Genomic DNA, 50,236 nt, shown 5'->3' on the forward strand with positions numbered 1-50,236 from the left:
CCACCCCCGCGCCCACCCCCACTACGTCGATCTAGGGCATATCACCGCCAGAGGATCTCCATCCACAGCGATATGCCCTAGATCGACGCGGCGTACCGGGCGCGCGGCGCGCGGGGCGGGACTCGCGGGGGGGCGGGTTAGGGGACCGCGTAGGTGAGGATGGGGGTGCCGTCGGCGCGTTGGAGTTCGACGCTGACCAGTTCGGCGTCGGTGAACCGGGTGGCGCCGGTGAACCGGAGGTCATCCCCGGGCGCGGCGAGCCAGGAGCCGATCTGCTCGGTGGCGCCGTTCGCGCCGCGCGCCACCAGCCGGAAGGTGTACGCCTTGCCGTAGCCGGTACGCGGGTCGTACCCGCAGCGCATCGTCACCTCGGTGCCCCATTCGGTGCCCTTCAGTCCCAGCTCGGCGTGCACCGGCCCGGAGGAGGCCACCGGTCGCATGGCGACCATCGACACCTGCGGTGCGGGGATCCCCGGCGAGCCGGGATCGCCCGGCGTTCCGTTCAGCAGGGTGGCGGCGCCGACACCGACCACCAGCGCCAGCGCGGCGGCGACCAGCCCGGTCAACGCGTACCCCCGGCGCCTGGCCCACCGTTCGTGGCGTCGCCGGCCGCGGGCCTCCTCGAGCAACGCGGGCACCCGGGGTGGGGTCGGCGGTGGCAGGAACTGCTCCAGCCCGGCCGGATCGAGACGGCCGAGCAGACCGGGCAGGACGGCGATCTCCGCGACCGCCTCCCGGCAGGAGGCGCATCCGGCGAGGTGCCGCTCGTAGGCTGCCCGCTCGGCGGGGGCCAGCGCACCCAGCACGTACGCGCCATCGTCGTGCGCGAACTCGCACCGGGTCATCCCGTCACTCCCATCTCGGACAGGACCAACCGTAGTGACCGCAGCGCGTAGTGGGTGCGGGACTTGACGGTGCCCGGCGGTACGCCCAGCCGGGACGCCGCCTCGGCCACCGATCGTCCCTGGTAGAAGCACTCGACCAGCACCTCCCGATGGGTGGGGCTGAGCCGGTTCAACGCCTCGGCGACGGTCCACGCCTCCACCGCCCGCTCGGCCTCGTCGACCACCTCGGGCGGTTCGGGCAGTTCGTCGGTGAACACCTCGCCGACCCGGGTGGACCGCCGCCGCCAGGCGTCGATGGCCAGGTTGCGGGCGGTGGTGAAGAGCCAGGCCCGCACCGAGCCGCGTTCCGGGTCAAGCGACTCGGGGTGCCGCCAGGCCCGTAGCAGCGTCTCCTGCACGAGGTCCTCGGCGCGCTGCCGATCGCCGTTGACCAGCCGTAGGGAGTGCGCGTACAGCGCCTCCGCATGCTCGTCGTGCAGCGCGCGTAGCAGTTGGGCGTCATGGTCGCTGATGGCGGTCTCCTCGCTTCCGGCGCGCGTCCGGCGGTGCGTTCGTCCGGGAATACGTGCGGTCACGTCGATCGGTTCAGCACGAGGTCAGACCGGTTGCGCCGAGCGGCGCCCGGCGAGGTGTTCACGCCTGGTTCACATCAAGGCCGACGACCGCTCACCACGTCCTCCTAGCGTCCGGCAGGTACGCCCGGCCACCGTCCCGATCCAGCGTGCCACCGACCTTCCCAGGAGGCTCCTCCCATGAGCGACCGTCCCCGGCTGCTCCCGCTGCTCGGCGCCACCCGCCACGGCGGTCGTGACGCCATGACCTGTCTCTACCGCTGCGGAAATGCCTGCGACCACCCGGTCCCGAACACCTCCGACAACGCGTACTTCGGTGATGTGGTGAACGCGGAGGTCTCGCGGCGCGGCGTGGTCCGGGCCGGCGCGGTCGGCGCGCTGGTCCTCGGTTTCGGTGGTGCGGCGGCCGGCGCGCTGGCCGGCGCGGCTCCGGCCATGGCGGCCCCGGAGGTTCCGGACGTCCCGGAGGGTTTCGGCTTCGGACGCCCGAGCACCGGTGTCGGCAGCGGCGCGCTGAGCTTCAAGCCGATCCCGCCGAACAAGCTGGACACCCTGGTCGTGCCGAACGGCTACGACAACGCCGTGGTGATCAAGTGGGGTGACCCGGTGCTGCCGGGCGCGCCGGAGTTCGACCTGCACGGCCAGACCGCCGCGGCGCAGTCCAAGCAGTTCGGCTACAACAACGACTTCGTGGGCGTGCTGCCGCTGGACAAGCGGGGCAACCGGGCGCTGCTCGTGGTCAACCACGAGTACACCAACGAGGACCTCATGTTCCCGGGCTTCCCCGGTCTGGACGGCCTCTCGGTGGAGCAGCTGCGTACCGCGATGGCCGCGCACGGCATGTCCGTGGTGGAGTTGGAGCGGGTCGCCGGCACCGGGCAGTGGAAGCCGGTGGCCAACGGACGCCGGCCGTACAACCGGCGGGTCACCGCGCTGAGCACCAAGTTCGACCTGACCGGCCCGGCCGCCGGCTCGGCCTGGCTGAAGACCGCCGCCGACCCGAAGGGCCGTACGGTCGTCGGCACGCTGAACAACTGCTCCGGGGGCGTGACCCCGTGGGGAACCGTGCTCTCCGGCGAGGAGAACTTCAACCAGTACTTCGTCGGCGCCGACGCCGCTCCGGCGGAGCTGAAGCCGAAGTTCGAGCGCTACGGCATCACCACCACCGCTCGCTACCCCAGCGGCAGCCGCAAGTGGGAGCGCGCCGACGAGCGCTTCGACCTGGCCAAGCACCCGAACGAGGCGCACCGCTTCGGTTGGGTCGTCGAGATCGACCCGTTCGACCCGGAGAGCCGCCCGCGCAAGCACACCGCGCTGGGCCGGTTGAAGCACGAGGGCGCGAACGTGATCGTGGCCAAGGACGGGCACGTGGTCGCGTACATGGGCGACGACGAGCGCTTCGACTACCTGTACAAGTTCGTCTCGGACAAGAAGTTCATGCCGGGCAACTCCTGGGTGGCCCGCAAGCACAACCTGACCCTGCTGGAGTCCGGCACGCTCTACGTCGCGAAGCTGGAGCAGACCAGCGCCGGCGAGATCGACGGCTCGGGCAAGCTGCCCACCGACGGCGCGTTCAACGGCCGGGGCCGGTGGATCAAGCTGGTCAGCGGCAACCGCTCGTACGTGGACGGGATGACCGCCGCGGACGTGCTCACCTTCACCCGGCTCGCCGGCGACAAGGTGGGTGCGACCAAGATGGACCGCCCCGAGGACGTCGAGCCGAGCAAGCTCACCGGCAAGGTGTACGTGGCGCTGACCAACAACACGGACCGGGGCAAGGCCGACAAGGCCCCGGCCGACGAGGCGAACCCGCGCAACCTGAACAAGCACGGGCAGATCCTGGAGCTGGTCGAGGACCGCGGCGACAACACCGCCGAGACCTTCGCCTGGTCGCTGCCGATCGTCTGCGGCGACCCGACCGACCCGTCGACCTTCTTCTCCGGGTACGACAAGACCAAGGTCTCCCCGATCTCCTGCCCGGACAACGTCGCGTTCGACGCCACCGGCAACCTGTGGATCTCCACGGACGGCAACGCGCTGGGCAGCAACGACGGCCTCTTCGCCGTCGCGGTGGAGGGCCCGGAGCGGGGTCACCTCAAGCAGTTCCTGACCGTGCCGCTCGGCGCGGAGACCTGCGGCCCGTTCATCACCGGCGACAACCGCTCGGTCTTCGTCGCCGTACAGCACCCGGGCGAGATCACTGGCGCGTCGGTGGAGAACCCGGCGTCCAACTGGCCGGACGGGGACTACGCCAAGCCGGGCGTGGTCGTCACCTGGCGCCTCGACGGCGGCCCGGTGGGCAGCTGACGTTACCCCCGGCGGTTCGGCGCTGGACCGCCACGAGAGGCCCTCTCCCAGCCCGGGAGAGGGCCTCTCGGCGTCACCGGGTCAGTGGTCGGTGGCGATGCCATCGGCGACGGCACGGGCCACCGTGAGCAGCTTGGCGCGGACCACCCGGGCCGAGGTCATCATCTCGCTGGCCGGCAGCGCGCAGGCCAGCACGATCCGGCGCTCCATGTCCTTGTCCGGCGTGACCAGCACCGCCGCGCAGGCCACCCCCTGGCGGAACTGCCCCATCTCGAGCTGCATCCCCCGCCGGTCACCGGCGGCCAGGTCGGCCTCGAACGTCTCGGTGCTGGTGAGCGTGCTGGTGGTGAACGGGCGCATCCCGTACTCCCGCAGGTAGCGGAAGCGCTGTTCGACGGTGAGGGTGGCGAGCAGGGCCTTGCCGAGGGCGGTGGCGTGCGCCCCCTCGTCGAAGCCGGGGACCAGGTCCTCCAGGTAGGGCGAGCGGTGGCCCTCGGCGACCGCCGTGATGGCCACCTGGCCGCCGACGAAGCGACCCAGGTAGTGGCTGTAGCCGGTGTCCAGTGCGGCCCGCCGTAGCGTCTCGCCGACCACTGGCGGCCCGCGGAACGCGGTGACCAGCTCGCGGTAGCGGTCGGCAATCTCCAACCCCACGATGTACGTGCCGTCCTCGCGGCGGATCACGTAGCCCTCGTAGGCGAGAGTCCGGACGAGGTGGTAGGTCGTGGCCACAGTCAACTCGCACCGCCGTGCGATCTGCTTGACGGTCAGGCCCTTCGGGGCGCGACCGACCGACTCCAGCACCCGCAGCGCACGGGACACGCTGCGGATCAGGTCCGAAGGTTCTGCCAAGGGGTCGCGCACAACCACCTCCGAGGCCGGGGACTTACACCATATGAAAAACAGGCCCGGTGCGAAATGCCTGTTCGGGTCGAGGATGCCAGATCGCCATCCACGGCCTGTGCCCCGCCGCTCACGAAGAGTGGTACGAGTAGGTCTCGCGTAGGTTTGCCGGACTATGACCGACAACGCCCTCACCCTCGCCCCGGCCCGTCCGATCCGGGTCAGTGCCGGTGCCGTCGCGACCACCATCGCGGTCGTGCTGCCGGTCTTCCTTCTCGGTGGCCTCGCCGTGCAGATGGGTGCCGACCTTCACTTCTCCCCGGCGGGCCTGGGGTTGGCCGTGGCCATCTACTTCGGGATCAGCGCGCTGGCCTCGGTGCCGTCGGGCCGGCTGGTCGAACGGTACGGTCCGGCCGTGGTGGCCCGCTGCGCCATCCTGCTGGCCGCCGGGTCGATGCTGGCCGTCGCGGCGCTCGCCCGGTCGTACCCCATGCTGGTCGGCCTGCTCGCCCTCAGCGCCGCCGCGAACGCCCTCGGCCAACTCGCCAGCAACGCCACGTTGGCCCGGCACGTGCCGGCCCGCCGGCAGGGGCTGTCGTTCGGTGTCAAGCAGGCGGCCATCCCGGTCTCCACCCTGCTGGCCGGGGCGGCCGTGCCCACCATCGCGCTCACGGCAGGCTGGCGTTGGGCGTTCGTGGCCGCCGCGGGAGCGGCGCTGGCGACGCTGCCCGCCGTACCCCGGCACGAGCCCGTCCTGGCCCGCCAGAGCGCCGCCGCGCGTGCGGGCCGGGCCACGGCGGCGCTGGTGGTGATCGGGGCGGCGGCGACGCTGGCGGCGGGCGCGGCCAACGCCCTCGGCACCTTCCTGGTGGACTCGGCGGCCGCCCGAGGTCTGTCACCGGGCCTGGCCGGTCTCACCCTGACCCTCGGCAGCGCGGTCTGCGTGGTCGCCCGGGTCGGCGCCGGCTGGCTGGCCGACCGCCGTGCCGGCGGCCACGTCGCACTCATCGCCGCGATGCTGGTGGTCGGCGCGACCGGGCTGGGCCTGCTCGCCCTGACCGGCACGGTGCCGCTGGTGGCCGGCGTACTGCTCGGCTTCGGCCTGGGCTGGGCCTGGCCCGGGCTGATGAACTTCGCCGTGGTCCGACTGCACCCGCAGGCCCCGGCCGCCGCCACCTCGATCACTCAGACCGGGGTGTACGCGGGCGGTTGCCTGGGTCCACTGAGCCTCGGCCCGCTCGCCGCCCACCTCGGCTATCCGGCGATGTGGGGCACGGCGGCGGTGGCCATGGTGCTCGCCGCCGCTCTCATGCTCGTCGGCAGCCGTCTGCTGACCCGAACGGCAAACCGCGGCGAGGATCAGCTGGTGCGGTCGGCGATGTAGTCGCAGAGGGACTCCAGGGCCCGCCGCGACGGGCTGGCCGGGAGCGGAGCCAGGCGGCTGCGGGCGTCCTCGGCGTAGCTGCGTACCGTCTCCCGGGCCCGCTTGAGCGCCGGGCTCTCCCGGAGCAGCCCGAGCGCCTCGGCGTGCAGCGCGTCGTCGGTCAGCGGGCCGGTGGCCAGGATCTCGCGCAGCCGCACCGAGGACGCGTCGGAGTCGTCCGCCGCGCGCGCGTAGAGCACCGGCAGCGTCGGGACACCCTCGCGCAGGTCCGTGCCGGGCGTCTTGCCCGACTGCATCGACTCCGAGGCGATGTCCAGCAGGTCGTCGGAGAGTTGGAAGGCGACGCCGATCGTCTCGCCGTAGCCGGCCAGCGCCTCGACGTGCTCGACGGACGCGCCACCGAACATGCCGCCGAACCGGGCCGAGGTGGCGATCAGCGAGCCGGTCTTCTCGGCAATCACGTGCAGATAGTGGGCGACCGGATCGTCGCCCTCACGCGGCCCGACGGTCTCCGCGATCTGGCCGTGCACCAGCCGGGCGAACGTACGCGCCTGCAACCGGACCGCCTCGGGGCCCAACTCGGCCGCGATGTCGGCGGCCCGGGCGAAGAGGTAGTCGCCGACCAGAATGGCCACCGAGTTGGTCCAGCGGGAGTTCGCGCTCGGCGCACCCCGGCGCACGGACGCCTCGTCCATCACGTCGTCGTGGTAGAGCGTGGCCAGGTGGGTGAGCTCCATCACGACGGCCGCCGGGATCACCTGCGGGCCGGCCGGGTCACCGAACTGGGCGCCCAGCGCCACCAGCAGCGGCCGGAACCGCTTTCCACCGGCCTCGACAAGGTGCCGGGCGGCCTCGGTGACGAACGGGTCGGCGCTGGCCACACTGGCCCGCAGCTCGACCTCGACAGCGTCCAGCAGACCCAGCACGGAAGCCTCGACGCTTGGATCGGCGAGGTGGAGGCCGAGCGCGCCGAACTGACTCGTGCTCGCCCGACCCCGACGACCGCCGGAGCCGGTGGCACCTGAACGCTCGCCAGCCGGTATCACCACGCCATCAACCATGCCACACCCCCTCGACCTGCTCCGGGTCGGGGATGCGCACCGAGGGCCGGCACGCGAACGCGTACCGGCCCCCGGTCGTTGCTGTTCTGGTCATCGCACGAATTCGGCGGCCCCGGCGGCCAGGTCGAGCAGCGGAGCCGGCGCGACGCCCAGCACCAGGGTGGCCACGACACCGATCATCAGCGCGGCCGAGGTGAGCCCACCGGGCACGGTCACGGTCGGGGTGGACTCGCCCGGCTCGGAGAGCCACATCATCACCACGACCCGCAGGTACGGGAAGGCCAGCACCATGCTGGTCAGCACACCGGCGATGACCAGCCACGCCTGCCCGCCCTCGAGCGCGGGCCCGAAGATCGCGAACTTGCTGGTGAACCCGCTGGTCAACGGGATACCGGCGAAGGCCAGCAGGATGAAGGTGAACAGCCCGGCGTAGAACGGCGAGCGCTTGCCCAGCCCGGCCCAACGGGACAGGTGGGTGGCCTCGCCGTCGGAATCCCGGACCAGGGTCACCACCGCGAACGCGGCCAACACCGAGAAGCCGTACGCGACGAGGTAGAACATCGTGCCGGAGAGCCCGTTCTTGCCCGGCGACAGCACACCGACCAGCAGGTAGCCGGCGTTGGCGATCGACGAGTACGCGAGTAGCCGCTTGATGTCGGTCTGGGTGACCGCGAGGACCGCACCGACCAGCATGGTCAGCACCGCCACCGCGCCGAGCACCGGGGTGAAGTCCCAGGCCGCGCTCGCGAACGCGACGTGGAAGACGCGCAGCAGCGCGCCGAACGCGGCGACCTTGGTGCAGGCGGCCATGAAGGCGGTGACCGGGGTCGGGGCGCCCTGGTAGACGTCCGGCGTCCAGACGTGGAACGGAGCCGCCGCGGCCTTGAAGAGCAGGCCGATGGCGAGCAGCGCCATGCCGGCGAAGAGCAGCAGCGGGCTGGCCGGGGAGTCGTTCACCGCCGCGTTGATGGTGGCGAAGTCGACCCCCGCCCCGCGATCCGGGGTGCCGGCCGTGAAGCCGTAGATCAGGGCCACCCCGAACAGGAAGAACGCCGAGGCGTACGCGCCGAGCAGGAAGTACTTCATCGCTGCCTCCTGGCTGAGCAGACGCCGGCGACGAGCCAGCGCGCAGAGCAGGTAGAGCGGCAGCGAGAAGACCTCGAGCGCGATGAACATGGTCAGCAGGTCGTTCGCCGCCACGAAGATCAGCATGCCGCCGATCGCGAACGTGGTGAGCGGGTACACCTCGGTGAGGCCGTTGCGGCCCTCGGCCTGCTGCCGGTCGTCGGCGGACTCGGCGGTCACCGCGGCCTGGGCCACGAACGCCCCGCCCCGCTCCACCGCACGGTCACCGATCAGCAGCAGCGCCATCGCGGCGAGCACCAGGATCGCGCCCTGGAGGAAGAGCGTCGGCCCGTCCACCGCGATGGCCTGACCGGCGGTGAGCATCCGGTCGTCGACGTTGAGGACCACCATGGTCAGCGCGGCCAGGACGGCCAGCAGGGCCAGCGTCAACTGCACCAGGTGCCGCGAGCGCCGGGGGATGAACGCCTCGACCAGCACGCCGAGCAACGCGACGCCCAGCATGATCAGGATCGGGGCGAGCGCCGCGTAGTCGAGCGACGGCAGTTTCAACTCGGTCACTTTGCCGCCTCCTGGACGGTGCCCACCGACGGGGCGGGGTCGGTCCTGCCGATGTCGTCCATGGTCGCCTGGACGGCGGGGTTGATCACATCAGTGACCGGCTTGGGATAGAAGCCGAGCAGCACGATCAGCGCGATCAGCGGAGCGACCACGACCTTCTCGCGCAGGCTGAGGTCCCGGCGCATCCCGTCGACCTCGGTCAGTGCCGGGTTGAGCGTGCCCTGGGTGGTGCGCTGCACCATCCACAGCACGTACGCGGCGGCCAGGATGATGCCGAGCGTGGCGATGACCGCGACCGGCTTGTTCACCGTGAACGTGCCGATCAGCACCAGGAACTCGGAGATGAACGGCGCGGTGCCGGGCAGCGCGAGCGAGGCGAGACCGGCGAAGAAGAGCACCCCGGCGAGCACCGGGACGAGCTTGCCGGCGCCACCGAAGTCGCTGATCAGCGACGAACCACGCCGGGCGATCAGCATCCCCACCACCAGGAAGAGCAGGCCGGTGGCCAGCCCGTGGTTGAGCATGTAGAGCACCGCGCCGGTGCCGGCCTGGGTGGTGAAGGCGAAGATGCCGACGCCGATGAAGCCGAAGTGCGCGATCGAGGTGTACGACACCAGCCGCTTGAGGTCGTTCTGGCCGACCGCCAGCAGGGCCGCGTAGATGATGCCGATCACGCCCAGCGCCAGCGCCCACGGCGCGAACCACTTGGACGCCTCGGGGAACAGCGGCAGGCAGTAGCGCAGGATGCCGAAGGTGCCGACCTTGTCCAGCACACCGACCAGGAGCGCCGCGGCACCCGCCGGCGCGGCGCCACCGGCGTCCGGGAGCCAGGTGTGGAACGGGAAGAACGGCGCCTTGATCGCGAACGCGAGGAAGAAGCCGAGGAACAGCCACCGCTCGGTGCCGGTGCTGATGTCCACCTGCGACAGCGCCTGCCAGTCGAAGGTCTTGCCGCCGACCACCCACAGCCCGATCACCGCGGCCAGCATGAACAGCCCGCCGACGAGCGAGTAGAGGAAGAACTTCACCGCCGCGTACTGCCGCTGGTGGCCGCCGTAGCTGCCGATCAGGAAGTACATCGGCACCAGCATGACCTCGAAGAACACATAGAACAGGAAGACGTCGGCGGCGGCGAAGACGCCGATCATCGTGCACTCGAGGACCAACAGCAGCGCGAAGTAGACCGGCACCGACCGCTTCGACGACTCGGCGTCGTGCCAGGACGCCAGGATCACCAGCGGCACCAGCACCGCGATCAGCATCAGCATCACCAGCGCGATGCCGTCGGCGGCGAAGGTGAAGCTGACGCCCCAGTTCGGGATCCACGAGTACGACTCACGGAACTGGAACCGTTGACCGTCGGCCTTGAAGCTCACCCACATGACCACCGAGAGCACCAGCACCAGCAGCGACCAGACGAACGCCACCTGCTTGGCCAACTCCGGCCGGCGACGCGGCAGGAGGGCGACCACCAGGGCACCCACCAGCGGCGCCACGGTGAGCACCGAGAGGAACGGGAAGTTGGACATTATGCGGCCTTACCTCCGTCGTGGATGCGTGGTCCGCCGGCGGGGGCGGCCGGGAAGAGGTCGATCACGCCAACCACCCCGCCTGCACGGCCAGGAACGCCGCCATCACCAGCAGCGCGCCGGCCAGGATCGAGGTGGCGTACGAGCGCACGAAGCCGGTCTGCATCCGCCGGAGCCGTCCCGAGCCACCGCCGACCGTGGCCGCGAGCCCGTTGACCAGCCCGTCGATGCCCCGGTTGTCGAGGAAGACCAGCGCCCGGGTGAGGAAGATGCCCGGCTTCTCGAAGACCGCCTCGTTCACCGCGTCGACGTAGAGGTTGCGTCGGGCGGCGGTGACCAGCAGACCGGCCGGCTGCGGCGCGGTGGCCGTGCCGGCCCGGAACTGGAACCAGGCCAGACCGGCGCCGAGCACGGTGATCAGCAGCGAGAGCACGGTGATCACGGTGTGCGAGAGGACCGGCTCGTGCGCCTCTTCGTGGCCGCCCAGCCCGGCGGTCGCCGTCAGCCAGTCCGGCACCGAGGTGGCGAGCAGGAAACCCGCGCCGACCGAGCCGGCCGCCAGCAGGATCAGCGGGATGGTCATCAGCTTCTTCGACTCGTGCGGCTGCTCGATGTCCTCGGTCCACCGTGCCGGCCCGTGGAACGTGAGCACGAAGAGCCGGGTCATGTAGAACGCGGTCAGCCCGGCGCCGAGCAGCGCCGCACCGCCGAAGAGCCAGGCGGTCCAGTCCTCCCGCTCGAAGGCGGCCACGATGATCGGCTCCTTGGAGAAGAAGCCGGAGAACGGGAACATGCCGATGATGGCGAGCCAGCCCATCATGAAGGTCAGCCAGGTGATCTTCATGTACTTCGACAGCGCGCCGAAGCGGCGGATGTCCACCTGGTCCTTCATGCCGTGCATGACCGAGCCGGCGCCCAGGAACATGTTGGCCTTGAAGAAGCCGTGCGCCAGCAGGTGCACGATGGCCAGCGCGTACGCCGCGCCGCCGAGGCCGACGCCGAGGAACATGTAGCCGATCTGGCTGACGGTCGACCAGGCGAGCACCCGCTTGATGTCGTCCTTGGCCGCACCGATGATGCAGCCGATCAGCAGGGTGAGCGCGCCGACGCTGACCACCACGAGTTGGAGCGTCGAGTTGGCCGAGAAGATCGGGTTGGACCGGGCGATCAGGTAGACGCCCGCCGTGACCATGGTGGCGGCGTGGATGAGCGCCGACACCGGGGTGGGGCCCTCCATCGCGTCCGGCAGCCAGGCCTGGAGCGGGAACTGACCGGACTTGCCGGTCGCACCGAGCAGCAGCAGCAGGCCGAGCACCAGCACCGTGGTGCCGGTCAGCGCGCCGACGCCGTTGAACACCTCGTCGTACTGGGTGGTGCCCAGGGTCGCGAACATGATGAAGATCGCGATGGCCAGACCGGTGTCACCGACCCGGTTCATCAGGAACGCCTTCTTGCCGGCCGTGGCCGCGCTCGGCCGCTCGTACCAGAAGGAGATCAGCAGGTACGACGCCAGACCGACGCCCTCCCACCCGACGTAGAGCATCACGTAGTTGTTGCCGAGCACCAGCAGCAGCATGGCCGCGACGAACAGGTTGAAGTACGCGAAGAAGCGGCGGCGGCCCGCGTCGTGCGCCATGTATTCCACCGCGTACAGGTGGATCAGGAAACCCACCCCGGTGATCAGGAGTACGAAGACCGCGGCCAGCGGGTCGAACAGCAGGCCGAAGTCGACCCGTAGGTCACCGACCGCGATGAAGTCCCAGAGGCTCAGCTCGGCCGACTTGTTCTCCAGGCCACGGAGCTGGAAGAAGTAGGCCAGGCCGAGTACGAACGCGGCACCGATGGCCGCCACGCCCAACCAGTGCCCCCAGCGGTCGGCCCGCCGGCCGAGCAGCAGCAGGATCGCCGCACTGACCAGCGGGATCGCCACCAGCAGCCAGACGCTGCCGAGCAAGCCCGTGGCCTCTGCGTACTGCACAGTCTCTTCCACTTGCTTGCCCCTTAGTACTTGAGCAGGTTGGCGTCGTCGACACTCGCCGAGCGTCGCGTCCGGAAGATGGACATGATGATCGCGAGACCGACCACGACCTCGGCCGCCGCCACCACCATCACGAAGAACGCCATGATCTGACCGTTGAGGTCGCCGTTGATCCGGCTGAAGGTGACCAGGGTCAGGTTGGCCGCGTTGAGCATCAGCTCCACGCACATGAACAGCACGATCGCGTTGCGCCGGATGAGCACCCCGGCGGCGCCGATGGTGAACAGCACCGCGGCCAGCACGAGGTAGTAGTCGGGCGTCACTGCTCCGTCCCCTTCAGCGAGGTCTCCTGCGCGGTCATCTCACGCATCGGGAGGATGGCCGGCGTGCTGCGGTCGGTGAGCCGGCCGTCCGGCAGCCGCGCCGGGGTGGCCACCGAGGACGAGGTCGCGAAGACGCCGGGGCCCGGCTTGGGGCCGGGGTAGTTGCCCGGAGCGAAGCGCGCCCGCATGGTCGACGGCTGATCGATCTTGTCCTGCTTGCGCCGCTCGATGTGCGCCAGCACCATGGCACCGACCGCCGCCGTGATCAGCAGCGCCGAGGTCAACTCGAACGCGAAGACGTACTTGGTGAACAGCAGCCGGCCGATGGCCTGCACGTTCCCCTCCGCGTTGGCCTGCTCCAGGCCGACCGCGGTGGTCTTGCGCAGCGCCCGGTAGAGCGCGCTGCCGACCAGGCCGGCGAAGCCCAGCCCGAGCACGATCGCGGCGACCCGCTGGCCGCGCAACGTCTCGATCAGCGAGTCGGACGCGTCCCGGCCGACCAGCATCAGCACGAACAGGAAGAGCATCATGATCGCGCCGGTGTAGACGATGATCTGCACCATGCCGATGAACGGCCCGGCCTGGAGCACGTAGAACACGCCCAGGCAGAGCATGGTGAGCACCAGCCAGAGCGCCGAGTGCACCGCGTTGCGGGCGGCCACCATCCCGATCGCGCCGATCAGCGCGAGCGGGGCGAGGATCCAGAAGGTGACCTGCTCGCCGCCGGACACCCCGCCGGCCGCGGCCAGCACCGTCGAGGACGTCATGCTCCCTCTCCCTTGCCGGCCGCCACGCGCTGGGCGGCCTGCTCGGCACCCGGGAACGTCACGCCGGGATGCTCCTCGACGTGGTAGCCGCCGGGGCTCATCGGGGACTTCTCGGCGCCGGCCGAGGTGCCCGGGTTGTCCAGCGCGCCGACGTAGTAGTCCTTCTCGCTGTCACCCAGCCGCATCGGGTGCGGCGGCTGCTCCATGCCTTCGAGCAGCGGCGCGAGCAGCTGCTCCTTGGTGAAGATCAGATCCTGCCTGTTGTCCCGGGCCAGCTCGTACTCGTTGCTCATGGTGAGCGACCGGGTCGGGCAGGCCTCGATGCACAGTCCGCAGAAGATGCACCGGGCGTAGTTGATCTGGTAGACGCTGGCGTACCGCTCACCCGGCGAGAAGCGCTGCTCGTCGGTGTTGTCGCCACCCTCCACGAAGATCGCGTCCGCCGGGCAGGCCCAGGCGCACAGCTCACAGCCGATGCACTTCTCCAGCCCGTCCGGGTGCCGGTTCAGGATGTGCCGCCCGTGGTAGCGCGGCGCCGAAACCGGCGGCTTGAACGGGTAGTCGGTGGTGACGACCTTCCTGAACATGTGCGAGAAGGTGACCCCGAATCCCTTGAACGTTCCGGTGATCGCGCCCACGTCACACCTCCCTGGAGTCCGAGCCGGTGGCGATGTTTGCCGGCTCCCGCTCGGCGACCACGCGCGTGATGCGCGGGCTCGGTGGTACCTGAAGATCCATCGGTGGCAGCGGGAAACTCCCGTACGGCCGGCTGTCCACCTGTTCCTGCGCCGTCGGCTGCGGCTTCGGCTTGCGGCTGGGCCAGAACAGCGTGGCGATCAGCAGGAAGCCGGCCGGGATGCCGACCGCGATCGCCTTGCCCTGCCACTCCCAGTCCTCGATGGCCCGCAGGCCCGACAGCACCAGGATCCAGACCAGGTTGATCGGCAGCAGGACCTTCCAGCCGAAACGCATGAACTGGTCGTAGCGCAGCCGGGGCAGCGTGCCGCGCAGCCAGACGAAGACGAAGACCAGCGCGATCACCTTGCCGAAGAACCACAGCATCGGCCACCAACCGGAGTTGGCGCCCTCCCAGATGGTGATCGGCCACGGCGCGCGCCAACCGCCGAGGAACAGCGTGGTGGTGACCGCCGACATGGTCACCATCGCGACGTACTCGCTGAGCATGAAGAGCGCGAACTTCAGCGAGCTGTATTCGGTCATGAAGCCGGCGACCAGCTCGGACTCGGCCTCGGGCAGGTCGAACGGCGCCCGGTTGGTCTCGCCCACGGTGGCGATGAAGAAGATGATGAAGCTGGGCAGCAGCAGGATCGCGTACCAGCCCGGTGCCGGGATCGACCAGCCGTTGATGCTCAGCTCGGTGCCGTGCCCCTGGGCGGCGACGATCCCGCTGGTGCTCATCGTGCCGGCGGTCATGAACACCGCCACGATGGAGAGCCCCATGGCGACCTCGTAGGAGATCATCTGGGCGCTGGAGCGCAGGCCACCGAGCAGCGGGTACGTCGAGCCGGAGGCCCACCCGCCCAGCACGATGCCGTAGACGCCCATCGAGGAGCAGGCCAGCAGCAGCAGCACCGCCACCGGCACGTCGGTGACCTGGAGCGGCGTGTGGTGACCGAAGATGCTCACCATCGGGCCGAACGGCACCACCGACAGCGCGGTGACCGCGCAGATCACCGAGATGGTCGGCGCGAAGAAGTAGACGACCTTGTCGGCCGCCTTCGGCAGGATGTCCTCCTTGAAGGCCATCTTCAGACCGTCGGCCAGCGTCTGCAGCAGGCCGAACGGGCCGACCTGGTTGGGGCCGGGCCGCACCTGCATGTAGCCCACCACGCGCCGCTCGAACCAGACGCCGAGCAGGGTGGCCAGCAGACCGAAGGCGAACGCGAAGACAATCTTGCCGAGGACCAGCCACCACGGATCCCGGCCGAAGTCGGCCAGCGTCGGGTCCTGGGCCAGGTATGACGCGTTCACTGCGCCCACCTCTCGTTCACGATCGCGGGACTCACTGGTTACCCCCGGTGTTGAGGAGCGGACCCGGGAGACCGGCCTCGTCGGCCGCCACCCGCTTGGCCGGAACGGCCGCGCTCGGTGCGGGGACGGAGATCCGGACGACCGCGCCGGACGTCGCCCCGAGGCTGCGTCGCACGGTCGAACCGGGTGAGTTGGTCGGCACCCAGACCACGCCGTCCGGCATCTCGGTCAGCTCCGCCGGCAGGGTCAACGCCCCCCGGTCGGTGCCCACCGTGACCGGGTCACCGTCGGCGACGCCGAGCGCCTCGGCGGTGCCCTTGCCCAGCCGGACCGCCGGCGGGCGGGCGGTGCCCGCGAGGTGCTCGTCGCCGTCGGTCAGCGTGCCCAGGTCGACCAGTTGGTGCCAGGTGGCCAGCACGGCCTCCCCGGCACCCGGGTGCGGCACCGACGCCGGCGGCACCGACGGCGCGGCCGGCCGCTGGGTGCGGGTCGTCGGCAGCGTGCCCAGCTCGCGACGCACGCTCGGCACGTCGGCCGTGCCGAGCCGCACGTCGAGCAGCGCGGCCAGCGCGTCGAGCACACGGCCGTCGGTCATCGCAGCGGTGTTCAGCACCGCCTCGAACGGGCGCAGCCGGCCCTCCCAGTCGAGGAAGCTGCCGGCCTTCTCGACCACCGGGGCGACCGGCAGCACGACGTCCGCCCGCCGGGTCACCGCGCTGGTGCGCAGCTCCAGGCTGACCAGGAACGGCACCTCGTCCAGAGCGGACTCGGCCAGTCGCGGGTCGGCCAGGTCGGCCGGGTCGACACCGGCCACCACCAGCGCGCCGAGCTGCCCGCCGGCGGCGGCGGCCAGGATCTGATCGGTGTCCCGGCCGGCCTGGCTCGGGATCACCCCGGCCGGGATGTCCCACGCCTCGCCCAGCTCGGCCCGGGCAGCCGGCTCGGTGACCAGGCGGCCACCGGGGAGCAGGTTGGGCAGGCAGCCCGCGTCGACCGCGCCGCGGTCACCCGCGCGCCGCGGCACCCAGGCCAGCTTCGCCCCGGTACGTCGGGCCACGTCCGCCGCCGCGGAGAGCCCGCCCGGCACACTGGCCAGCCGCTCGCCGACGATCAGGATCGCGCCCGGCGCGCTCAGCGCCTCGGCGACCGTGGCGTGCTCGGCGAGCACGCTGGCCTCCTCGCCCGGCACCACCCGGGCCAGCTTGGCACCGAGCTTCTCCAGGCCGCGGGTGGCGAACGGCGCCAGCGCGTACACCGTCAGGGTCTTCTTCAGGTACGCCTTGCGCAGCCGCAGGAAGAGGATCGGGCACTCCTCCTCCGGCTCGAGGCCGACCAGCACCACGGCCGGCGCGTTCTCCACGTCGGTGTAGGTGACGTCGGTGACCCCGGCGACCGAGCTGGCCAGGAAGTCGGCCTCCTCGCGGGAGACCGGCCGGGCCCGGAAGTCGATGTCGTTGGTGTTCAACGCGACGCGGGCGAACTTCGCGTACGAGTAGGCGTCCTCGACGGTCAGCCGACCGCCGGTGAGCACCGCCGCACCCTGCCCGCCGTCCCGGGCCGCGCGCAGCCCTTCGGCGGCCACGGTGAGCGCCTCGCTCCAGGACGCCTCCCGCAGCTCACCGCTGCGCTCGTCGCGGACCAGCGGGGTCGTCAACCGGTCGGTGGCCCGGGCGTACTGGAAGCCCCACCGGCCCTTGTCGCAGTTCCACTCCTCGTTCACCGCCGGCTCGTCACCGGCCAGCCGGCGCAGCACCTTGCCGCGCCGCCAGTCGGTGCGCTGCCCGCAGCCGGCCGAGCAGTGCTCGCAGACGCTCGGGCTGGAGACCAGGTCGAACGGGCGGGCCCGGAAGCGGTACTGGGCACCGGTCAGGGCTCCCACCGGGCAGATCTGCACGGTGTTGCCGGAGAAGTAGGAGTTGAACGGGACATCGCCCGCGTCGCCCTCCTCCCCGTACGCGTCGTCCCGGTAGATGTTGATCTCTTCGGCGGACGACCGGCCCATCAGGTCGATGAACTTGTCGCCGGCGATCTCCTCGGAGAACCGGGTGCAGCGCTGGCAGAGCACGCAGCGCTCGCGGTCCAGCAGCACCTGGCTGCTGATCTCCATCGGCTTCTCGTACTCCCGCTTGTGCTCGTGGAAGCGCGAGTCGGTACGGCCGGTGGACATCGCCTGGTTCTGCAGTGGGCACTCGCCGCCCTTGTCACACATCGGGCAGTCCAGCGGGTGGTTGAGCAGCAGTAGCTCCATCACCCCCTCCTGCGCCTTCTTGGCGACCGGGGAGGTGACCTGGGTACGGACCACCATGCCGTCGGCGACGGTCTGGGTGCAGGAGGCGACCGGCTTGCGCTGACCCTCCACCTCGACCAGACACTGCCGGCACGCTCCGGCCGGGGCCAGCAGCGGGTGGTCGCAGAAGCGGGGGATCTCGGTGCCCATCTGCTCGGCGACCCGGATCAGCAGCGTCCCCTTGGGGGCGGTGACCTCGACGCCGTCGATGGTGAGCGTGACGGTGTCGGTCTGCTTGGCTACGTCGGTCATTAGTGGGCTCCCACCAGCTGCTTGTCCGACAGCTTCGGCGCGGTACGTCCCTCGATGTAGTCGAGGTAGTCCTGCTTGAAGTACTTCAGCGACGAGGTCACCGAGCTGGTCGCGCCGTCACCCAGACCACAGAACGAGCGGCCGAGGATGTTGTCGCAGGTGTCCAGCAGGGTGTCCAGGTCCTCGTGGGTGCCCTGACCGGCGAGGATCCGCCGGTAGACCCGGACCATCCAGTAGTTGCCCTCGCGGCACGGGGTGCACTTGCCGCACGACTCGTGGTGGTAGAACTCCAGCCACCGGTAGGTCGCGTAGACCGGGCAGTCCTGGTCGGAGAAGATCTGGGTGGCCGTGGTGCCGAGGATCGAGCCGGCCCCCGCCACCCCCTCGAAGTCCAGCGGCACGTCCAGGTGCTCGGCGGCGAGCAGCGGGGTGGACGAGCCGCCGGGCGTCCAGAACCGCAGGTTGTGCCCCGGCTGCATGCCGCCGGCCAGCTCCAGCAGCTCGCGCAGCGTGATGCCCATCGAGCACTCGTACTGGCCGGGGTTGACGATCCGGCCGGAGAGCGAATAGATCATCGGCCCGGAGGACTTCTCGGTGCCCATGGACTTCCACCAGTCGGCCCCGCCGAGCACGATCGGCGGCACGCTGGCGATGGTGCCGACGTTGTTCACCACCGTCGGGCTGGCGTACAGGCCGTGGGTGGCCGGGAAGGGCGGACGCAGCCGCGGTTGCCCCCGGAAGCCCTCCAGCGAGTCCAGCAGCGCGGTCTCCTCGCCGCAGATGTACGCCCCGGCGCCGGAGTGCACCACCAGTTCCAGGTCGTAACCGGTGCCCAGGATGTTCCGACCGAGGTAACCCTTGGCGTACGCCTCCTGGACCGCGTTGCGCAGCCGACGCGCGGCGTGCACCGCCTCGCCCCGGATGTAGATGTAGGCGCGGCTGGCCCGGATCGCGTACGACGCGATGATCACGCCCTCGACCAGCGCGTGCGGGTCGTGCGTCATCAGCGGCAGGTCCTTGCAGGTGCCCGGCTCGCCCTCGTCGGCGTTGACCACCAGGTAGTGCGGCTTGCCGTCACCCTGCGGGATGAACCCCCACTTCAGACCGGTGGGGAAGCCTGCGCCACCACGGCCGCGCAGCCCGGAATCCTTGATCAGCTGGATCAGGTCGTCCGGGTGGGCCTTGAGCGCCTTGCGCAGCGCGGCATAGCCGTCGAGCTGCTCGTAGGTGCCGATCCGCCAGGCGTCCGGCGACAGCCAGCGCTTGGTGAGCACCGGCGTCAGCTTGGCCAGCGTCTCCGGGCGGGGAGTGGTCACTTCTGGACCCCCGTTTCGCTCGCGGCGGCGGAGTTCGCGCCACCGGCGCTCGCCGACGCTTCGTTGAGGTTTCGCTCCTGGGGGCCGGTGGAGTCACCGGCGGGCTTGCCGTCGCCGGCCGGCTCGTTGGCCGCCACACCGGCGGCCTCCGCGGCCTGCGCGTCGGGCGCTGCCGGCGGCTCGGTCTCGGTCGGGACCTTGGTGCCGGGTGCGTCCGGCGCGGCGGTCGCCGCGTCCGGCTGCCGGGTCTCTGCGGTACGCACCTGTGGCGACTTGTCGTCCGGTGCCTTCACGTCCGGCGCGGTGCTGCCGGTCGCCGCGGCGGCGGGAGCCGGCTCGCCGGTACCGGCGTTGCCGGGCGTACCCGTCGGAGCGGACGCGCCGTCGCCACCCTTGACCGGGATGGCCTGCTTCACGGGCTCGGCCTTGGCGGCCTCGGCGGCCTTGGCCTGCGCCGCCGCCTTGTCCGCCTCGGCCTTGCTGCGGATCGGGGTGTTCGGGTCGAAGCCCGGTACCGATACGCCGTGCTGCTGCGCCAGCAGCAAACCGCGCAGAGTGGGCTGGCCCGGTCCGCCGTCGGCGACCGCGCCCTCGCGCTCGTCGGCGAAACCGGCGAGCTGCACCGCCATCTCCTTGAGCGTGCAGAGCCGTGCGCCCCGGGTCGGCATCGGCCGGCCGCCGGCCCGCAGCTCGTCGACCACTCCGACCGCCGTGGACGAGTCCACCCCGTCGAAGAAGTCGTAGTTGACGGTCATCACCGGGCCGTAGTCGCAGGCCGCCAGACACTCGGCGTGCTCCAGGGTGATCTTCCCGTCGGCGGTGGTCTCGTCGTGCCCGACGCCGAGGTGCTCGGCGAGGGTGTCGTAGACCTCCTGGCCGCCGAGCACGTTGCACATCGTGTTGGTGCAGACGCTGACCAGGTAGTCGCCGGTCGGCTTGCGCTTGTACATCGTGTAGAAGGTCGCCACCGCGCCGACCTGGGCCTTGTTCAGACCGAGGACCTCGGCGCAGAACGCGACGCCGGCCGGGGAGACGTACCCCTCCTCGGCCTGCACGAGGTGCAGCAGCGGCAGCAGCGCCGAGCGGGACCGGTCGGCCGGGTAGCGGGCGATGATCTCCCGCGCCCGCTCGCGAGTCGTATCGGTGAAGGTCATCGGTCACAACCACCCATCACGGGGTCCAGCGAGGCGCCGCCGGCGATCACGTCGGCGATCAGGCCGCCCTCGGCCATCGCCGGGAGGGCCTGGAGATTGACGAAGCTCGGCTCCCGGTAGTGCACCCGGTACGGCCGGGTGCCACCGTCGGAGACCGCGTGCACGCCCAGCTCGCCGCGGGGCGACTCGATGCCGACGTACACCTGGCCCGGCGGGACCCGGAAGCCCTCGGTGACCAGCTTGAAGTGGTGGATCAGCGACTCCATCGACTGACCCATGATCTTCGCGACGTGCTCCAGCGAGTTGCCCATGCCGTCGACACCGATGGCCAGCTGGGCCGGCCACGCGATCTTGCGGTCGGCCACCATCACCGGACCCGGCCGGAGGCGGTCGAGCGCCTGCTCGACCAGCTTCATCGACTCCCGGATCTCGGCGAGCCGGACCTGGTAGCGGCCCCACACGTCACCGTCGGGGTGGGTCGGCACGTCGAACTCGTACGTCTCGTAACCGCAGTACGGCATGGTCTTGCGCAGGTCCCACGCCAGCCCGGCGGAGCGCAGGACCGGCCCGGTGATGCCGAGCGCCACGCAGCCGGTCACGTCCAGCACCGCGACGTTCTTGGTCCGCTCGATCCAGATCGGCTGGCCGGAGAGCAGGTCCTCGTACTCCTTGAGCTTCTTCGGCATCATCTTCAGGAAGTCGCGGATCTTGACGATCGCCGCGTCCGGAACGTCCTGCGCCACACCGCCCGGCCGGACGTACGCGTGGTTCATCCGCAGGCCGGTGATGGTCTCGAAGATGTCGAGGATGTACTCCCGCTCGCGGAAGCCGTAGAGCATGATCGAGATCGCGCCCAGCTCCATGCCGGTGGTGGCCAGCCAGACCAGGTGCGAGGAGATCCGGTTGAGCTCCATCATCAGAACCCGGATGGTGGTGGCCCGCTCGGTGATGTCGTCGGTGATGCCGAGCAGCTTCTCGACCGCCAGCGCGTACGCCGTCTCGTTGAACAGCGGGGCGAGGTAGTCCATCCGGGTCACGAAGGTCGAGCCCTGGATCCAGTTGCGGTATTCGAGGTTCTTCTCGATGCCGGTGTGCAGGTAGCCGACGACCGAGCGGGCCTCGCGGACCGTCTCGCCCTCGAGCTCCAGGATCAGTCGCAGCACCCCGTGCGTGGACGGGTGCTGCGGACCCATGTTGACGATGATCCGCTCGTCGTTGATCGGGTCGGTGCCCGAGACGACCGTGTCCCAGTCCCCACCGGTGACGGTGAAGACCCTGCCCTCTTCGGTCTCGCGCTCGGTCGCATAGTTCGACGTGGTCACTGGTAGGACCTCCTCCGGTCCGGCGGCGGAATCTCAGCGCCCTTGTACTCGACCGCCACGCCACCCAGCGGGTAGTCCTTGCGCTGCGGGTGGCCCTCCCAGTCGTCCGGCATGAGGATCCGGGTCAGGTTGGGGTGGCCGTCGAAGACGATGCCGAACATGTCGTACGCCTCCCGCTCCTGCCAGTCCGCGGTCGGGTAGATCGCGGTGACGCTGGGCAGGTGCGGGTTCTCGGCGGAGACCGCGGCCTCCAGCCGGACCCGCCGGCGGTAGGTCATCGAGGTGAGCTGGTAGACCACGTGCAGCCGGCGCTCGTCGGCGCCGAGATAGTCCGCACCGGACACCGACGAGCACAGCTCGAAGCGCAGCGCCAGGTCGTCGCGCATCGCCTGGCACACCTCGGCGATCCGCTCCGGGCGTACGTGCAGGGTCAGCTCGCCCCGGTCCACCACGACCTTCTCGATCGCGTCGTTGAAGGCCGGGTACGCCTCCTCCAGCGCGTCCCGGACCTCGTCGAAGTAGCCGCCGTACGGGCGGGCGGCCTCCTCGATCGGCTGGCGCTGGCGGACCAGGCCGCCGTACCCGGACACGTCGCCGGTGCCGTGGTTGCCGAACATGCCGCGGCCGGCCGGGCTGGCCGGTGGGAGCTCGGCCGGGGCACCGCTGGTGGCGCCGGCCGGCACCACCGGCAGCGGTACGCCGCCGTCGTTGGGCTTGTCGTTCGCGCTCACTTGGGGCCGCCTTGCGCGTGAAGGTGGTTCTGAGCGTTCATCCAGTTCTCGATCCGCAGCTGCTCCTCGCGCCCCTCGCGGACCGCCCGGGTCCACTCGGCACGCCGGGCCTTGTCGTTGCGGTACGAGGACGGCATCGAGCCGTACGGGACGACCGGAACGTCGCCACGCTCCTGCCGGGCCGCCAGCATCTTGCGGCCGTTCGGGCCCAGCGGCTCGTACATGATCTTCTCGCGGAGCTTGAGGATCGCGTCGATGAGCATCTCCGGCCTGGGCGGGCAGCCGGGCAGGTACATGTCGACCGGCACCACGTGGTCGACGCCCTGCACGATGGCGTAGTTGTTGAACATGCCGCCGCTGCTGGCGCAGACGCCCATCGAGAGCACCCAGCGCGGCTCGGCCATCTGGTCGTAGATCTGGCGCAGCACCGGCGCCATCTTCTGACTCACCCGGCCGGCCACGATCATCAGGTCGGCCTGCCGGGGCGAGGCCCGGAAGACCTCCATGCCCCAGCGGCCCATGTCGTAGTGCGGGCCACCGGCGGCCATCATCTCGATGGCGCAGCAGGCCAGGCCGAAGGTGGCGCCCCACACGGACGACTTCCGGGACCAGTTGACCAGCTTCTCCACCGAGGTGAGCAGGACGCCGGCGGGAAGCTTCTCCTCGATGCCCATCTGACGTTCCTTCCTCAGTCCCAGTCCAGGCCGCCACGCCGCCACACGTAGGCGTACGCGACGAAGACCGCGACGATGAACAGGACCATCTCCACGAAGCCGAAGATCGGCAGGGCGTCGAACATGACCGCCCAGGGGTAGAGGAAGATGATCTCGATGTCGAAGACGATGAAGAGCATCGCCGTCAGGTAGAACTTGATCGGGAACCGGCCGCCGCCGATCGGCTGGGGGCTGGGCTCGATGCCGCACTCGTAAGCCTCGAGTTTGGCCTTGTTGTAGCGATGGGGACCGGCGAAGCGGGCGGCGCCAACGGAGAACAGCGAGAACGCCGCGGCGAGGGCGAACAGCCCGATGATCGGTGCGTAAGGCGAGAGCGACATCGTTTTCTCCTGCTCGTCCTTCCCTGCCCTCGGTGCTTGACGAAAATCACACTATTCACGTCCCTCGCGGTGGCTGCCGGCGGGGGTCGATCTTTGTCGACGTCAGGGCTGTGACCAGCACCGATGCCGTTCATCTATACGGCTGGTGCCGCCTTCGTCATCGCATTGATGACCCGGTCCATCGCATCCCCGCCACGCGGGTCGGTCAGATTGGCCAGCAACTTGAGCACGAAGCGCATCAGCGTCGGGTGCGGCATACCGTGTTTGGTCGCGATCCGCATGATCTCCGGACGACCGATCAGCTTCACGAAGATGCCGCCCAGCCGGTAGTAGCCGCCGAGTCGCGCCTTCAATTCACTCGGGTACGCCATCAGCGCCCGCTCCCGCTCCGGGCCGGCCGGCCGCGCGAGGGCCTGTACGGCGACCTCCGCGGCCAACTCGCCGGACTCCATCGCGTACGCGATGCCCTCACCGTTGAACGGGTTGACCATGCCGCCGGAGTCGCCGACCAGCATGACGCCGCGGGTGTAGTGCGGCACCCGGTTGAAGCCCATCGGCAGCGCGGCGCCGAGGATCGGGCCGTCGGCGTTGGTCTCGTCGGTCATCCCCCAGTCGGCGGGCGTGTTGGCCAGCCAGTCGGTGAGCAGCCGGCGGTAGTTGGTCTTGCCGAACGCGGATGACGAGTTGAGCACGCCGAGGCCGACGTTGACCCGCCCGTCACCGAGCCCGAAGATCCAGCCGTACCCGGGCAGCAGGTTGTCGCCGCTGTCCTTGCTGCGAAGCTCCAGCCAGGACTCCAGGTAGTCGTCGTCGTGCTTGGCCGGGGAGTGGTAGTAGCGGCGGACGGCCACGCCGATCGGCCGGTCCTCCCGCTTGGCCAGCCCCAGAGCGAGCGGGAACCGGCCGGAGACCCCGTCCGCCGCGACGACCAGCGGAGCGTGGAAGGTGGTCGGTTGCTTGTCCGGGCCCACCTCCGCCTCGACGCCGGTCACCCGGCCGTCACCGTCGAGCACCGGGCCGATCACGTTGACGTTGGTCCGCAGCTTGGCTCCGGCCGCGACCGCCCGCTGGGCGAGCAGGTCGTCGAAGTCCAGCCGGGTGCGCACCAGGCCGTAGTTGGGGAAGCTGGCCAGGTCGGGCCAGTCCAGTTCGAGGCGTACCCCGCCACCGATCACCCGCAGGCCCTTGTTGTGCAGCCAGCCGGCCTCGGGCGAGGTGTCGACGCCCATCCGGATGAGCTGGCGCACCGCACGCGGGGTCAGCCCGTCACCGCAGACCTTCTCCCGGGGGAACTCGGTCTTCTCCAACAGCAACACCCGTACGCCGTGCCGGGCCAGGTGGTACGCCGTCGCCGATCCACCGGGACCGGCGCCCACGACAATGACGTCGGCGTCGTGTTCAACCGCGGTCATTCGCGCCTCCTCCCGCACGCTCGTGAAATCCTTCACAAGCCAGACGGGACGAGTGTATGACCGGCGTCATACCTGCGCAGGATTAGGGGTACCTAACTCGGCGGTGTGACAGCCTGCAACCGTCCACAGCGGTCAGGTGTCAGGCCGAACTGGCCGTGTCCAGGCCCGCATCGACGCGAATGCTCTCCGGCAGGTGCTCCCGCAGCGCACCGCCGGCCGCTCGATCCAGCGCGGCCAACACCTCGGCGACCACCTGCCGGACGTCCGCCGGATCGGCGCCGGCCAGAGCGCGCAACTGCGCGATGAGCTCGGCCGCATCGTCGTCGGTGGCGGTCACCGGGTCCGCCGGGTCTGCTCCCGTCATGCGGACGAGCGTACGGGGCAAAGTGGACTAAAGTCTGATATTCACGAAACCAGACTCCGCCCGACACGTGGTCCGCTACTCGCGGATGCCCCGGTGCAGGGCGACCACCCCGCCGGTCAGGTTGCGCCACGCCACCCGGCCCCAGCCAGCCGCGCCGACCCGCCCGGCCAACGCCGCCTGGTCCGGCCAGGCCCGGATCGACTCGGCCAGATAGACGTACGCCTCGGGGTTGCTGGACACCGTGCGGGCCACCACCGGCAACGACCGCATCAGGTACGACAGGTAGACCGTCCGGAAGGCCGGGTTGACCGGGGTGCTGAACTCGCAGACCACCAGCCGCCCACCGGGCCGGGTCACCCGGGCCAACTCGCGCAACGCCGCGTCGGTGTCGTTGACGTTGCGCAGCGCGAAGGAGATGGTCACCGCGTCGAAGCTGGCGTCGGCGAACGGCAGCCGCAGCGCGTCCCCGGCCAGCAGCGGCACCCCGGGCCGGGCCCGCTTGCCAGCGTGCAGCATGCCCAGCGACAGGTCGGCACCGACCGCGTACGCCCCGGACTGGGCCAGCTCCAGCGTCGAGACACCGGTGCCGGCGCCCACGTCCAGCACCCGCTCGCCGGGCCGCAGCCCGAGCGCCGCGCGGGTGGCGCGTCGCCAGGAGCGGTCCTGACCGAAGGAGAGCACCGTGTTGGTCAGGTCGTAGCGCTCCGCCACGCCATCGAACATCGCGGCGACCTCGTGCGGCTGCTTGTCCAGGCTGGCGCGCTGGCCCTGCGGGGTACGGCTCACCCCTCCACTCTGCCAGCCGCGTTCGGCCCGCCGGCCGCTGGGTGGCGTGCGGGCGGCCCCGGGCACGCGAAAGGGCGGGGTGGTCACCCACCCCGCCCTCACGTCGTCACTGCGTCAGTCGGTCGACGTCTCGTCGCCCGGTGCGACCAAAACGACCTTGCGCCGGCGGGACAGCACCAGCAGCGCCCCGCCCGCGAGCAGGATGACGGCGCCGATGCCGCCGATCAGGCCGACCTGCACACCGGTCACCGGCAGGCCGCCACCGCCGCCGTTGCCACCACCGGCGGCCGGCGACGACGTGGTCGCGCCCGGCGTCGGCGTACCGCCCGGGGTCGGCGTCGCCGTCGGGGTGGGCGTGGGGGTCGGAGTGGGCGTCGGGGTGGGCGTCGGCTGTGCGGTCAGGTCGACGAAGGCCTCGAAGGTGGTGTGGTTGTCCAGCTCGTCGACCTCGGTGAAGGCCTTGCGCTGCGCCGGATTGGCCACCTCGGGCTGCTCCTCCGGCTGCCCCTCGGTGCCGTCCAGCCCGTACGCGAAGAAGTCGCCCTCGTGCAGCACCGGCTCGGTCACGTCGTCACCGGCCCGTACCTGGACGTCCGCGGTGTAGTACTGGCCGGGCTTGACGACCGCGCCGGAGTCCTCGCACAACAACTGGGCCTTGCCGGCGATCTCCTGCTCCAGGCAGCCCTGCGGCTTCGTCACGAAGGTGACGCCAGCCGGCAGGGTCAGGCCGTAGAAGATTCCCGTCGCCTTGCGGCTGCCGTCGTTGTACACGGCCCAGTCGAGGGGCACCGTCACCCCGCGGGGGACCGGCTTCAGGTCGGGCTCGTCGCTGACCGCGCCGTTGACCACGACGTTGGCCTGGACATCCTGCACCCAGGCGGTCAGGTCGTAACCGGGCTTGGCGACGGTGATCGGCACCTCGACGGTGTCGTCCTCGATGCTGAGCTGCGGGGTCTCGGTGGTGACAGCGACGCCCAGCACCCCGCCGTTCCCCCGGCCGCCCGTGCTGAACAGCGGGAGGCCGAATTCTTCGCTGGTGCCGGCACGCAGATCGCCGAGGAGGCAGCTGTAGATCGCCGTGGTGCTGAGCACGCAGTCGGCGGGAATGACGTAGCCGACCCGCTTCTGCTTCAGCTCACGGGTGTCCACCCGGACGCGGACGTTCTTGGCATCGGCGGGGCCGGAGTTGGTCACGGTGAACTTGAACGGCTTCGCCCGAGCCGCGTCGACGCCCTTGGCGAGGGTCGTACTGATCGGAATGAGGCTGATCTCGGCCGTGTCGGCGGCATGCGCCGGGGCGGCGACGGTGGCCACGCCACCGGCCGCGAGCAGGGCCACGACGCCGGCACGCGCCAGGGCCGAGCGGTGGAACGCTGTCATCGGTCCCCCGGGGGTTAGGGAAGAGAGAACGGTCGCGGAACGAGCGGACGTTATCGGAGGTCGATCTCTCGCGCCAGCGCGGCGGGATGTTTTTCATCCGTCCGGTCTGGAGTGAGCAGACGGTACGGGCGGAATGGTCACCCATTCCGCCCGCGCCGCCGTGCATTATGTGAACGGCCCTCACGGGCCGATGGAGGACTACCGCTGGTCCGTCGACCGCTCGATATGAGGCGGGACGTTAGCCCCAGACGATCAACTCCACCACCCCGAACCGGGCAGCCTGCCGCCAAATCGGCCGGGACCACCCGTACCGCCGAGGGCCCTCGTGCGCGAGCACGAGCCCCGGTCAGCCGAACGGCCGGACGTCGACCGGCGTCAGTTGACCTCGACCAGTGGCAGCGACCGGCCCGCGCCACCACCGGGCAGCGCGATCGAGGAGAAGTGCGAGACCACCCGCTCGTCGGTCGGGTCGTCGGCCGGCGTGTGGTGCACGGCCAGCCGGTTGTAGAGGGTGTCCCGCTGCGCGGGGATCCGGTCCGCCGAGCGGATCATGCCGATCAGCTCGTGCAGGTTGGAGCGGTGCCGCGCCCCGGCCGAGGAGATGACGTTCTCCTCCAGCATGATCGAACCCAGGTCGTCCACACCCATGTGTAGCGCGAGCTGCCCGACGTCCTTGCCGGTGGTCAGCCAGGACGCCTGCAGGTGCGGCACGGTCTCGAAGAAGAGCCGCGCCACCGCGACCAGCCGCAGGTATTCCAGCGTGGTCGCCTGCGTACGGCCCTTGAGGTGGTTGTTCTCCGGCTGGTACGTCCACGGGATGAAGGACCGGAAGCCACCGGTGCGGTCCTGCACGTCACGGATCATGCGCAGGTGCTCGATCCGCTCGGCGTGCGTCTCGCCGGTGCCCATCATCATGGTGGCGGTCGACTCGATGCCCTGCCGGTGGGCCAGCTCCATGACCTCCAGCCAGCGCTCACCCGACTCCTTGAGCGGCGCGATGGCCTTACGCGGCCGCTCGGGCAGCATCTCCGCCCCGGCACCGGCGATCGAGTCCAGGCCGGCGACCTTGATCCGGGCGATCGCCTCGTCCAGGCTCACTCCGGAGACCTTGGCCATGTGCAGGATCTCGCTCGGCCCGATCGAGTGGATGACGAGCTGCGGGTACGCCTGCTTGACCGCCGAGAACAGCTCCTCGTAGTACTCGACGCCGTAGTCCGGGTGGTGCCCGCCCTGGAGCATCACCTGGGTCGCGCCCAGCTCGACGGCCTCACCGCAGCGGCGCAGGATCTCCTCGGTCGGGTGGGTCCAACCCTCGCCGTGCTTCGGCGCCCGGAAGAACGCGCAGAACTTGCACGCCGTCACGCAGACGTTGGTGTAGTTGATGTTGCGGTCGATCAGATAGGTGACGATGTTGTCCGGGTACCGCCGCCGACGCACCGCGTCCGCCGCCTCGCCCAAAGCATGGAAGGGTGCCTCCGTGTAGAGCAGCAGCGCCTCCTCGGGCGTGATCCGCCCACCGTCCGCGCCACGCTGCAGGATGTCGTCGATCTCCCGGCTCACCGTCACATCCACGAGGGTACGCCGACCGCACGCCTCGCCCGGGAGGGGTGCGGTGAGCTGTGATTCACTCCGCCCCGCCGTTCTCGCGACGCCAGCCGACCGCACTGGATCCAGGTTCTAGTGGCATCGCCGCGTTGGCGAGGCCACTAGATCCTGGGTCGAGCACGGTCTTGGCCGGGCGAGACACGTCAGGCGTCGTAGTCGACCGTGAGCTTGTCGGTGGTGGGGCTGGACTGGCAGGTCAGAACGTAGCCGGCGGCCACCTCGTCGGGCTCCAGGGCGTAGTTGCGGGCCATCGTGACCGCGCCCTCGACGACCTTCGCCTTGCACGTCGAGCAGACACCGCCCTTGCAGGCGTACGGCAGCTCGCCACGCACCTTCAGCGCGGCGTCCAGCACCCGCTCCTCGCGGCCCATCGTGAAGTTCGACGACCGGCCGTCCAGCACGATGGTCACCTCGGCCCCGCCGGCCGCCTGGTCGACCGGGCGGCGCACCAGCTCGGGTGGCGCGTCGACGTGGAACAGCTCGGTGTGCACCACCGGCTCGCCCCCCTCGCGCGTGGTCAGCACCTCCTGGACGTCGACCACCATGCCGTACGGGCCACAGAGGAACCACTCCTCGATCACCTCGCCGGGCACGATGGTGCCCAGTAGCCGGCCCATCCGTTCGGCGTCGATCCGGCCGGAGAGCAGCGACGACTCACCCTGCTCCCGGGAGAGCACGTGCACCAGGTGCAGCCGGGCCGGGTACCGGTCCTTCAGGTCGGCCAACTCCTCGGCGAACATCACCGTGTTGGCCGTGCGGTTGCCGTACACCAGGGTGAACGTGCTGGCCGGCTCGACGGCCAGGGCGGTCGCGACCAGCGCGAGCACCGGGGTGATGCCGGAACCGGCGACGACCGCGCCGTAGTGCCGCACCCGGTCCGGCGCGAAGGCCGTGGTGAAGGTGCCCAGCGGCGGCAGCACCTCGACCGTGTCGCCGCCGCGCAGTGCGCCGCAGGCGAAGGCCGAGAACGCGCCGCCGGGAATCTCCCGCACCCCGATCCGCAGCCGGCCGTGCCGAGCCAGGTCGTCGGGTGTGGAGCAGATGGAGTACGACCGACGAACGTCGCTGCCGTCCTCGGTCACCCGGCGCACGGTGAGGTGCTGACCCGCACGGAACGCGAAGACTTCGCGCAATTCCTCGGGTACGGCGAAGGTGACCGCCACGGCGTCGTCGGTGAGCCGGTCGACGGCGGCGACCGGCAGCGGGTGGAAGGCCGGCCGGCGGCGGACCGGCCGCGTGATGGTGACTGTCACAGTGCCTTCAGGTGGTCGAAGGGTTCGGAGCAGGAGCGGCAGCGCCACAGCGCCTTGCACGCGGTGGAGCCGAACCGGCTGACCTGCTCGGTCTCCGGCGAGCCGCAGTGCGGGCAGCGTGCCGCGAGGGTCAGCGGGACCACGCCGGCGGCGGTCACCCGGGCGGGCGGGGCGATCCCGGCGGCGGCGAGCTTGGCCCGCCCGGCGGCGGAGATCCAGTCGGTGCTCCACGCGGGGCTGTAGACCGTGCGGACCTCGGCGTCCGGATGGCCGGCGGCGGTCAGCGCGCGGCGGATGTCGGCGCGGATCACGTCCATGGCCGGGCACCCGGTGTAGGTCGGGGTGATCGTGACGGTGACCCGGCCGCTGGCGGGATCCTTCTCGACCGCGCGCAGGATGCCCAGCTCGTCGATGGTGATGACCCGGATCTCCGGATCCACCACGCTCGCGGCGGCCACCCTCGGATCACTCACCACTGAGCCCCGGGGTGGGCGCGGTGCAGCACCTGCATCTCGGCGAGCAGGTAGGCCAGGTGCTCGGTGTGCACACCGACCCGCCCTCCGGCCGGTGCCCAGCTGCTCTCCGGCCGGGTGAGCGTCGCCTCGGCCAGAATTGGACCGACGGTGTCGTCGAACGCCGGCCGCAGGGTGGCCGGATCGACCGGCGCCGCCGGGTCGGCGGCGAACAGCTCGTGTGTGTACGGCCAGACCTGGTCGACGGCCACCTGCATCCGCCGGTGCGACTCCTCGGTGCCGTCGCCGAGCCGCTTCACCCACAACGCGCCGTGGTCCAGGTGGTACGCCGACTCCTTGCGCGCCTTGGCGCCGATCGCGGCCAGCCGCTCGTCCGCGCACCCGGCCAGTGCCGTGTACAGCGGCAGCTGGTACGCCGCCAGGAAGAACAGCTTCGCCACGGTCACCGCGAAGTCGCCGTTGGGCAGCTCGACCAGGAGGGCGTTGCGGAACTGGCGATCGTCGCGCAGGTACGCCAGCGCGTCCTCGTCCCGGCCGGCGCCCTCCAACTCGCCCGCGTACGACAGCAGCAGGCGGGCCGCGCCGAGCTGGTCGAGCGCGATGTTGGCCAGCGCGATGTCCTCTTCCATCTCGGGGGCGCGGGTGGTCCACTCGGCCAGCCGCTGCGCGGCGACCAACGCGTCGTCGCCGATGGCGAGGGTGAAGTCGACGGGGCCGTTCACGCCGCAACCTCGCTGCGCTCGGCGGCCTCGCCGCTGAGCTGGTTGGTTCGCTCGCTCCGCCCGTTCACAGGTGGGCCACCCCGTCCGGCACCTCGTAGAAGGTGGGGTGGCGGTAGACCTTGTCGGCGGCCGGGTCGAAGAAGGCGTCCTTCTCGTCCGGGCTGGACGCGGTGATCGCGCCGGCCGGCACCACCCAGATCGAGACGCCCTCCTGCCGTCGGGTGTAGAGGTCCCGGGCGTTGCGCAGGGCCAGCTCGGCGTCGGGCGCGTGCAGGCTGCCGACGTGGGTGTGCGAGAGCCCGCGTCGGGCCCGCACGAAGACCTCCCAGAGCGGGGTCTGTTCCGTCATGCCGGCACCTTCTCCTTCTGCTCGGCCTGGTTGGCCCGCTCTGCCCGCTTGGCGGCGTACGCCGTGGCGGCCTCGCGCACCCACGCGCCATTGGTGTGCGCTGCCCGGCGGTGGGCCATCCGCTCCCGGTTGCACGGACCGTCGCCGGAGATCACCCGCATCAGCTCGTCGTAGTCCGGCTGGGTGTAGTCGTACGCCTGTCGCTCGTCGTTCCAGCGCAGGTCGTCATCGGGGATACGCAGCCCGAGGATCTCCGCCTGCTGCACGCACATGTCCACGAAACGCTGACGCAGATCGTCGTTCGAGAAGCGCTTGATCTTCCAGGCCATCGACTGGGTGGAGTGCGTGGAGTCGCCGTCCGGCGGGCCGAACATGGCCAGCGACGGGTACCACCAGCGGTCCACCGCGTCCTGGGCCATCGCCTGCTGGGCGGCGGTGCCGTGCGCCAGCGTGTGCAGGATCTCGAAGCCCTGACGCTGGTGGAACGACTCCTCCTTGCAGACCCGGATCATCGCGCGGGCGTACGGGCCGTAGGAGCAGCGGCACAGCGGCACCTGGTTGACGATCGCCGCGCCGTCCACCAGCCAGCCGATCGCGCCCATGTCGGCCCAGCTCAGGGTGGGGTAGTTGAAGATCGAGCTGTATTTCTGCCGTCCGTCCAGCAGCAGCTCGACCAGCTCGTCGCGGCTGATGCCGAGGGTCTCGGCGGCGGCGTAGAGGTAGAGCCCGTGGCCCGCCTCGTCCTGCACCTTGGCCAGCAGGATCGCCTTGCGCTTGAGCGACGGCGCCCGGCTGATCCAGTTCCCCTCCGGCTGCATGCCGATGATCTCGGAGTGGGCGTGCTGGGCGATCTGGCGGATCAACGTCCGGCGGTACGCCTCCGGCATCCAGTCCCGCGGCTCGATCTTCTGCTCCGCGTCGACCACTTCGGTGAAGTACGCCGCCAGATCCTCGTCCGGAGCGGGCGCACCGCGCCGCTGACGCGCGGCGGCAGCCCGTAGCTCCGTCTCGGCCGCCTCGACCTCGCCGAGCAGGCCGCCGCCGGGTGCGTCGTCCGGGGCGGAGAAGTCGTTGCCATACATGGGGACAAGTGTTACAGCTTGCGCCCCGATGCACTAGGGGGTGTAACAGGAAACCCGCGTCACCTTCCGTTACATTTGGGCACTTTCCCATCGCAGAGCGCGACCAATCGGTCTATGACTTGACTCACGCCACAAAGATGAATCCCCCCACAAGCCGCATACCATCTCGATAACCCGCCTTCATTGCAAGTTGCCCGGTGTCGAACTCTGGTGGCCGGTCGGTCCGGACGTAGACTTCTGCCGGACAACCGATCGGCTGCCGAGAATCGACATCTCCACCGAGGCCACCTCCCCCGGCCTCGGCGATCGCACCGATCCGCCCGGACACCAAGCCGGTCCCCCCGGCCCTGACATCTGGAGCTCACCCACTCATGCGATCTCGCGTGACCATGGTGCTCGCCATCGCGGCGGTCCTGCTCGGTGGCGTTCTGCTGGTCCCCTCGGCGTACGCCCGGCTCGCCGGTGACGGCATCGGCGGCATCGGCGGAGGCGGCGCCGAGAGCGTCGCCGCGCCTGCGCCCACCCCACCGCCGCCGCCCACGCTGGCGGCCGGCCCGGTGTCGGTGGCCTTCCAGGGTGACTTCTTCTCATGGGCGCTGATGGACCGGCAGACCAGCAAGATCTCCGGCTCGTCGAACATGACCTCGACCAACTCCACCGAGTCGATGATCAAGTCGTGGTTCGCTGCCGACTACCTGCGCCAGCTCGGCGCCAAGCCGATCCCGACGGCGATGAAGAAGAACATCACCACCGCCATCCGGGACAGCAACGACGACGCGGCGAACGCCCTCTACACGGCGGACGGCAAGGCCGCCACGATCAAGCGGCTGGTCAACACCTGCGGGCTGACCGACACCGCCGCGCTGTCCAACGCCAACCGCGGCGCCGTTCCCTCCAGGTACATCGGCTGGTGGAGCTTCACCCGGATGTCTCCCCGGGACGCGGTACGGCTCGGTGACTGCATCGGCGACGGCAAGGCGGCCGGCCAGAAGTACACCGCCTATCTGCTGAACGAGATGAGCAAGGTCCAGGGAACCACCGCGGACAAGGATCAGAAGCTCAAGTCCGGCGGCGGTCGCTGGGGGATCATCGACGGCCTGCCGAAGTCGATCCTCGCGCAGGGCCCGGTCAGCATGAAGAACGGTTGGACCCGATTGGTCTACGACGGGAACTGGCACGTGAACTGCCTCGCCGTCACCGACAAGTGGAGCCTCGCGGTGATGATGCGATACCCGGCCAGCAAGCCATTGAGCTACGGCGCACAGGTCTGCGCCAGCGTGACCACCCAACTGGTCACCCCGCAGCCGGGCGCCGCGCTCAAGGTGCCGCAGCAGCCGGCCGGGAAGCTCTGATGGCGGGCAACCGTCGGGCCGACCGGCGCAACGGCGGCGAGACCTCCCCGCTGCGACTGATCGCGGTGGCGGTCATCCTGATCGGGCTGGTGCTGGTTTCGCTGCGGCTGCTGCCCGGGTCGCCGTTCGAGTCCTCCGCCGCCGCCCGCTGGGGCGACGCCGGCAGCACGACAAGCGACCGATCGACCGGTACGCCCACCGACCGCAGTGCCCGTCAGCCGGCCCCGACCGCGAGCCCCAGCCCGTCGCTGGAGCCACTGCCGTTCGTGGCCAAGGACCTCAAGCTGGACATCCAGGGTTGGTACTCCTGGAGCGTGCTGGACCGCCGGACCGGGAAGATCATCGGTTCGAAGAACATGGGCGAGACCAGCACCACCGCCTCGATGATCAAGTCGTGGATCGTGGCCGACTACCTGCGCCGCACGGCCGACGCCGGCCAGACACCGAGCGACGCGAAGCTCGCCGACGCGACCCGGATCATCCGGGACAGCGACAACACCCGGGCCGAGCAGTTCTACAACTCGGTCGGCCGGGACGCCTCGATCCGGCGGCTGCTCTCCATGTGCAAGCTCACCGACAGCAGCGTCGCCCCCGACAAGGGCTGGAGTCGTACGGCGCTCTCCCCCCGGGACACTGCCCGGCTGGGCAACTGCATCGCGACCGGCACCGCCGCCGGCCCGAAGTGGACCAAGTGGCTGCTCAACGAGATGAAGCTGGTCCGTGGTGCCGGTGACTTCGGCATCCGTAAGGCGTTCCCCGCCGCCGAGCAGAAGCAGATCGCCATCAAGAACGGGTGGATCGACCGGACCAAGGAGCAGGAGATGCACATCAACTGCCTGGCCATCGGCGACACCTGGACGATGGGCGTGATGGTCAAGTACCCGATCGGCATGGGCTACGACTACGGCATGAAGAACTGCGAGAAGATCACCGAGGCGCTGCTCCGCCCCGGAGTCTGATCGGCGGCGGCTCAGCCGGCGAAGAACGCCGGGCCGCCGTCCGGCAGCACCGGGGCCTCGCCGACCGCGGCGGCCCGCTTGCCGAACTCGCGCAGCCCGGCGACCTGCCGGTCTCCGAGCGAGAAGTCCAAGGTCCGGAAGTACGTGGCCAGCGTCGCGGCGTCGAACGGCTCCCACCGGGCCGCCGACTCGGCGACCTGGTCCAGCTCGGCCAGGCAGAGATCGCGCGACCGCAGGAACGCCTCGTGCACCTCCTTGACCAGGCCCGGGTGGGCGACGGCGAACTCGCGGCGAACCGCCCACACCGCGAAGACCATCGGTAGGCCGGTCCACTCCCGCCACGCCTGCCCGAGGTCGGTGACCGTGAGGCCGCGGCTCGGTGCCTCGTAGAGAGCCCGCAGCGCGACGTCCCCGATCACCACTCCGGCGTCGGCCTCCAGCAGCATCTGGCTCAGGTCGGGCGGGCAGCGGAAGTAGTCGGGTTGGACGCCGTACCGCTCGGCGAGCAGCAGTTGGGCCAGCAGCACCCCGGTCCGCGAGGTCGAGCCGAGTGCCACCCGGGCGCCGTCCAGCTCGGTGAGGGGTTTGGTGGAGACGACGTTGACCGAGAGCACCGGCCCGTCGCTGCCCACCGCCAGATCGGGCAGGAGCAGCAGCTCGTCGGCGTGCCGCAGGTACTCGACCAGCGAGATCGGGCCGATGTCCAGATCGCCGGCGACCAGCGCGGCGTTCAGCTGATCCGGCGAAGCCTTGTGCAGGTCCACGTCGATCAGGGCGCCCGAGCGCATCAGACCCCAGTAGATCGGGAGGCAGTTGAGGAACTGGATGTGCCCGACCCGGGGGCGTGCGGTGCGCTCAGCCATGCCCCGACGGTATCCCCGGCCATCGGCACCGGCGCAGCGGGCCGGCCCGAAGTGGCCAAGCCCGCATCCGTACCGACCGATCGCCGAGGTCGTACGCCCGGTTCGTCCCGCGCCGGGCGCCGCAGCACCCGCGCGACGACCGGGACGAATGCCAGCACCGCCACCAACCCGGCCACGCCGGCACCGGCGATCAACGGCCGGGGCGGGACGGCCATGAGCAGCGCGCCGCCGATCAGATAGCCGGCCATCGAGCCGCCCTGCACCGCCGCGCCGTAGCTCGCGTACGCCTGCGCACGCATCGCCTCCGGCACCCGCCGGGCGGTGAGCAGGTTGGCGAAGACGTTCTCGGCACCGTTGGCGGCGCCGGCCACCAGCCAGAGCGGCACCAGCAGGCCGGCCGCCGGCACCGTCGCCGCGAGCAGCACCAGCAGGCTGCACCCGCCGAGCGTGGCCAGTACTCCGCGGACCAGCGCACCGTCATCGTCGAGCCGGTGGGCGAGCCGGGCCGCCAGCCAGCCACCGGGCAGCATGCCGGCCATCCAGGCCGCGCCGACCAGGCCGTACGTCGTGGGCGAGCCGTTCAGCGTCTCCCGGATGAAGAAGACCTCGATCACATTGATGCCGCCGATCGCCGCGATCACCACCGCGGTGCTGATGACCATGACGAGCAGCAGCGGATCCCGACGCAGCCGCCAGCCGGGGGCCGTACCGCGCGGAGCGTCCGCAGTGGCCGGTGCGACGGCGGTCGACCGACCGCCGCGCCGGGTCCGCAGCAGCAGGCCGGCGACCACCAGTGCCAGGTAGCTCGCGGCGTCCAGCAGCAGCGGTACGCGAGTGCCGAACTGCCCGACCAGCAGCCCGGCCAGCACCGGACCGCCGAGTGCGCCGAGCGAGACGGCGGTCTGGCTGATCGCGCTCGCCCGTGGCAGGTCGGTCGGGCGGACCATCGCCGGCAGCAGCGCCGCCAGACAGGGCTGGGTCACCGCGAGCCCACAGGCGAGCAACGCGACGAGCCCGACCACCAGGACCGGGTGGTCGACGAGGGCGAGCAGCACGCAGATCGCGGCCTGGGCCAGCCCGACGGTCACCAGCAGGGTACGACTGTCCACCCGATCGGCGAGCCGACCGGCGAGCGGGGCGAGCACCACCAACGGCAGGGTGGCCGCCAGCAGCAGCCCCGACACGGCGAGCCCGCCGGCACCGGCACCCTGCAGTGCCAGGGCGAGCGCGGCGGCGGCGAGGAAGTCGCCGCAGATCGTGGTGCCCCGTGCCGTGGCGGCGAGCCAGACGTCCGGCCAGCGCGATCCGTCAGTTGTGAAGGACATACTTCGAAAATAATCCTTCACAACTCATCGGCACAACCCCCGCTACGCCAGCGGCACCGCCCGGTAGTGCACCGCGACGGCCCGCGCACCCGGCGGCGGATCGGCCTGGCGGCGACGCTGGCGGTACGGCTCCAGCAGCGCCGAGACGGCCTCGTTCAAGCTGGCCAGCTCCTCCGCAGTGAGCAGCAGCAGCGTGTTGTTGAACAGCGCCACGTCGTACCACTCGGGCGGTTCGTCCCCGGCGCGCCGCAACCAGTCCCGGGTCCGTCCCAGGTCCCGGGCAGCGTGCGCCTCGACGACGGCCCACTCGGCCGCCCGGGCCTCGACTCCGGCCTCGCGGCCCGCGTCGACCATCAAGTTGGGGCTGAACGTGCGCCACACGCGCTCGCGCGCGTCCCCCCGACTCGGTGCCTGCTCGACCAGGCCGAACTTCGCCAGCGCCCGCAGGTGATAGCTGGTCGCGCTCGGCGACAGCCCGGCAACCTCCGCGCACTCGGTGGCGGTCCCGCCACCCTCACGGCTGCTGAGATATTCCATGATCGCGATCCGGGCCGGATGAGCCAGCGCCCGCATCACCTGCGGGTCACTGATCGTCATCCGACGCGACTCGGGACGGGCGTCGGTCATCCCCCCATGATCCCGGCCACCCACCCAACCCGCCATCACCCCCGCGATCCGCCGACGGGCCCCACATGATCGGCAGTCGGCGCCCGGCGGCTGGCGGCTCGCGGCTGCGTCCGCAGCACCTGTCACAACAGGCCAGGTGGGGGCGGCCCCGCAGAACACACTGGTCCGGCGGCGCTCATGTCGCCGGCGATGATGGCGGTCCGCCCGCACGTCGGCCTGGCCCGCACGACGCCCACGCCCACGGCCACGCCCGGTGGATCCCGCCAGCCCAAGTCACTTGCTACTGGGCGTTCGACTGGCCGCGCGACACCCCGAAAATGTCGTACACCTGTTCTAGCATGGCTTCATGTTGAGAGCGTTGTCGCAGGCAGCCGGGGCTGTCGACGACTGCGCCGAAACCGCGCCGTGGGCACTCTCCGATGACGACCTGCTCGCGTCGATCGATGCGACGCACACGGTGGCGCAGCGGCTGGCCACCGTCCAGCTCGGGTTGGTGCGTGAGCTGGACGCCCGCGGCCTGGCTGCCGCCCGGGGCGCCTCATCCACCGCCGTCTGGCTGCGTGAACGACTCCGGCTCTCCGGCCGATCCGCCCGTCAGCTGGTCGAGCTCGCCGCCACCGTCGACGCCGCACCGCCCACGGTGCGCAACGCCATGCTCAGCGGCACCATCGGCGTCGAGCAGGGCCGAGTGGTGGCGGAGACGATCGCGGCGCTCCCGGCCGAGGCGGGCCCTGAGGTTGCGGACAAGGCCACCCAGTTGCTGGTCGCCTGGGCCGACCGGTTCGATCCGGCGATCCTGCGCCGTCTCGGCGAGCGCGTCCTCACGCACGTCGCACCGGACCTCGCCGACCAGGCCGAGCTGGCCGCCCTCGAACGGGCCGCCGAGCGGGCCGAGGCCCGCCGGCACGTCACGCTCTCCGAGCAGCAGGATGGGCAGGTACGCCTCAGCGGGAGCCTCGACACCGAGACCGCGAGCCTGCTACGTGAGGCGATCGGGCCGCTGTGTGCGCCGGCCGGCCAGCATGACGACCGCAGCCCTGGTCAGCGTCGGGCTGATGCGCTCGGTGAGATCTGCCGACTGGCGCTACGCACCGGCAGCCTTCCCGAGAGCGGTGGTGACCGACCGCAGCTCGTGGTGACCGTGTCGCTGGACGCGCTGGTCAACGGCGTACGCGCCGGCACCCTGGACACCGGGGCGGGCCTCACACCCGGCACGGTCCGCCGCCTCGCCTGCGACGCTGCCGTCCTCCCGGCCGTGCTGGGCGGCAACAGTCAGGTCCTGGACGTCGGACGTCAGCGTCGGCTCTTCACCGGGCCCCTGCGCCGCGCGCTGGTGCTGCGGGACGGTGGCTGCGCCTTCCCCGGCTGTGACCGACCGCCCCGATGGTGCGACGGCCACCACGTCCGGCACTGGGCTGACGGCGGCACGACGGCGCTGGGCAACGCCGTTCTGCTCTGTGGCCATCACCACCGGCTCATCCACCAGGGCGACTGGACGGTCCGTGTCGCCCCGGACGGCCAGCCCGACTTCCACCCGCCCAGCTGGCTCGATCCCCTCCGCGCCCCACGCCGCAACCTCTACCATCAACGCTGCTGAGGCCGAGAGCATCACCACCGCCACGGGTGGGCCGAGAGCAGACACGACGTTCCGGCCAGCCATCTCGGTACCCGGCCAACTCCCGCCGAAGCGCCCCAGCGCCACGCCGCCGGGGCCATGTGGGTAGGCGCCTCGCTGCCGGACCGACTCGATGCCTGACCATCTCTCGCTGCCTGGCCGTCTCGCGCCGAAGCTCCTCGGCGTCACGCCCTAACGCAGCACTGCGGGCCGCCTCGATATCAGGCCGCCTCAGCGCCAAACCGCCTCGGTACCTGGTCGCCTCGGTAGCTGTTCGCCTCGGTACCTGGTCGCCTCGGTAGCTGTTCGCCTCGGTACCTGGTCGCCTCGGTAGCTGTTCGCCGCACCACTGGCAAGGCCGTCTCGGCGCCTGGCCGACCCGGCACGGCACCACCTCGATGCCTGGCCGCCCCGGCACCGCACCGCACCGCACCGCACCACAAGCATGGCCGGACCGCGGCGCCGGACCGCGCCTCAGTGCCGGGCCAGCTGGGCGCCACGCCGTATCGATCAGGTGGCCGCTTGGGTAATTCGGTGGACAGGCTGGCGCGAGAGCGTAAGGTTGCAGGCCGCTTGACGGCCGAGGTGAGCTGCACCGGAACGGACGTCCCCGCGCCGGGAGGCTGGCCATCCGACCCCCGGACACGCGAGCGAGCAGCAGATGTGAGCGATAGGACGTCGGCATGCCCGCACTTGACCTTGACACCCACCTGGACGCGGATCTGGCCGCCGAGCGCGCGCACCTGGCCACGTCGCGGGCGGCGCTGCAACGGATGCGTGAGCGCGCCGAGGCACTCTTCGCCACCGGTGATCAGGTGGCCGGCGACGCCTACGCGGCGGAGACGCTCGGCCGCACCCTGGCCCGCCGGGTGGCCGAACTGGCCGACGACCCGACGACGCCGCTCTTCTTCGGCCGCCTCGACTTCGGCGGTACCACGAGCGACGAACTCACCGCCGACGGCACGACCAGCCACGACACCACCAGCCACGACACCAAGACCACCAACAGCACCACGACCACCGACGGCAACAGCAGCACAACCAGCGCCAGCGCCAGCGCCAGCAGCGGCAGCGCCAGCAGCGGCAGCGGCAGCGGCAGCGGCAGCGGCAGCGGCAGCGGCAGCGATCATGCCGGGCGGCGCTATCACGTTGGGCGGCGGCACGTCACGGACGAGTTGGGCGAGCCGTTGGTGCTGGACTGGCGGGCGCCGGTCTCGCGGTCGTTCTACCGGGCGAGCGCGCGGGATCCGCAGGGTGTGGCGGTACGGCGTCGGTTCGGGTTCAGCAACGGGGTGCTGACCAGCTTCGAGGATGAGCGCCTGGATCGGGGCGAGGAGCTGGGCACGACTAGTCGGATCCTCACCGCCGAGATCGAACGGCCGCGCGTCGGGCCGATGCGGGACATCGTCGCCACCATCCAGCCGGAGCAGGACGAGCTGGTCCGGGCGGACCTGGCCGACTCGATCTGTGTGCAGGGAGCGCCGGGCACCGGGAAGACGGCGGTCGGCCTGCACCGGGCCGCGTACCTGCTCTATCTGCACCGGGAGCGTCTGCGGCGGGCGGGTGTGCTGATCGTCGGGCCGAACCGGGCGTTCCTGTCGTACATCGCGGCGGTGCTGCCGGCGCTCGGCGAGGTCGAGGTCGAGCAGGCGACGGTGGAGGAGCTGATCTCGCGGGTGCCGGTCCGGGCGGTCGAGCCGTCGGCGGTCGCCGCGCTGAAGCACGACGTACGGATGGCCAGCGTGCTGCACCGGGCGGTGCAGGCGCACATCGGGGCCCCGACCGAGTCGATCACCGTCTCGGACGGCTCGTTCCGCTGGCGGATCGGGCTGGAGCCCCTGCACCGGATCGTGGAGGAGACCCGTCGGGAGGCGCTGCCGTACGGCACCGGCCGGGAACGGGTCCGGGCGCGGGTGGTGAGCCTGCTGCAACGGCAGGCCGAGGCACGCCGGGCGGAGTCGCCCAGCGACGCCTGGCTGCGTCGGATGGGCCGGTGCCGACAGGTGACCGACTTCCTGGACACGGTCTGGCCGGCGCTCACCCCGGAAGGGCTGGTGTACGCCCTGCTGGCCGATCCGGCCCGGCTCGCCGCCGCGGCGGACGGTCTGCTCACCGACACCGAGCAGGCGCTGCTGGCGTGGGCGAAGCCGGCGCGTACCGCGAAGGCGACCCGCTGGACCGCCGCCGACGCCGTGCTGATCGACGAGGCGGCCGGGCTGCTGGAGCGCCCCTCCGGTTTCGGGCACGTGGTGGTGGACGAGGCGCAGGACCTGTCCCCGATGCAGTGCCGGGCGATCGCGCGGCGCAACGAGCACGGCTCGGTCACGCTCCTCGGTGACCTCGCCCAGGGCACCGCGCCGTGGGCCGCGACCGACTGGCGGGAGTCCCTGGCGCACCTGGGCAAGCCGGACGCCGTGGTGGTCCCGCTGACCATCGGATTCCGGGTGCCGGCCGCGGTGGTCGCGTTCGCCAACCGGCTGTTGCCGGCGCTCGCGGTGGACGTACCCCCGGCGGAGTCGTTGCGGAGTGACGGCGGCCTGGACGTGCGTACCGTGACCGACCTGACGGCCGCGACGGTGGCCGAGGTGCGCGCGGCGCTCGCCCACGACGGCTCGGTCGGTGTGATCGCCGCGGACGACGCGGTCGACGAGCTGCGCGCGGCGCTGGCGGCCGCCGACGTCCCGACCGCGACCGCCGACGACGTCGCCACCGCGGCGCGCGTCACCGTGGTGCCGGCGACGCTGGTCAAGGGCCTGGAGTACGACCACGTCGTGGTGGTCGAGCCGGCCGCGATCGTCGCGGCCGAGCCACGCGGGCTACATCGGCTGTACGTGGTGCTCACCCGCGCGGTGTCCCGGCTCGCCGTGCTGCATCACGAGCCGCTTCCCGCGCCGCTGCTGGACGGGTCAGTGACCGGCCAGGGCTGAGGCGATCTCGCGCAGCGGCTTGCCGGGCTCGGCGATCGGCACCGTGAAGGCCAGCCACGAGCCGTCGGTGAATTCGATCCGGAGCCGCTTCGGATTGAGCCGGTGCCAGCCCACCCGGGCGTCGGCCACCACGGCTCGGGGCGCCGACCAGGCCACCCGGGTGCCGGCCACGGCTCGCTCGTCGTCGACCCGGCTCGACCAGAGCTGCACCGGGCCCGATACGCAGACGAGCAACCGCTGGTCGGTGACGGCGAGGACGGTGTCCTGGAGCGTCGTCGGGGGCACCGGCCGGCGGGCGTGGTGCAGCGTGGAGGCGGACGAGCCGGCTGCTCCCCTGCCGGCCACCCCGTAGGCGATCCGGTCGACGATCCGGTCCCCCACCGGGAAGTGCAGTAACGGCGAGAGCAGGTTGAGCAGCGCTCCGGAGACACCGCCCCCACCGGTGGACGTCGGACGCTCCACTTGCGGTGGGTCGGACGGCAGGACGCCCTGGGCGACCTCCGCCCGCGCGGTGGCGAGCAGCCGTTCCCCCGGCTCGACGAGTTGGGTCAACCGTTCCCGGTAGTCGATCTCCGTCATCGGGCCAGTATCGGTCCGGTCACCCCGGCGGCGGGGGACAGCCGACCTTGGGTTTGTGCTTTAAAGTTGTTTACGTGAACGCCGACGACGATCTGCCGCCTCCCGACGCCGCGACAGCGCTCCAGCTGATCCAGGAGCAGCGCGCGTCGGCGGCACGCCGGCTGGAGCCGGACGCCCGGCTGCAGTACTGGCCGTGGGGGGTCGCCTGGCTGGTCGGCTTCGGGCTGTTCTTCCTGCGGTTCTCTCCCGACGGTCGAGTGCTCCTCCGGCTGCCCGACTGGCTGCCGCTGACCGTCCTCTTCGTCCTGCTCGCGGCCGCGGCGGCGGTCCAGGCGGTGGCCGGCGCCCGGGCGTACGGCCAGGTGAGCGGGGACTCGGCCCGGCGCGGGCGCTGGTACGGCTGCGCCTGGGCGCTCGGTTCGGTGACCGTGTACGCGGTGCTCGGCCGGGTCTCTGGCCACCTGCCGCACGACCTGGCGGGGCTGCTCTGGTCGGCGACCGCCGTCGGGCTGACCGGTGCGCTGCACATGGCCGGCGGCGCGATCTGGCTGGACCGGGACCTGTTCCGGCTGGGCGTCTGGATCAGCGTGATCAACCTGGCCGGCACGTTCGCCGGGCCCGGCTGGCACGCGCTGGTGATCGCGATTGCCGGCGGCGGCGGGATCCTGGTCGCCGGCGCGCTCGCCCGGGCACGACAGCGACACCAGCCGTGACCGATCTCGATCCGGTCATCCACGCGCAGGCCCGGCTAAGGGTGGTCGCCGCCCTCTCGGCGCTCGGCGACGGGGACCGGATCACGTTTCCCCGGTTGCAGGAGCTGCTCGCGATGACCGCCGGCAACCTCTCGGTGCACCTGCGCAAGCTGGAGGACGCCGGCTACGTCGAGGTCACCAAGACCCACCGTGGACGCACCCCGACCACCCTCATCTCGCTGAGCCGGCGAGGTCGGCTGGCGTTCGAGGAGTACACCGAGGCGATCCGCGCCCTGCTCGACACCACCCTGCTCGACCCCACCCCCTCGAAGGAGCAGTCATGACCCTCGCCCGCGCCGACCAGGCCAGCCGCCGGTACGGCGACGTCCTCGCCCTCGACCGTGTCGACCTGGAGGTCCGGGCCGGTGAGCTGGTCGGCCTGCTCGGCCCGAACGGCGCCGGCAAGAGCACCCTGATGAACCTGCTGGTCGGGCTGCGGAAACCCAGCGCCGGGCGGGTCGAGCTGTTCGGCGGCGACCCCCGCGACCCGGCGTCCCGACGGCAGGTCGGGGTCACTCCGCAGGAGACCGGCCTACCGGGCACCCTGCGCGTCGGCGAGGTCGTCGACTTCGTCTCCGCGCACTACCCCGACCCGGTGCCGCGCGGCGAACTGCTCGACCGTTTCGGCCTGGGCGACCTCGCCCGCCGCCAGACCGGCGGCCTCTCCGGCGGGCAGCGTCGCCGGCTGGCCGTGGCACTGGCCTTCGTCGGCCGACCCCGGCTGGTCCTGCTCGACGAGCCGACCACCGGGCTGGACGTGACCGCCCGGCACACCCTCTGGGACGCGATCCGGGCGTTCCACGAGGACGGCGGGACCGTCCTGCTGAGCAGCCACTACCTGGAGGAGGTGGAGGCGCTGGCCCGCCGCGTGGTGGTGATCGGGCACGGTCGGGTGCTCGCCGACGACACGGTGGACGCGGTACGCGGCATCGTCGGCGTACGCCGGGTCAGCCTGGTCGCCGACGGGCTGCCCGAGCTGCCCGGCGTGGTACGCACCGAACGGATCGACGGCCGGGTGCACCTGCTCACCTCCGACGCCGACCAGACGGTACGCGCGCTGGTCACCACCGGGACCGCCTTCACCGACCTGGAGGTCCGGCCCACCTCGCTGGAGGAGGCGTTCCTCGCCATCACCACCGGGGATCAGCCCGGCATCGGGGATCAGCCCGGCGCCGAGGGCCAGCCCGAGCCCGCCGACGACCGGCCCACCGCCGCTGTCAGCGGCCGACAGACCACCGCCTGAGGAGGCGCGATCACCGTGCAGCTCGCTTTGGTTCACGCCCGTTACCAGCTCCTGGAGATCATCCGGATCCCGGTGGCCGTCGTCGGTAGCGCCTTCTTCCCGGCCGCCGCCATGATCTTCTTTGTCGTACCGTTCGCCGGCGACGATTCGGTCGGTGCCACCTTCGCCACCGCGTCGATGGTCACCTTCTCGGTCATGAGCGCCAACATCTTCCAGTACGGCGTCGGCGTCGCCGAGGACCGCGACCAGCCGTGGAACCCGTACACCCGGACCCTGCCGGCCGGGCCGGCACCCCGGTTCGCCGGCCGGGTGCTGGCCGGCCTGGCGCTGACGTACATCTCCCTGATCCCGGTCGTGGTGATCGGCGGGACGCTGACCGCAGCCGAGATCAGCCTGGGGGCGTTTCTGCTGACCGCCGGCACCGTGGCCGTCATCTCGGTGCCGTTCACGCTGATGGGGCTGGCCATCGGCTACTCGCTGCCGAGCAAGGCGGCGATCGTGGTGGCGCAGGTGGTCTTCCTGCCGCTCGCGTTCGGTGGCGGCCTGCTCTCCGCACCGGGCGACGCACCTGGGTTCATCGAGACGATCGCGCCGTTCCTGCCCACCCGGGGCGCGGCCGAGCTGATGTGGGCGTCGGTCGGGGACTACAAGATCGAACCGTTGTCGCTGATCATGCTCGGCGTCTGGGTGGTCGTGCTCGCATCGCTCGCCGGCTGGGCGTACCGCCGGGACGAGGGTCGCCGGTTCAGCTGACGATTCGTCCGTTTCGGCCCCGGGCCGCGGCGGGACGGTGCCAGGATTCCGGCAGGGGGCCGTGGTGGTCGCCCGGTCCGAGAGGGGTCTTGACGTGAGCACCGTCCCGCCGGGTACGCCCTGCTGGGCCGACCTGGCCACCCCGGACCTGGCCGACGCGCGGCGCTTCTATCCGCAGCTGTTCGGCTGGACCGGTCGGGTGACACCGGAGCCCGAGGCGGGCGGCTACACCGTCTTCCTGCTCGACGGGCGCTCGGTGGCCGGGGCCGGGCCGCCGGCGATCCCGGACCAGGTGCCGATCTGGTCGACGTACCTCGCCACCGACGACGCCGAGCTGGTCGCCGGGCGGGTCGAGCGGGCCGGCGGGCAGGTCGTGGTGCCGCCGTTCGAGGTCTTCGACCGGGGCCGGATGGCGGTCTTCGCCGACCCGGCAGGTGCCACGTTCAGCGTCTGGCAGCCACTGGCGATGCCCGGCGCCGAGGTGTTCAACATGCCGGGCGCGATGAGCTGGAACGAGCTGGTCACGCCCGACCCGGAGGGCGCGAAGGTCTTCTACGAGCTGGTGTTCGGTTGGCAGCCGGACGACCAACCGGTCGGCGGGATGTCGTACACCGGGTGGCGGCTCGGGGCACGGATCGTCGCCGGGATGATGCCGCCACTGGCCGACGACTTTCCGTCCGACCTGCCCGCGTACTGGACGGTGTACTTCGCGGTGACCGACGCGGACGCCGCCGCGGCCCGCGCCGCCGAGCTGGGCGGCACCATCCTCGTCCCGCCCCGGAACAATCCGGCCGGCCGATTCGCCGCCCTCCGCGACCCCCAGGGCGCCCTCTTCTCCGTCATCGACCTGGGCCAATGACGCGAACCACGCGCGGGTCCCAGCGGCAGGGCGGGCCCCGGCGGCAGGGTCGGTCCCAGCGGCAGGGCGGGTCGCGGCGGCAGGGTCGCGCTCGATCCTGGATGTAGTGGCCTCCCACTCCCGCGGACCCCCCTAAACCCTGGATCGGGCGCGATCATGCACGTCCAAGCCCCCGGTGGGAACGGCGTCAGGGGCGGGGGCGGACGGGGACCACCAGCGGGCCGTGTGCGCCGGGGACCACTCGTACGCTGGCCCGGTAGTGGGTGGAGAGCAGGTGCTCGGTCAACACCTCACTGGGCGTTCCGATGGCCGCCACCTGGCCGTCGGCCAACAGGGCCATCCGGTCGGCGTACTCGCCGGCGAGGGAGAGGTCGTGCATCGTGGCCAGCACGGTCAGGCCCTGCTCGCGGCGCAACTCGTCGACCAGCTCCAGCACCTCCTGCTGGTGACCGATGTCCAGCGCGCTGGTCGGCTCGTCGAGCAGCAGCAGCGTCGCACCCTGGGCCAGCGCCCGGGCGAGGAAGACCCGCTGCCGCTCGCCACCGGAGAGGGTGGCCAGCTCCCGCCGGTGGAAGCTGGTGAGGTCCAGCCGATCGAGCACCTCGTGCACGGCGGCCACGTCGGCAGCCGACTCCCGGCCCAGCGTCGGAATGTACGGGGTGCGGCCGAGCAGCACGTAGTCCAGCACCGTCATGCCGGGCGGCACCACCGGGGACTGCGCGACCGTGGCCACCACCCGCGCCCGCTCGCGGCGGCGCAGCGCGGCACTCTCCGTACCGAAGAGGGAGATCACCCCCGACGCGCGCAGCAGGCCGCCGACGGCGCGCAACAGGGTCGACTTGCCGGCGCCGTTCGGGCCGATCACGGTGACCCACTCCCCGACTGCGACGGCCAGGTCGACGCCGGTGAGGATCGGCGTGCCGTCCAGGCTGACGTGCAGCCCGACGACCTCGACGGCCGGAACCTCGGACCGGCTGCCGGCGGGCTCGGGGGTCACGTGAGAACCCGTCGGGCGGTACGCAGCACGAGTACGAAGAACGGGCCGCCGAGCAGGGCGGTGACCACTCCGATCGGGATCTCGGACGGGGCGGCGGCCGTGCGGGCCACCACGTCGGTCAACGCCAGGAACGCCGCGCCGAACAGCAGCGACAGCGGCAGGATCACCCGGTAGCTCGATCCGGCGAGCATCCGGACGGTGTGCGGCACGATGATGCCGACGAACCCGATCAGGCCGGTCGCGGAGACCGCCGCGGCGGTACCCAGCGAGGCGGCGGCGATCAGCAGGTAGCGGGAACGCTGCGGGTGCAGACCGAGGCTCGTGGCCTCGTCGTCGCCGACCGTGAGGACGTCCAGCTCACGGCGGTGCAGCAGCACCACCGTGGTGGTCAGCGCGGCGTACGGCAGCACCAGCAGCACGTCGTGCCACCCGGCGGTCGCCAGGCGGCCGAGCAGCCAGGAGTAGACCGGCTGGATGCTGTCCGAGTGCCGTTGCAGCAGGTAGGTCTGCCCGGCGGAGAGGAACGCGGAGACCGCCACCCCGGCCAGGATCAGCATCGCGGGTGAGCGGCTCCGCCCACCGGCGCCACCGAGCAGGTACGTCATCGTCACGGCGAGCAGTGAGCCGGCGAACGCGGCCAGCGGGATGGTCAGCGGCAGTCCGGTGATCGCGCCCTGCCGACCGGCACCGCCGAGGGCGATCGCCGCGGTGACCGCGAGCCCCGCGCCAGCGGCCACACCGAGGAGGTACGGGTCGGCCAGCGGGTTGCGGAACACCCCCTGGTAACAGCCACCGGCCAGGGCGAGCAGACCGCCGACGAGCAGGCCCAGCACCACCCGGGGCAGCCGCAGCTCGGTGACGATGGCAATCTCCCGCTCACTCAGACCGCTCTCCAGGTGCACCCCGGGGATCAGGTTGAGCAGCTCGGCGGCGACGCTTCCCGGCGGCAGGCTGACCGGCCCGAGAGACACGCCGGCGACCAGCGCGACAAGGACGGCGAACACGCCGGCCACCAGCCAGCGCTTACGCAGGCCGGCTGGCCGCGCGCCGGATGGCGGGTCAACCCGAGGAGCAACGTCGACCCGCCGGGCTCCGGACGGCAGCTCGGCGGGGCCGGCGCTGGACCGTGGCTCGGCTCGCTGGGCCTTGGGCCGTGGCTCGGCTCGGCCTGCGGTGGACCGTGGCTCGGCTCGCTGGGCTGCGGACCGTGGCTCGGCCGGCTGGGACGTTGGTGGCGTCCCGGCCGGCCCGCTGGTTGGTTCGGGGTTGGTCACCGGTGGTGTTCCGGTCACCGACGGACGACGGTCACGCGGGCACCTTGGCGACCGCGTCGATGATGACCCGGAGCAGGTCCACGACCCGCGGGCCCCAGCGGGAGGCGATGTCGTCGTCCAGCGCCACGACCTGGTTGTTCTTCACCGCGTTCAGCCCGGCCCAGCCGCTGCGGGCCTTGACCGAGTCGGCGTTCTGCTGGCAGCACTTGGAGTCGGCCAGGAAGACGAAGTCCGGGTTGGCCTTGACGATGAACTCCTGGGACAGCTGCGGGTAGCCGAAGTTCTTGCCGTCCGCGTCGGCCGGGTCGGCGATGTTGGTCAGGCCGACCTGGCTGTAGAGCGAGCCGATGAACGTCTTGCTGGTCGCGCTGTACAGCTCGGGGCCCAGCTCGTGGAAGTAGGTGAGCTTCTCGGCGCGCTGCGGCAGGTCCTTGACCAGCTTGGCGATGTCGTCCTTCATCCGACCGGTGACGTCGGCGGCCTGGTCGGCGTGCCCGGTCAGGGCGCCCAGCTCGGTGATCTCGCGGTACGAGTCGTCAAGCGTGGTCGCCGCCGGGAGCAGGTAGACCGGGATCTTCAGCTTGCCGAGCTGATCCACGATCTTGTTGGTGTCGTTGGAGAGCACCACCAGGTCGGGGCTCTTGCCGGCGATCGCCTCGGCATTCGGCTGGAAGCCGGACAGGTCGCTCTTGGGCGCGTCGGCCGGGTAGTTGGACTGGTCGTCGACCGCGCTCACCTGCGGGCCGGCGCCGATGGCGTACAGCATCTCGGTGGCGGTGGGCGAGAGCGAGACGATCTTCTCGGGGCGCTTGTCGAGAGTGAGCGAGCCGACCGTCACCGGGTAGGCGATGGCCGCCGAGCTGGTGCCGGCCGCCGGCTGGTCGGCGCTCTTCTCGGCGCACGCGCCGAGGGCGAGTGCGGCGACCGCGAGGGTCGCGGCGAAAAGCCTGGGGGTACGTCTGGACATGGGGGCCTCCTGTCGGTCGAGGAGTGTGGTGCTTCGCCGACAGGGACTTTCGTGCGCCCGCCCACGAGGCGCCCTTCCTCGAGAGCGCGTGTCGCGACCGATCCGCAGGCGACCTGGCTAGACCCACCCCTCCTGGGCGGGACATCACAGTTGCGGGACAGCGCCGGTTTCGCACCGGCTTCGCTGCGGAGTAGTCGCTAGAACGGTAGCGCACGGCGGGGACCTGCCCCGCGTTGATCTAGGGCAAATAGTCGCGGATTGATCTCCCCGCACAGCAATACGCCCTAGATCGACGCAACGCGGGGCAGGTCCCCGCCGTGCGCTACCGTTCTAGCGACTACTCCGCAGCGAAGCCGG

General features: G+C 71.1%; 46 protein-coding genes and 1 riboswitch. Of the genes, 11 read left to right on the forward strand and 35 right to left on the reverse strand.

The features are described from left to right. Positions 1–137 precede the first annotated feature (137 nt). Together ACFQGL_RS29345 and ACFQGL_RS29350 are read right to left on the reverse strand one after the other, a co-directional pair. The gene (locus tag ACFQGL_RS29345; protein ID WP_377515864.1) at positions 138–845 is read right to left on the reverse strand and encodes an anti-sigma factor family protein; all 708 of its coding nucleotides are present in this window, start codon (positions 843–845) and stop codon (positions 138–140) included. After that, on the reverse strand, positions 842–1,357 hold the full coding sequence (locus ACFQGL_RS29350) for a sigma-70 family RNA polymerase sigma factor (RefSeq protein WP_377515910.1): 516 nt from the start codon (positions 1,355–1,357) through the stop codon (positions 842–844). Before ACFQGL_RS29350 ends, ACFQGL_RS29345 begins: the two co-directional genes overlap by 4 nt. A 240-nt stretch (positions 1,358–1,597) precedes the next feature. On the opposite strand from ACFQGL_RS29350, the gene ACFQGL_RS29355 reads away from it, so the two are divergent. After that, positions 1,598–3,724 (forward strand): PhoX family protein, encoded by a 2,127-nt coding sequence (locus ACFQGL_RS29355; protein WP_377515865.1) that lies wholly within the window; start codon positions 1,598–1,600, stop codon positions 3,722–3,724. 81 nt (positions 3,725–3,805) lie between these two features. On the opposite strand, the gene ACFQGL_RS29360 is transcribed toward ACFQGL_RS29355, so the two are convergent. Beyond that, on the reverse strand, positions 3,806–4,588 hold the full coding sequence (locus tag ACFQGL_RS29360) for an IclR family transcriptional regulator (RefSeq protein WP_377515867.1): 783 nt from the start codon (positions 4,586–4,588) through the stop codon (positions 3,806–3,808). Positions 4,589–4,742: 154 nt separating this feature from the next. Between ACFQGL_RS29360 and ACFQGL_RS29365 the strand changes: the two genes are divergently transcribed. Further along, complete coding sequence (locus ACFQGL_RS29365; RefSeq protein ID WP_377515868.1) at positions 4,743–5,951, forward strand: MFS transporter; 1,209 nt, start codon at positions 4,743–4,745, stop codon at positions 5,949–5,951. Here ACFQGL_RS29365 and ACFQGL_RS29370 read toward each other — a convergent pair. The 25 genes from ACFQGL_RS29370 to paaA form a co-directional block, all read right to left on the reverse strand. After that, positions 5,927–7,012 (reverse strand): polyprenyl synthetase family protein, encoded by a 1,086-nt coding sequence (locus tag ACFQGL_RS29370; RefSeq protein ID WP_377515869.1) that lies wholly within the window; start codon positions 7,010–7,012, stop codon positions 5,927–5,929. The two genes, ACFQGL_RS29365 and ACFQGL_RS29370, sit on opposite strands and share 25 nt — an antisense overlap. A 90-nt stretch (positions 7,013–7,102) precedes the next feature. Further along, on the reverse strand, positions 7,103–8,656 hold the full coding sequence (nuoN, locus tag ACFQGL_RS29375; protein WP_377515870.1) for an NADH-quinone oxidoreductase subunit NuoN: 1,554 nt from the start codon (positions 8,654–8,656) through the stop codon (positions 7,103–7,105). After that, positions 8,653–10,185: an NADH-quinone oxidoreductase subunit M gene (locus ACFQGL_RS29380; RefSeq protein WP_377515871.1), complete on the reverse strand. Its 1,533-nt coding sequence runs from the start codon at positions 10,183–10,185 to the stop codon at positions 8,653–8,655. The genes nuoN and ACFQGL_RS29380 overlap by 4 nt, the downstream gene beginning before the upstream one ends. A gap of 64 nt (positions 10,186–10,249) precedes the next feature. Continuing rightward, positions 10,250–12,175, reverse strand: coding sequence for an NADH-quinone oxidoreductase subunit L (nuoL, locus tag ACFQGL_RS29385; RefSeq protein WP_377515872.1), 1,926 nt, complete (start codon positions 12,173–12,175; stop codon positions 10,250–10,252). 11 nt (positions 12,176–12,186) lie between these two features. Further along, a complete protein-coding gene (nuoK, locus tag ACFQGL_RS29390) occupies positions 12,187–12,486 on the reverse strand; it encodes an NADH-quinone oxidoreductase subunit NuoK (protein WP_222954162.1) in 300 nt (99 codons plus the stop codon). Next, positions 12,483–13,253 carry an NADH-quinone oxidoreductase subunit J gene (locus tag ACFQGL_RS29395; protein WP_377515873.1) on the reverse strand — a complete coding sequence of 257 codons (771 nt, stop codon included), beginning with the start codon at positions 13,251–13,253 and terminating at the stop codon, positions 12,483–12,485. The genes nuoK and ACFQGL_RS29395 overlap by 4 nt, the downstream gene beginning before the upstream one ends. Beyond that, positions 13,250–13,891 carry an NADH-quinone oxidoreductase subunit NuoI gene (gene nuoI / locus ACFQGL_RS29400; protein WP_377515874.1) on the reverse strand — a complete coding sequence of 214 codons (642 nt, stop codon included), beginning with the start codon at positions 13,889–13,891 and terminating at the stop codon, positions 13,250–13,252. The genes ACFQGL_RS29395 and nuoI overlap by 4 nt, the downstream gene beginning before the upstream one ends. A gap of 1 nt (position 13,892) precedes the next feature. Then, positions 13,893–15,245 (reverse strand): NADH-quinone oxidoreductase subunit NuoH, encoded by a 1,353-nt coding sequence (gene nuoH, locus ACFQGL_RS29405; RefSeq protein ID WP_377515875.1) that lies wholly within the window; start codon positions 15,243–15,245, stop codon positions 13,893–13,895. Positions 15,246–15,276: 31 nt separating this feature from the next. After that, positions 15,277–17,784 (reverse strand): NADH-quinone oxidoreductase subunit G, encoded by a 2,508-nt coding sequence (locus tag ACFQGL_RS29410; protein ID WP_377515876.1) that lies wholly within the window; start codon positions 17,782–17,784, stop codon positions 15,277–15,279. Next, entirely contained in the window at positions 17,784–19,100 is a 1,317-nt protein-coding gene (nuoF, locus tag ACFQGL_RS29415) for an NADH-quinone oxidoreductase subunit NuoF (protein ID WP_377515877.1), read from the reverse strand. Before nuoF ends, ACFQGL_RS29410 begins: the two co-directional genes overlap by 1 nt. Further along, complete coding sequence (gene nuoE, locus ACFQGL_RS29420; RefSeq protein WP_377515878.1) at positions 19,097–20,254, reverse strand: NADH-quinone oxidoreductase subunit NuoE; 1,158 nt, start codon at positions 20,252–20,254, stop codon at positions 19,097–19,099. Before nuoE ends, nuoF begins: the two co-directional genes overlap by 4 nt. Continuing rightward, positions 20,251–21,576 (reverse strand): NADH-quinone oxidoreductase subunit D, encoded by a 1,326-nt coding sequence (locus ACFQGL_RS29425; RefSeq protein WP_377515879.1) that lies wholly within the window; start codon positions 21,574–21,576, stop codon positions 20,251–20,253. The genes nuoE and ACFQGL_RS29425 overlap by 4 nt, the downstream gene beginning before the upstream one ends. Continuing rightward, positions 21,573–22,307, reverse strand: a complete 735-nt coding sequence (locus ACFQGL_RS29430) for an NADH-quinone oxidoreductase subunit C (RefSeq protein ID WP_377515880.1) — start codon at positions 22,305–22,307, stop codon at positions 21,573–21,575. Before ACFQGL_RS29430 ends, ACFQGL_RS29425 begins: the two co-directional genes overlap by 4 nt. Beyond that, on the reverse strand, positions 22,304–22,981 hold the full coding sequence (locus ACFQGL_RS29435) for a NuoB/complex I 20 kDa subunit family protein (RefSeq protein ID WP_377515881.1): 678 nt from the start codon (positions 22,979–22,981) through the stop codon (positions 22,304–22,306). The genes ACFQGL_RS29430 and ACFQGL_RS29435 overlap by 4 nt, the downstream gene beginning before the upstream one ends. 14 nt (positions 22,982–22,995) lie before the next feature. After that, positions 22,996–23,361, reverse strand: coding sequence for an NADH-quinone oxidoreductase subunit A (locus tag ACFQGL_RS29440; RefSeq protein WP_377515882.1), 366 nt, complete (start codon positions 23,359–23,361; stop codon positions 22,996–22,998). Between the two features lie 134 nt (positions 23,362–23,495). Then, positions 23,496–24,773: a geranylgeranyl reductase family protein gene (locus tag ACFQGL_RS29445; RefSeq protein ID WP_377515884.1), complete on the reverse strand. Its 1,278-nt coding sequence runs from the start codon at positions 24,771–24,773 to the stop codon at positions 23,496–23,498. A 139-nt stretch (positions 24,774–24,912) separates the two neighbouring features. Then, the gene (locus ACFQGL_RS29450) at positions 24,913–25,137 is read right to left on the reverse strand and encodes a hypothetical protein (RefSeq protein WP_377515885.1); all 225 of its coding nucleotides are present in this window, start codon (positions 25,135–25,137) and stop codon (positions 24,913–24,915) included. Between the two features lie 75 nt (positions 25,138–25,212). Next, positions 25,213–25,923 (reverse strand): demethylmenaquinone methyltransferase, encoded by a 711-nt coding sequence (locus tag ACFQGL_RS29455; protein ID WP_377515886.1) that lies wholly within the window; start codon positions 25,921–25,923, stop codon positions 25,213–25,215. Between the two features lie 114 nt (positions 25,924–26,037). Then, on the reverse strand, positions 26,038–27,303 hold the full coding sequence (locus ACFQGL_RS29460) for a cell wall anchor protein (RefSeq protein WP_377515887.1): 1,266 nt from the start codon (positions 27,301–27,303) through the stop codon (positions 26,038–26,040). Between the two features lie 375 nt (positions 27,304–27,678). Next, entirely contained in the window at positions 27,679–28,869 is a 1,191-nt protein-coding gene (gene mqnC / locus ACFQGL_RS29465; protein WP_377515888.1) for a cyclic dehypoxanthinyl futalosine synthase, read from the reverse strand. Between the two features lie 182 nt (positions 28,870–29,051). Next, entirely contained in the window at positions 29,052–30,161 is a 1,110-nt protein-coding gene (gene paaE, locus ACFQGL_RS29470; RefSeq protein WP_377515889.1) for a 1,2-phenylacetyl-CoA epoxidase subunit PaaE, read from the reverse strand. Beyond that, positions 30,158–30,634, reverse strand: a complete 477-nt coding sequence (gene paaD, locus ACFQGL_RS29475) for a 1,2-phenylacetyl-CoA epoxidase subunit PaaD (RefSeq protein WP_377515890.1) — start codon at positions 30,632–30,634, stop codon at positions 30,158–30,160. The genes paaE and paaD overlap by 4 nt, the downstream gene beginning before the upstream one ends. Continuing rightward, positions 30,631–31,356, reverse strand: coding sequence for a 1,2-phenylacetyl-CoA epoxidase subunit PaaC (paaC, locus tag ACFQGL_RS29480; protein WP_377515892.1), 726 nt, complete (start codon positions 31,354–31,356; stop codon positions 30,631–30,633). The genes paaD and paaC overlap by 4 nt, the downstream gene beginning before the upstream one ends. 64 nt (positions 31,357–31,420) lie before the next feature. After that, the gene (paaB, locus tag ACFQGL_RS29485) at positions 31,421–31,705 is read right to left on the reverse strand and encodes a 1,2-phenylacetyl-CoA epoxidase subunit PaaB (protein ID WP_377515893.1); all 285 of its coding nucleotides are present in this window, start codon (positions 31,703–31,705) and stop codon (positions 31,421–31,423) included. Beyond that, positions 31,702–32,787: a 1,2-phenylacetyl-CoA epoxidase subunit PaaA gene (paaA, locus tag ACFQGL_RS29490; protein ID WP_377515894.1), complete on the reverse strand. Its 1,086-nt coding sequence runs from the start codon at positions 32,785–32,787 to the stop codon at positions 31,702–31,704. The genes paaB and paaA overlap by 4 nt, the downstream gene beginning before the upstream one ends. A 371-nt stretch (positions 32,788–33,158) precedes the next feature. Here paaA and ACFQGL_RS29495 point away from each other — a divergent pair, with 371 nt between their 5' ends. Continuing rightward, the gene (locus ACFQGL_RS29495) at positions 33,159–34,139 is read left to right on the forward strand and encodes a hypothetical protein (RefSeq protein WP_377515895.1); all 981 of its coding nucleotides are present in this window, start codon (positions 33,159–33,161) and stop codon (positions 34,137–34,139) included. Continuing rightward, positions 34,139–35,098 carry a serine hydrolase gene (locus ACFQGL_RS29500; RefSeq protein ID WP_377515896.1) on the forward strand — a complete coding sequence of 320 codons (960 nt, stop codon included), beginning with the start codon at positions 34,139–34,141 and terminating at the stop codon, positions 35,096–35,098. The genes ACFQGL_RS29495 and ACFQGL_RS29500 overlap by 1 nt, the downstream gene beginning before the upstream one ends. An 11-nt stretch (positions 35,099–35,109) precedes the next feature. Here ACFQGL_RS29500 and ACFQGL_RS29505 read toward each other — a convergent pair whose 3' ends face one another. The 3 genes from ACFQGL_RS29505 to ACFQGL_RS29515 are packed head-to-tail and all read right to left on the reverse strand — an operon-like array spanning position 35,110 to position 37,913. Next, the gene (locus ACFQGL_RS29505; RefSeq protein WP_377515897.1) at positions 35,110–35,961 is read right to left on the reverse strand and encodes a menaquinone biosynthetic enzyme MqnA/MqnD family protein; all 852 of its coding nucleotides are present in this window, start codon (positions 35,959–35,961) and stop codon (positions 35,110–35,112) included. Next, entirely contained in the window at positions 35,886–37,286 is a 1,401-nt protein-coding gene (locus tag ACFQGL_RS29510; protein WP_377515898.1) for an MFS transporter, read from the reverse strand. The genes ACFQGL_RS29505 and ACFQGL_RS29510 overlap by 76 nt, the downstream gene beginning before the upstream one ends. Before the next feature lie 42 nt (positions 37,287–37,328). Beyond that, positions 37,329–37,913 carry an ArsR/SmtB family transcription factor gene (locus ACFQGL_RS29515; protein WP_377515899.1) on the reverse strand — a complete coding sequence of 195 codons (585 nt, stop codon included), beginning with the start codon at positions 37,911–37,913 and terminating at the stop codon, positions 37,329–37,331. A 346-nt stretch (positions 37,914–38,259) separates the two neighbouring features. Here ACFQGL_RS29515 and ACFQGL_RS29520 point away from each other — a divergent pair, with 346 nt between their 5' ends. Both ACFQGL_RS29520 and ACFQGL_RS29525 read left to right on the forward strand, forming a co-directional pair. After that, a complete protein-coding gene (locus tag ACFQGL_RS29520) occupies positions 38,260–39,510 on the forward strand; it encodes an HNH endonuclease signature motif containing protein (protein ID WP_377515900.1) in 1,251 nt (416 codons plus the stop codon). A gap of 701 nt (positions 39,511–40,211) precedes the next feature. Continuing rightward, positions 40,212–42,455: a HelD family protein gene (locus ACFQGL_RS29525; protein ID WP_377515901.1), complete on the forward strand. Its 2,244-nt coding sequence runs from the start codon at positions 40,212–40,214 to the stop codon at positions 42,453–42,455. Here ACFQGL_RS29525 and ACFQGL_RS29530 read toward each other — a convergent pair. Continuing rightward, positions 42,435–43,034, reverse strand: coding sequence for a hypothetical protein (locus ACFQGL_RS29530; RefSeq protein ID WP_377515902.1), 600 nt, complete (start codon positions 43,032–43,034; stop codon positions 42,435–42,437). The two genes, ACFQGL_RS29525 and ACFQGL_RS29530, sit on opposite strands and share 21 nt — an antisense overlap. Positions 43,035–43,108: 74 nt before the next feature. Between ACFQGL_RS29530 and ACFQGL_RS29535 the strand changes: the two genes are divergently transcribed. The 5 genes from ACFQGL_RS29535 to ACFQGL_RS29555 all read left to right on the forward strand — a co-directional run bounded on the left by ACFQGL_RS29535 (position 43,109) and on the right by ACFQGL_RS29555 (position 46,641). After that, positions 43,109–43,747: a transporter gene (locus ACFQGL_RS29535; protein WP_377515903.1), complete on the forward strand. Its 639-nt coding sequence runs from the start codon at positions 43,109–43,111 to the stop codon at positions 43,745–43,747. Continuing rightward, positions 43,744–44,070 (forward strand): transcriptional regulator, encoded by a 327-nt coding sequence (locus ACFQGL_RS29540; protein ID WP_377515904.1) that lies wholly within the window; start codon positions 43,744–43,746, stop codon positions 44,068–44,070. The genes ACFQGL_RS29535 and ACFQGL_RS29540 overlap by 4 nt, the downstream gene beginning before the upstream one ends. After that, positions 44,067–45,029 carry an ABC transporter ATP-binding protein gene (locus ACFQGL_RS29545; RefSeq protein ID WP_377515905.1) on the forward strand — a complete coding sequence of 321 codons (963 nt, stop codon included), beginning with the start codon at positions 44,067–44,069 and terminating at the stop codon, positions 45,027–45,029. The genes ACFQGL_RS29540 and ACFQGL_RS29545 overlap by 4 nt, the downstream gene beginning before the upstream one ends. 15 nt (positions 45,030–45,044) lie before the next feature. Further along, positions 45,045–45,782: an ABC transporter permease gene (locus ACFQGL_RS29550; protein ID WP_377515906.1), complete on the forward strand. Its 738-nt coding sequence runs from the start codon at positions 45,045–45,047 to the stop codon at positions 45,780–45,782. Between the two features lie 94 nt (positions 45,783–45,876). Continuing rightward, complete coding sequence (locus ACFQGL_RS29555; RefSeq protein ID WP_377515907.1) at positions 45,877–46,641, forward strand: VOC family protein; 765 nt, start codon at positions 45,877–45,879, stop codon at positions 46,639–46,641. Between the two features lie 187 nt (positions 46,642–46,828). On the opposite strand, the gene ACFQGL_RS29560 is transcribed toward ACFQGL_RS29555, so the two are convergent. The 3 genes from ACFQGL_RS29560 to ACFQGL_RS29570 form a co-directional block, all read right to left on the reverse strand. Beyond that, positions 46,829–47,638: an ABC transporter ATP-binding protein gene (locus tag ACFQGL_RS29560; RefSeq protein WP_377515908.1), complete on the reverse strand. Its 810-nt coding sequence runs from the start codon at positions 47,636–47,638 to the stop codon at positions 46,829–46,831. After that, positions 47,635–48,741 carry a FecCD family ABC transporter permease gene (locus ACFQGL_RS29565; protein ID WP_377515911.1) on the reverse strand — a complete coding sequence of 369 codons (1,107 nt, stop codon included), beginning with the start codon at positions 48,739–48,741 and terminating at the stop codon, positions 47,635–47,637. The genes ACFQGL_RS29560 and ACFQGL_RS29565 overlap by 4 nt, the downstream gene beginning before the upstream one ends. A 202-nt stretch (positions 48,742–48,943) precedes the next feature. Continuing rightward, positions 48,944–49,879 carry an ABC transporter substrate-binding protein gene (locus tag ACFQGL_RS29570; protein ID WP_377515909.1) on the reverse strand — a complete coding sequence of 312 codons (936 nt, stop codon included), beginning with the start codon at positions 49,877–49,879 and terminating at the stop codon, positions 48,944–48,946. 112 nt (positions 49,880–49,991) lie between these two features. Beyond that, positions 49,992–50,058, reverse strand: a riboswitch (cobalamin riboswitch). Between the last annotated feature and the right edge of the window lie 178 nt (positions 50,059–50,236).

The sequence above is a fragment of the Micromonospora vulcania genome, assembly GCF_042658605.1.
GTDB classification, from domain to species: Bacteria; Actinomycetota; Actinomycetes; order Mycobacteriales; family Micromonosporaceae; genus Micromonospora; species Micromonospora vulcania.

Excerpts from the sequence above, each read along its gene's own strand:
- ACFQGL_RS29345 (WP_377515864.1), bottom strand. The coding sequence starts at position 845 with ATGACCCGGTGCGAGTTCGCGCACGACGATGGCGCGTACGTGCTGGGT.
- ACFQGL_RS29355 (WP_377515865.1), top strand. The coding sequence starts at position 1,598 with ATGAGCGACCGTCCCCGGCTGCTCCCGCTGCTCGGCGCCACCCGCCAC.
- ACFQGL_RS29365 (WP_377515868.1), top strand. The coding sequence starts at position 4,743 with ATGACCGACAACGCCCTCACCCTCGCCCCGGCCCGTCCGATCCGGGTC.
- ACFQGL_RS29370 (WP_377515869.1), bottom strand. The coding sequence starts at position 7,012 with ATGGTTGATGGCGTGGTGATACCGGCTGGCGAGCGTTCAGGTGCCACC.
- ACFQGL_RS29380 (WP_377515871.1), bottom strand. The coding sequence starts at position 10,185 with ATGTCCAACTTCCCGTTCCTCTCGGTGCTCACCGTGGCGCCGCTGGTG.
- ACFQGL_RS29395 (WP_377515873.1), bottom strand. The coding sequence starts at position 13,253 with ATGACGTCCTCGACGGTGCTGGCCGCGGCCGGCGGGGTGTCCGGCGGC.
- ACFQGL_RS29410 (WP_377515876.1), bottom strand. The coding sequence starts at position 17,784 with ATGACCGACGTAGCCAAGCAGACCGACACCGTCACGCTCACCATCGAC.
- nuoE (WP_377515878.1), bottom strand. The coding sequence starts at position 20,254 with ATGACCTTCACCGATACGACTCGCGAGCGGGCGCGGGAGATCATCGCC.
- ACFQGL_RS29435 (WP_377515881.1), bottom strand. The coding sequence starts at position 22,981 with ATGGGCATCGAGGAGAAGCTTCCCGCCGGCGTCCTGCTCACCTCGGTG.
- ACFQGL_RS29440 (WP_377515882.1), bottom strand. The coding sequence starts at position 23,361 with ATGTCGCTCTCGCCTTACGCACCGATCATCGGGCTGTTCGCCCTCGCC.
- ACFQGL_RS29445 (WP_377515884.1), bottom strand. The coding sequence starts at position 24,773 with ATGACCGCGGTTGAACACGACGCCGACGTCATTGTCGTGGGCGCCGGT.
- ACFQGL_RS29450 (WP_377515885.1), bottom strand. The coding sequence starts at position 25,137 with ATGACGGGAGCAGACCCGGCGGACCCGGTGACCGCCACCGACGACGAT.
- ACFQGL_RS29460 (WP_377515887.1), bottom strand. The coding sequence starts at position 27,303 with ATGACAGCGTTCCACCGCTCGGCCCTGGCGCGTGCCGGCGTCGTGGCC.
- paaB (WP_377515893.1), bottom strand. The coding sequence starts at position 31,705 with ATGACGGAACAGACCCCGCTCTGGGAGGTCTTCGTGCGGGCCCGACGC.
- paaA (WP_377515894.1), bottom strand. The coding sequence starts at position 32,787 with ATGTATGGCAACGACTTCTCCGCCCCGGACGACGCACCCGGCGGCGGC.
- ACFQGL_RS29495 (WP_377515895.1), top strand. The coding sequence starts at position 33,159 with ATGCGATCTCGCGTGACCATGGTGCTCGCCATCGCGGCGGTCCTGCTC.
- ACFQGL_RS29500 (WP_377515896.1), top strand. The coding sequence starts at position 34,139 with ATGGCGGGCAACCGTCGGGCCGACCGGCGCAACGGCGGCGAGACCTCC.
- ACFQGL_RS29505 (WP_377515897.1), bottom strand. The coding sequence starts at position 35,961 with ATGGCTGAGCGCACCGCACGCCCCCGGGTCGGGCACATCCAGTTCCTC.
- ACFQGL_RS29510 (WP_377515898.1), bottom strand. The coding sequence starts at position 37,286 with ATGTCCTTCACAACTGACGGATCGCGCTGGCCGGACGTCTGGCTCGCC.
- ACFQGL_RS29515 (WP_377515899.1), bottom strand. The coding sequence starts at position 37,913 with ATGACCGACGCCCGTCCCGAGTCGCGTCGGATGACGATCAGTGACCCG.
- ACFQGL_RS29520 (WP_377515900.1), top strand. The coding sequence starts at position 38,260 with ATGTTGAGAGCGTTGTCGCAGGCAGCCGGGGCTGTCGACGACTGCGCC.
- ACFQGL_RS29525 (WP_377515901.1), top strand. The coding sequence starts at position 40,212 with ATGCCCGCACTTGACCTTGACACCCACCTGGACGCGGATCTGGCCGCC.
- ACFQGL_RS29530 (WP_377515902.1), bottom strand. The coding sequence starts at position 43,034 with ATGACGGAGATCGACTACCGGGAACGGTTGACCCAACTCGTCGAGCCG.
- ACFQGL_RS29545 (WP_377515905.1), top strand. The coding sequence starts at position 44,067 with ATGACCCTCGCCCGCGCCGACCAGGCCAGCCGCCGGTACGGCGACGTC.
- ACFQGL_RS29570 (WP_377515909.1), bottom strand. The coding sequence starts at position 49,879 with ATGTCCAGACGTACCCCCAGGCTTTTCGCCGCGACCCTCGCGGTCGCC.